Origin of the sequence: Frankia casuarinae, assembly GCF_000013345.1 — a bacterium.
Taxonomy (GTDB): domain Bacteria; phylum Actinomycetota; class Actinomycetes; order Frankiales; family Frankiaceae; genus Frankia; species Frankia casuarinae.
Genome location: NC_007777.1, coordinates 3208801 through 3266471 on the forward strand (window position 1 = coordinate 3208801; position 57671 = coordinate 3266471).

At 68.7% G+C, this 57671-nt stretch carries 48 protein-coding genes and 1 pseudogene (2 of these 49 only partly in view); 13 read left to right on the forward strand and 36 right to left on the reverse strand.

Annotated features, from left to right (window positions below; genetic code table 11):
- The 10 genes and pseudogenes from FRANCCI3_RS13705 to FRANCCI3_RS13750 all read right to left on the reverse strand — a co-directional run.
- Positions 1-310: the 5' portion of a hypothetical protein gene (locus FRANCCI3_RS13705; protein WP_035958605.1), read on the reverse strand. Its footprint begins 275 nt before the window's first position; the window shows 310 of its 585 coding nt (coding positions 1-310); the start codon lies at positions 308-310; its stop codon lies beyond the left edge, outside the window.
- Positions 310-585, reverse strand: a pseudogene (locus FRANCCI3_RS13710) (SAM-dependent methyltransferase); the annotation flags it as partial. The pseudogene FRANCCI3_RS13710 and the gene FRANCCI3_RS13705, both read right to left, overlap by 1 nt.
- Positions 586-882: 297 nt before the next feature.
- Positions 883-1059 carry a hypothetical protein gene (locus FRANCCI3_RS27015; protein WP_157493474.1) on the reverse strand — a complete coding sequence of 59 codons (177 nt, stop codon included), beginning with the start codon at positions 1057-1059 and terminating at the stop codon, positions 883-885.
- 794 nt (positions 1060-1853) lie between these two features.
- Positions 1854-2267, reverse strand: coding sequence for a hypothetical protein (locus FRANCCI3_RS13720; RefSeq protein WP_011437116.1), 414 nt, complete (start codon positions 2265-2267; stop codon positions 1854-1856).
- 290 nt (positions 2268-2557) lie between these two features.
- A complete protein-coding gene (locus FRANCCI3_RS23515; RefSeq protein ID WP_023841739.1) occupies positions 2558-2785 on the reverse strand; it encodes a hypothetical protein in 228 nt (75 codons plus the stop codon).
- A 62-nt stretch (positions 2786-2847) separates the two neighbouring features.
- On the reverse strand, positions 2848-3393 hold the full coding sequence (locus FRANCCI3_RS13725) for a hypothetical protein (RefSeq protein WP_011437117.1): 546 nt from the start codon (positions 3391-3393) through the stop codon (positions 2848-2850).
- A 443-nt stretch (positions 3394-3836) separates the two neighbouring features.
- Positions 3837-8159 carry an Eco57I restriction-modification methylase domain-containing protein gene (locus tag FRANCCI3_RS13730; protein ID WP_011437118.1) on the reverse strand — a complete coding sequence of 1441 codons (4323 nt, stop codon included), beginning with the start codon at positions 8157-8159 and terminating at the stop codon, positions 3837-3839.
- On the reverse strand, positions 8156-11479 hold the full coding sequence (gene drmD, locus FRANCCI3_RS13735; protein WP_035958600.1) for a DISARM system SNF2-like helicase DrmD: 3324 nt from the start codon (positions 11477-11479) through the stop codon (positions 8156-8158). Before drmD ends, FRANCCI3_RS13730 begins: the two co-directional genes overlap by 4 nt.
- A gap of 750 nt (positions 11480-12229) precedes the next feature.
- Positions 12230-13147 carry an NADP-dependent oxidoreductase gene (locus FRANCCI3_RS13745; RefSeq protein WP_011437121.1) on the reverse strand — a complete coding sequence of 306 codons (918 nt, stop codon included), beginning with the start codon at positions 13145-13147 and terminating at the stop codon, positions 12230-12232.
- Between the two features lie 54 nt (positions 13148-13201).
- Positions 13202-13444: a hypothetical protein gene (locus tag FRANCCI3_RS13750; protein ID WP_023841742.1), complete on the reverse strand. Its 243-nt coding sequence runs from the start codon at positions 13442-13444 to the stop codon at positions 13202-13204.
- A 405-nt stretch (positions 13445-13849) separates the two neighbouring features.
- Between FRANCCI3_RS13750 and FRANCCI3_RS24670 the strand changes: the two genes are divergently transcribed.
- Genes FRANCCI3_RS24670 through FRANCCI3_RS13765 form a run of 3 tightly spaced genes read left to right on the forward strand, consistent with a single transcriptional unit; the run spans position 13850 to position 15732 of the window.
- The gene (locus FRANCCI3_RS24670; protein ID WP_011437123.1) at positions 13850-14122 is read left to right on the forward strand and encodes a transposase; all 273 of its coding nucleotides are present in this window, start codon (positions 13850-13852) and stop codon (positions 14120-14122) included.
- Between the two features lie 39 nt (positions 14123-14161).
- Positions 14162-14476: a helix-turn-helix domain-containing protein gene (locus tag FRANCCI3_RS13760; protein ID WP_049760933.1), complete on the forward strand. Its 315-nt coding sequence runs from the start codon at positions 14162-14164 to the stop codon at positions 14474-14476.
- Entirely contained in the window at positions 14476-15732 is a 1257-nt protein-coding gene (locus FRANCCI3_RS13765; RefSeq protein WP_011437125.1) for a type II toxin-antitoxin system HipA family toxin, read from the forward strand. The genes FRANCCI3_RS13760 and FRANCCI3_RS13765 overlap by 1 nt, the downstream gene beginning before the upstream one ends.
- Before the next feature lie 371 nt (positions 15733-16103).
- Here FRANCCI3_RS13765 and FRANCCI3_RS13770 read toward each other — a convergent pair whose 3' ends face one another.
- From FRANCCI3_RS13770 to FRANCCI3_RS29105, 12 genes are all read right to left on the reverse strand, one after another.
- Complete coding sequence (locus tag FRANCCI3_RS13770) at positions 16104-16532, reverse strand: hypothetical protein (RefSeq protein ID WP_011437126.1); 429 nt, start codon at positions 16530-16532, stop codon at positions 16104-16106.
- 477 nt (positions 16533-17009) lie between these two features.
- Positions 17010-17645, reverse strand: coding sequence for a hypothetical protein (locus tag FRANCCI3_RS13775; RefSeq protein WP_011437128.1), 636 nt, complete (start codon positions 17643-17645; stop codon positions 17010-17012).
- Positions 17642-19924, reverse strand: a complete 2283-nt coding sequence (locus tag FRANCCI3_RS13780; RefSeq protein ID WP_011437129.1) for a hypothetical protein — start codon at positions 19922-19924, stop codon at positions 17642-17644. Before FRANCCI3_RS13780 ends, FRANCCI3_RS13775 begins: the two co-directional genes overlap by 4 nt.
- Positions 19917-21041: a hypothetical protein gene (locus tag FRANCCI3_RS13785; protein ID WP_011437130.1), complete on the reverse strand. Its 1125-nt coding sequence runs from the start codon at positions 21039-21041 to the stop codon at positions 19917-19919. The genes FRANCCI3_RS13780 and FRANCCI3_RS13785 overlap by 8 nt, the downstream gene beginning before the upstream one ends.
- 193 nt (positions 21042-21234) lie before the next feature.
- A complete protein-coding gene (locus tag FRANCCI3_RS13790) occupies positions 21235-21912 on the reverse strand; it encodes a Crp/Fnr family transcriptional regulator (protein ID WP_011437131.1) in 678 nt (225 codons plus the stop codon).
- A 276-nt stretch (positions 21913-22188) separates the two neighbouring features.
- On the reverse strand, positions 22189-22593 hold the full coding sequence (locus FRANCCI3_RS13795; RefSeq protein ID WP_011437132.1) for a hypothetical protein: 405 nt from the start codon (positions 22591-22593) through the stop codon (positions 22189-22191).
- Positions 22594-22848: 255 nt separating this feature from the next.
- Positions 22849-23712 carry a rhomboid-like protein gene (locus tag FRANCCI3_RS23520; RefSeq protein ID WP_049760935.1) on the reverse strand — a complete coding sequence of 288 codons (864 nt, stop codon included), beginning with the start codon at positions 23710-23712 and terminating at the stop codon, positions 22849-22851.
- 249 nt (positions 23713-23961) lie between these two features.
- Complete coding sequence (locus FRANCCI3_RS13805; protein WP_023841772.1) at positions 23962-25068, reverse strand: alpha/beta hydrolase; 1107 nt, start codon at positions 25066-25068, stop codon at positions 23962-23964.
- A gap of 97 nt (positions 25069-25165) precedes the next feature.
- Entirely contained in the window at positions 25166-27097 is a 1932-nt protein-coding gene (locus FRANCCI3_RS13810) for a phosphatidylglycerol lysyltransferase domain-containing protein (protein WP_011437135.1), read from the reverse strand.
- Positions 27098-28119: 1022 nt separating this feature from the next.
- Positions 28120-28866 (reverse strand): ribonuclease BN, encoded by a 747-nt coding sequence (locus tag FRANCCI3_RS13820; RefSeq protein ID WP_236701477.1) that lies wholly within the window; start codon positions 28864-28866, stop codon positions 28120-28122.
- A gap of 310 nt (positions 28867-29176) precedes the next feature.
- A complete protein-coding gene (locus FRANCCI3_RS13825; RefSeq protein WP_011437137.1) occupies positions 29177-29809 on the reverse strand; it encodes a GAP family protein in 633 nt (210 codons plus the stop codon).
- Positions 29810-29839: 30 nt separating this feature from the next.
- Positions 29840-29962: an SHOCT domain-containing protein gene (locus tag FRANCCI3_RS29105; RefSeq protein WP_108913277.1), complete on the reverse strand. Its 123-nt coding sequence runs from the start codon at positions 29960-29962 to the stop codon at positions 29840-29842.
- Between the two features lie 638 nt (positions 29963-30600).
- Here FRANCCI3_RS29105 and FRANCCI3_RS13830 point away from each other — a divergent pair.
- Positions 30601-31542 carry a ParA family protein gene (locus FRANCCI3_RS13830; RefSeq protein ID WP_011437138.1) on the forward strand — a complete coding sequence of 314 codons (942 nt, stop codon included), beginning with the start codon at positions 30601-30603 and terminating at the stop codon, positions 31540-31542.
- Entirely contained in the window at positions 31532-32071 is a 540-nt protein-coding gene (locus tag FRANCCI3_RS13835; protein WP_011437139.1) for a hypothetical protein, read from the forward strand. The genes FRANCCI3_RS13830 and FRANCCI3_RS13835 overlap by 11 nt, the downstream gene beginning before the upstream one ends.
- Positions 32072-32131: 60 nt before the next feature.
- Here FRANCCI3_RS13835 and FRANCCI3_RS13840 read toward each other — a convergent pair whose 3' ends face one another.
- Both FRANCCI3_RS13840 and FRANCCI3_RS13845 read right to left on the reverse strand, forming a co-directional pair.
- Positions 32132-32683, reverse strand: a complete 552-nt coding sequence (locus tag FRANCCI3_RS13840; protein WP_011437140.1) for a hypothetical protein — start codon at positions 32681-32683, stop codon at positions 32132-32134.
- Positions 32684-33187: 504 nt separating this feature from the next.
- The gene (locus FRANCCI3_RS13845; RefSeq protein WP_011437141.1) at positions 33188-33583 is read right to left on the reverse strand and encodes a winged helix-turn-helix transcriptional regulator; all 396 of its coding nucleotides are present in this window, start codon (positions 33581-33583) and stop codon (positions 33188-33190) included.
- A gap of 61 nt (positions 33584-33644) precedes the next feature.
- Between FRANCCI3_RS13845 and FRANCCI3_RS13850 the strand changes: the two genes are divergently transcribed.
- From FRANCCI3_RS13850 to FRANCCI3_RS13870, 5 genes are all read left to right on the forward strand, one after another.
- Positions 33645-35141 carry an MFS transporter gene (locus FRANCCI3_RS13850; RefSeq protein ID WP_011437142.1) on the forward strand — a complete coding sequence of 499 codons (1497 nt, stop codon included), beginning with the start codon at positions 33645-33647 and terminating at the stop codon, positions 35139-35141.
- Positions 35142-35602: 461 nt separating this feature from the next.
- Entirely contained in the window at positions 35603-36025 is a 423-nt protein-coding gene (locus tag FRANCCI3_RS13855; RefSeq protein ID WP_011437143.1) for a rhodanese-like domain-containing protein, read from the forward strand.
- 221 nt (positions 36026-36246) lie between these two features.
- Positions 36247-37215: an L-tyrosine/L-tryptophan isonitrile synthase family protein gene (locus FRANCCI3_RS13860; RefSeq protein ID WP_011437144.1), complete on the forward strand. Its 969-nt coding sequence runs from the start codon at positions 36247-36249 to the stop codon at positions 37213-37215.
- Positions 37212-38024 carry a TauD/TfdA dioxygenase family protein gene (locus FRANCCI3_RS13865; RefSeq protein ID WP_011437145.1) on the forward strand — a complete coding sequence of 271 codons (813 nt, stop codon included), beginning with the start codon at positions 37212-37214 and terminating at the stop codon, positions 38022-38024. The genes FRANCCI3_RS13860 and FRANCCI3_RS13865 overlap by 4 nt, the downstream gene beginning before the upstream one ends.
- A gap of 27 nt (positions 38025-38051) precedes the next feature.
- Complete coding sequence (locus FRANCCI3_RS13870; RefSeq protein ID WP_011437146.1) at positions 38052-39908, forward strand: NAD(P)/FAD-dependent oxidoreductase; 1857 nt, start codon at positions 38052-38054, stop codon at positions 39906-39908.
- Between the two features lie 66 nt (positions 39909-39974).
- On the opposite strand, the gene FRANCCI3_RS13875 is transcribed toward FRANCCI3_RS13870, so the two are convergent.
- The gene (locus tag FRANCCI3_RS13875) at positions 39975-41477 is read right to left on the reverse strand and encodes an MFS transporter (protein ID WP_011437147.1); all 1503 of its coding nucleotides are present in this window, start codon (positions 41475-41477) and stop codon (positions 39975-39977) included.
- 244 nt (positions 41478-41721) lie between these two features.
- A complete protein-coding gene (locus tag FRANCCI3_RS13880) occupies positions 41722-42417 on the reverse strand; it encodes a TetR/AcrR family transcriptional regulator (RefSeq protein ID WP_011437148.1) in 696 nt (231 codons plus the stop codon).
- A 489-nt stretch (positions 42418-42906) separates the two neighbouring features.
- On the opposite strand from FRANCCI3_RS13880, the gene FRANCCI3_RS13885 reads away from it, so the two are divergent.
- Both FRANCCI3_RS13885 and FRANCCI3_RS13890 read left to right on the forward strand, forming a co-directional pair.
- Complete coding sequence (locus tag FRANCCI3_RS13885; RefSeq protein ID WP_011437149.1) at positions 42907-43917, forward strand: alpha/beta hydrolase; 1011 nt, start codon at positions 42907-42909, stop codon at positions 43915-43917.
- A 186-nt stretch (positions 43918-44103) separates the two neighbouring features.
- Positions 44104-45123 (forward strand): universal stress protein, encoded by a 1020-nt coding sequence (locus tag FRANCCI3_RS13890; protein WP_011437150.1) that lies wholly within the window; start codon positions 44104-44106, stop codon positions 45121-45123.
- Between the two features lie 50 nt (positions 45124-45173).
- Here the strand turns inward: FRANCCI3_RS13890 and FRANCCI3_RS13895 are convergent, their stop codons facing one another.
- Both FRANCCI3_RS13895 and FRANCCI3_RS13900 read right to left on the reverse strand, forming a co-directional pair.
- Complete coding sequence (locus FRANCCI3_RS13895; protein ID WP_011437151.1) at positions 45174-46235, reverse strand: LLM class F420-dependent oxidoreductase; 1062 nt, start codon at positions 46233-46235, stop codon at positions 45174-45176.
- 138 nt (positions 46236-46373) lie between these two features.
- Positions 46374-47240 (reverse strand): class I SAM-dependent methyltransferase, encoded by an 867-nt coding sequence (locus tag FRANCCI3_RS13900; protein ID WP_011437152.1) that lies wholly within the window; start codon positions 47238-47240, stop codon positions 46374-46376.
- 431 nt (positions 47241-47671) lie between these two features.
- Here FRANCCI3_RS13900 and FRANCCI3_RS13905 point away from each other — a divergent pair, with 431 nt between their 5' ends.
- A complete protein-coding gene (locus FRANCCI3_RS13905) occupies positions 47672-48592 on the forward strand; it encodes a class I SAM-dependent methyltransferase (protein WP_011437153.1) in 921 nt (306 codons plus the stop codon).
- Here the strand turns inward: FRANCCI3_RS13905 and FRANCCI3_RS13910 are convergent.
- The 8 genes from FRANCCI3_RS13910 to FRANCCI3_RS13940 all read right to left on the reverse strand — a co-directional run.
- Positions 48489-50384, reverse strand: coding sequence for a dipeptide ABC transporter ATP-binding protein (locus FRANCCI3_RS13910; protein ID WP_011437154.1), 1896 nt, complete (start codon positions 50382-50384; stop codon positions 48489-48491). The two genes, FRANCCI3_RS13905 and FRANCCI3_RS13910, sit on opposite strands and share 104 nt — an antisense overlap.
- On the reverse strand, positions 50381-51259 hold the full coding sequence (locus FRANCCI3_RS13915; protein ID WP_011437155.1) for an ABC transporter permease: 879 nt from the start codon (positions 51257-51259) through the stop codon (positions 50381-50383). The genes FRANCCI3_RS13910 and FRANCCI3_RS13915 overlap by 4 nt, the downstream gene beginning before the upstream one ends.
- Positions 51256-52248, reverse strand: a complete 993-nt coding sequence (locus FRANCCI3_RS13920) for an ABC transporter permease (protein ID WP_011437156.1) — start codon at positions 52246-52248, stop codon at positions 51256-51258. Before FRANCCI3_RS13920 ends, FRANCCI3_RS13915 begins: the two co-directional genes overlap by 4 nt.
- A gap of 4 nt (positions 52249-52252) precedes the next feature.
- The gene (locus FRANCCI3_RS13925) at positions 52253-53920 is read right to left on the reverse strand and encodes an ABC transporter substrate-binding protein (RefSeq protein ID WP_011437157.1); all 1668 of its coding nucleotides are present in this window, start codon (positions 53918-53920) and stop codon (positions 52253-52255) included.
- Between the two features lie 900 nt (positions 53921-54820).
- Positions 54821-55690 carry a helix-turn-helix transcriptional regulator gene (locus FRANCCI3_RS13930; RefSeq protein WP_023842195.1) on the reverse strand — a complete coding sequence of 290 codons (870 nt, stop codon included), beginning with the start codon at positions 55688-55690 and terminating at the stop codon, positions 54821-54823.
- A gap of 193 nt (positions 55691-55883) precedes the next feature.
- Positions 55884-56030 (reverse strand): hypothetical protein, encoded by a 147-nt coding sequence (locus FRANCCI3_RS27020; protein WP_157858560.1) that lies wholly within the window; start codon positions 56028-56030, stop codon positions 55884-55886.
- Between the two features lie 122 nt (positions 56031-56152).
- The gene (locus tag FRANCCI3_RS23525) at positions 56153-56866 is read right to left on the reverse strand and encodes a response regulator transcription factor (RefSeq protein ID WP_049760940.1); all 714 of its coding nucleotides are present in this window, start codon (positions 56864-56866) and stop codon (positions 56153-56155) included.
- 415 nt (positions 56867-57281) lie between these two features.
- On the reverse strand, positions 57282-57671 hold the 3' end of the coding sequence (locus FRANCCI3_RS13940; RefSeq protein WP_108913767.1) for a 4-hydroxyphenylacetate 3-hydroxylase family protein. Its footprint extends 1176 nt past the window's final position; the window shows 390 of its 1566 coding nt (coding positions 1177-1566); its start codon lies beyond the right edge, outside the window — the gene reads right to left on this strand; the stop codon is at positions 57282-57284.

Below are 57671 nucleotides of genomic sequence, written 5' to 3' on the forward strand. Positions count from 1 at the left end.
CCCGGTCGAGGGCCTCGCCAGGCTCGACACCGAGCACCGTCCGGCCCGCCTCGGTCAGGACGTATGCCAAGATGGTCACGGTGCCGCCGTGCAGGCTCAGGTCTCCCGCCGGCTCCCGGACCACCCAACCGCGACGCTCGATCGCCTCGAACGTGTTCCCAGCGACACGGACAGGGCCGCTATCCCGCTCTCCGTAGTAGCCGTGACCGAAGCTGTCGGCCCGGTAGTACAGAACACCCGCGTGGGCGAAGGTCAGCGCGCGGCGCTGAGGGTCCGACAGCCGCGGGGCCTTACTCGCATGTGCGTCCATAGGATGGACGGGTCGTTGTCCACGTAGATCACCCGCGTGTCGGGAGCGATACCCTGGGCGACCTCATGCAGGTTCGGCGAGGTCGGGATGCCGGTGCCGATGTCAAGAAACTGGCGGATACCCGCCTCCTTGGCAAGGAACAGGGTGGCGCGGTGGACGAACGCCCGGTTCTGCTGGGCGGCGATGCGCAGGGCCGGGAATACCTCCAGCGCCCGCTCGGCGGCTTCCCTGTCAGCGGGGAAGTTGTCCTTGCCAGCCAGAAAGTAGTCGTACATCCGCGCGGAATGCGGCACGTCCGTCCGCAGCTCCACCCGCTCCACCGTCTCCACCCGCTCCACTGGCGTGTTCCAGCGGTCATCCGTCGGGTTGTCGCTCACGTCCCGGCCCCTCAATCGCGTCTAGGTATGCTCGGCGTTCCCCGCCACCTCCATCGGACGGCCGGCTGACCTGCGGCGCTGCCGGTGCCGAGGGAGAACGGATGTGTTGTCACTGAATTATGGTGGTTCGCCTGCGGATGGTGGCAGGCGGCTTTAGGGGCTCTCCGCGGTACACCATGATCCACATTTTCCCGCCTACCATTCAGTAACGGCCGGTGGTGACGTGATGTAGTCACGGGCCGGGGTGGAAGAGGGGCGCACCCGCCACATCGACCAGGACCTGCCCCGGTCGTACACCGGGACGAACTCCCGCCGACGCATCGCCGCCGACAACCCCGTCCGCAGGCCGGTCCGCTCGGCGAGCAGCCGCACCGGCGGCGGACGGCTCGGCGGACGGGCAACACCTCTGCGAACCGGCCGGCTGTCGACCGGGCGCGGCCAGCCCGATAGCTACGCCGAGAAGTCGGGTAGACCCTCGACAGTCACCACCGAAAACCCCACAATCGGCGCGTGAGCGCCCATGCCCCGTGACGCTACCGCTCCACCCGACACCCCGGCATCCACCCGGACGAGCCAGACCGGCCCCGAGCCCGCCGCCCTCCAACGCAAACTCGATCTTCTCGACGCACCCATCGGATCGTCACCCGACTCCCAGGAACCCCCGCGGCCCCGACCCGACGGTGGCATCCCGGCCGCCACCGCAGCCGAACGAAAGGCAGCCCTCCTCGATGGGCCGACGCCCACTCCACGCGAGGTCTCCATCGCACGCGCGGAACAGATCCGGCTTCACCGTTCGCAAACCCGGAGAATGGATTGTCTTCACACCGGAAGGAAATGAGTAGCAATCAGCACGCATTCCCTCTACCGCCGTCGGAGGCCACCTCGACGCCGCCTATCCCGACACAACTGGTTCATAGATCTCGTGACGCCAGGCGGGCAGCACATGGTGAGATTAGTCAACGGCCCGGTCCCCAGCTATGAAGCCCGGACTTTTGAGCGGTTCGACATCCAGTTCCGGAAGATTCCCCGCAGCAGACCCCTCCCCGCCCGTTCTCCCGTGACTGGGAGGGGTTTCGCGTTCATGGCCGCCTGAGCTGCGCGCGCCAGGGGCCGTATGTACGCCTTGCTACGTCTACAGACTCGTCAGCGACCTAAAACCTAGATTTTTAAGCGGTTCTGTACACAAGGTAAATGTACTTACCACCAGCGCCCTTGTTGAGATCAACGTCGATACGCCGCCACGGTGCCTGCGGCTGAATCCCACTGTTGTCACCGAGTATGACATCCAGATCCTCTATCGGACTGCCCAGGGCGGGCTCCCGAGTGAAGGCAGCATAAATGTAAGCGCCGCCAGCACCTTTGTTGAGATCGACGTCGATACGGTGATAGCTCGGTGGAGCAGACTCGTCCTTGTTGAGCAGGAAGATTATGTTGGTGATGGGATCTCCGGCACCTTTCTCATAGGCGAAATACAGATAAGCGCCGCCCGCGCCAGCATTGAGATCCTTGTCGATCTTTATCCAGCCGCTCGGCGCGGGCTCGCTGTCGATCAGAACGGTCAGATTCGTGACATTACTCATGCGGTTCTCCCCTTCTTGCCAGCCGAAAGGCTCATGATCGTATTGTTACATGGAGAAGTAGGTCGTGTCTGGAGAACGCCAGAAGTGCCAGGAGAGCGGCCCGACTGGGGCCCGGAGGCCCTGGCCTCGCCCTTTCCTTGCTGAATGTCAAAAATTCCGTGACCTGGGATGACGGTCTCCGAGCCGGGCCAGAAAAGTGCATCCACAAAAATGGACATCTTGCTCGTCAATGCAGGTCAGGTCGCGGCGTGGGCCGCAGCGGTGCCCCAGCCGCTGCTCACCGCGGCGGATCATGCCCGCCGCCCCGGACGGACGACGCGAATGATGCGGCGGAGGACGCCGTGCGCCTTCTTCGCCCGGCGCGGGCGACCCGCCAACCGGGCGTTCAGCTCCTCGTACCGCTCATCACCCGGTCGAACGGTTATCAGTTCGCATCGAAGGTGACTGCCGTCCGCACCGCCGTGGGTCGTCGCGATGCTCTCGATGGAACCGTCGGGGAGCCGCATGATGATGGCCATTCCGGATCTCTCTTCTCCTCGGTGTGTGTCGTACGGGGTGGCTCGCCGCCGCCGGTCGACGGTCAGAAGCCTGGCCACTCGACGAGGCCGGTCGCGCCGAACAGGCCGGAGGCGTAGACGAGGACGCCGTGGGCCGCGTCGATGGTCAGGCAGCCCTGGTACTTCTCCCCCTGGCCGAGGGTCGCCGCGTTGAACGCCGGCTCGCAGCCGATCGTTGGCTGGACCCGCGCACCGTCCGGAGTGCGGACGAAGAAGTCGAACGGGTTGACGGCGAAGCCGGCCTTCGCCGAGGTGAACGACACCATGAAGGTCGCGAACGCCGGGCCGCTGGTGGGCTTGCTGAAACCCGAGAAGAAGGACGGGACCGCCTTCGGCGCGGCGACGCTCACCGTCGCGGCGACCTCGCCGCCCTTGCTGACCTGGAGTACCTCGCCGTACTGGGCCTGCTTCGCCCCCTGGGAGGCCCCGCCGGCCGCCGCGGCACCGCCGGGCGCGGCCGTCGCGCCGGTCGAGGAGACGGAGGTGTCGTCCAGGTTGCAGCCGGTGAGCCCGGTGAGGCCGATCAGGCCAGTGAGAACCGCGGCGACGGCGAAACGTGCAGTACTCATGAGATCCCCCGTGAAAAGGCGCGCGCCATAGCACGCCGATGAGAGTGATGAACGAGACGTCGAATATCAGGCTGCGGGTCGATGCCGGCTGCCTGGGCAGACGGGCGAGGTCGCAAGAATGTACCGACAGGACGGCCGTGAAACCCGTCGGTATCCGAGAAAGGCGGCGAGGTCCCGCTATCGCCAGCCGATCAGATCAATCCCGGACAACAACGATTCTGAATCGCTTCGAGCTTTCTGTCAACAGCTTCGGAAAAGTCGGAAAAGGTGGATGGAGGATGGCCGTGCCCGGATCCCCCCGAGAATCCGGGCACGGCAGAATGTCGACCGCGCGCGTGGCTCGGCCGGTGGACAAGGCGAATGGAGAACTCTCGCGGACCGGTCACCCGGAAATCGGGCGGGCGGCCCGGCGTCAAACGTAGGGTGTCGTTCGCTGTCTCCGGCTACAGGTCAAGCAGCGACCCCTGGTCCGGCGATGCGGCCGCCCTGGCGCGGGCGCCTTTCTTCTTCGCGCCCTTCTCGTGCAGGCCGGCGGCGACCTCCTCGGCGTACCGGGCGTGGTTCAGTTCGAGGAGGCGGTCGAGCACCTCGCGCTGCGCCCACGGCCCGATCGTGTACCGAGTGTACTTCCCGGCCGGATGAAAGCCGTGGTCCAGGCCCCGGTCGATCATATCGACCCACCCGTACGCCCGAAAGGTCGCCTCGTCGATGAGCCGGTGGATCTCCCGCAGCTCGGCGATATCGGCATCGTTGCAGCCCGGATCGAAAACCAGATTGTACGTCTTGGTGAGCCCTGACTGCCGCGCCAGCATCGCCTCCCGCCGGAACCCGTCCAACCCCTCCCCCAATTCCCGCATCTCCCCCGTCAGTTCAGGCAACGGCAAGGTCTCGAACACGTCCGACGGCGAGTAGTTGAGATCCGCCTTCATCGTCGAACTACGACTCATCGCCCACCAAAAATGGGGCGCGCTCGACAATAGTGACAGCATTGCCCCGTCGTCAGTGACAAACACACCAAGCTTGTGCGCGAACACCTGCCCGGTCGGCACCATCACCGGCATCACCGTGCGGCTCACAAGAGTGATGACGACAAGCCGTTCGAGATCCCCCATCGCGTCGAGCATGGCGGGACGCTTCTCAGCGTACTGCCACCAGTAGTCGCGATATACTTTTCGATTATTTCGGTCACGTTCTGGCTTGACGAGGAGGCGGACCTGGTCGTAACAGTCGCGGTACCGCTTTGCGCGGTCCTCAGGCCAGTCGTGGAAATTGACGACCCAACGACTGCCCGAGCAGTCGGGGCGCGAGTTGAGATCCTGACCGTTCAGATAGGGGAACAGCACGTCGGTATGACGCGGATCCTTCGCGATCAACGCGCGGGCCTCGGCGGGTTCCATCGTGAAGCCAAGACCCAGGACATAACTTCCAATAAAGGAGATTCCTGCGCTTTTTTCCAGTCGGTGAGGATTTCCGGACACCCGTGCCTCGGGCTCCAGGGAGGGCGCGATCACGGGGGTCTGGACGCCGTCGGCGAACCGGGCGGCGGCCGGCCCGATCTGCCCTGTGGTCCAGACGGCGCTGAATTCCAGGACCGCGGACTTCGACGGCCAGGGCCGGCTCTTGATCGACCGGCGGATGACGTTCCCGTCAGCGACAATCTGGTCAAGGCCGACCTCACGGGTATCGCCCTGGGCCAGGGTGTTCGTCGCGATCAGCCCCGTCTGACCGCCACCGTTGAGCAGAGAGTGCGCACGCAGCGCGAAGTAGGCGACCAGATCGGCGCTCCCCCGTGCTCCCCCGCCGATCTCCTCGACGAGGTACTCGCGATACGCCACGCCCAGTGCACCGGTCAGCTTCTGGCCACCGAGGAACGGGGGGTTGCCGAGGACGGCGTCGAAACCGCCCTCCTCGAAGACCTCGGGGAAGACCAGCGGCCAGTGCAGGGGTTTCCGCCGGAAACCGCCGGGAACGTAATCGGTGGCCAACCAGGACTGTGCCGTTTTCCGGGCCTCGGTCTCATCCCGCTTGCCGGTGACCTCATCAGCGAGGCGGGCCGCGGTCAGGGAGAAGCTTTCCCGGCTGGCCTTCTTCTCCTCGTCGATCTCGGCGCGGGCATGCGGGTTACTCGTCCCCGACCATTTCTGATAGCCGACGAGCGCGGCGCCGGCAGTCAGGTCGGCGAAGAGCCGCAGCCGCTCGGTGTCGTGTTCCACCCCCGACAGGAGCCTGCGCTTCCTCGCAAGTCCCGCCAGAGACGAGCCGTCGGTCTCGACAAGGTCCCGGCGCCGCCCGGCGGCGTCGCGGACCAGTTCACGGACGCCGGCGGTCCAGCCGAAGATGTCGGAGTGGATCTTCCGGCCCTTGGCCGGGTCGAGGTGCATGTACTCCAGCTGCTCGACCGAGGTGATACCGAGCAGGGAGTCGCCGGAGACGAGCCGGTCGTCCAGGAAGGTGAACGGCCGGCGCGGGTCCATCGACACCAGCCAGAGCGACAGCTTCGCCATCTCCACGGCCATCGGGTTGATGTCCGCCCCGTACAGGCAGTGCTCGATGACCAGCCGGCGGGCCTCGACGGTGACGTCGTCCGCGTCGGCGTCACCGGCGTACCCGGCGTACCCGGCGTGCCCGGCGGCCCGCGGGTCACCCTCACGGATCCACGCCTCCACCAGCCGGTCGCCGAGGTAGCGGGCGGCGGCGACGAGGAACGCGGCCGAGCCCATCGCGATGTCGGCGACCTTCAGCGACAGGATGTCGGCGCTGGACCGCAGCCGCCAGGCGCCCCGGTCGGCGGTCTGCAACGGCCCGGGGGCGTAGACCAGGGGCTCCAGGGTGTTGTCCGCGACCTCCTCGGCCAGGAACCTGGGGGTGTAGTGGGTGCCGGTGTTCTTCCGCAGCGGCGACTCGGTGACGTACAGCCCGTCCTCCAGGACCACGACGGGCTGGCCGCGCAGGTCCGTGCGCAGCAGGCCGTGGAACGGCAGCAGCCGCTCGGCGGTCGGGTAGTCGCCGCGGGTCACGGCGAGCAGGGCCTTGCGGGCCTCCTCCCGCTCGCCGGCCTCCAACGGAACGAGCCGGCGCTCGACCGCCTTCGGCGCGCCGATCCCGCTGGCGGCGAACCTCTCGGCGAGCGCGGCGGCGAGCAGCGGGCGGCCCCGGTGACGCGAGGCGAGCTCCTCCAGCTCGGACAGCTTCGCCTCGGCCTCCAGCCCCTCCCGGCCGGCCAGGCCGACGACCACCTCCGCGGCCGGGGCGCGTTCGGCATCGTAGGAGAGCAGACCCTCGTAGACGTAACCGATCTGCTCGACGTCCAGCGAGCGGAAGCTCAGCGTCCGCCGCTCCCGGGACTTCCCGCTGCCGACCTGGATGTACTGGACGGCACGCAGCATGTGCAGCACCGTGCGGTCGTCCACGCCGAGTGGCAGCCACGGATGGGCGGCCGGGTCGAACAGCGAACCGGCGTAGGCGTGCATGCGCAGCCGGGGATGATCGACCCCCGCGTACACGGCGGTGAACAGGGCGCGCAGCCGGTGCCAGGCCGCCGTCGACTGCTCCAGGTCGTCCTCGGTCGCGCCGTCGTAAAGCTGCTGTTCCAGCTCGGCGCACAGCCGGCCGGCGGAGTAGGTACTCGCGTACAGGTCGTTGCCGGCGGGCAGCAGGCCGCGTTCCTCGGCGTAGAGCAGGAAGACGATGCGCATCATCACCGCGACCGCGCCCCGGTAGACGTCGTGCGCGCCGACGTCGCGCAGCCCGGCGCCACCCCGGTCCCGCTCGGCGACGTGCCAGCGGCCGAAGGCGGCGACGAGCAGCTCCACGGCCTGGCGAACCTGGACGCCGAGCGCCTCGGTGATCTCCTCCTGGCTGCCGAGGCTCGCCTTCAGCAACGGGACCAGCGTCTCGTCGTCGGGTACGCCGAAGAAGCGCCGCCGGCACAGCAACGACACGAACGCCCGCACGACGTCGCGCTCGGCCGCCTCCGGCCAGGACACCGCGTCGAACACCGCCGTCGCCGTCACCCCGCCGCGCGGCGCCCAAACCAACGCCCACTGCCGGCCGTTCGTCACCAGCGCGAGCTCGATCCCGTGATGCCGGCAGGCGATCGCCGCCCGGTCCACCGGCGTCGCAGCCCAGGCCTGCCCGGCGATCCGCGCCGTCGGGGACTGTGACGGCGCGACGACCAGACCGAGCACGCGGACCGCGTCCGGTTTCACCTCGGACGACCCCCCGGCCACTGTGTCCCCCGCGGCCACTGTGTCCCCCGCGGCCACTGTGTCCCCCGCGGCCACTGTGTCCGCTGTGTCCGGATCGACGAGGATGAAGGACGGCACGAGGTGCGCGTCGTGCTCGCCGACGTCGACGGTGAACGAGCGCAGCGCGCCGTTCGCGCCGTTCGCGCCGTCCGCGCCACCCGCGCCGTTCGTGCCATCGGGCAGGACGAGCGTGTTCCCCCAGCCGAGTAGCTCGCCGAGAACGAAACGCACCCAGGCCGCCTGGCCGCCGACGGGATCGTCCAGCCAGGCGGTGTGCTCCCGGCGCAGGCGTTCCCGGGTCTTCTTCTCCAGCGGGTCGAGCGTCGGCCAGACCCGCCGGAGCACGGGCAGGCTGAGGAACGGCCCGCTGACCTCGATGAGGCTCAGCCATTCGCGGTGCTGCGCGGAGCCGTCCGGCGCGGGCGGCCGGCGCCGACCGCCACCGCTGCCGCTGCCGCCACCGCTGCCGCGACCTCCGGGGATGCCCCGGCCCCGCGTGGTGGCACCCACGGTACTCATCGCGCCTCCTCCGCTGCCGGCACGACCAGGACGACCGCGACGGGGAACTGGTGCTGCCTCGGGTCACGGTATCGCTGCGCGATCACGTCGAGCTCCCGTCGCCGTTCCTGGTCGAGCCGGTCGAGCCGGTCCTGCCACGCCTGCCGGTCCTTGCGGTACTGGGCCAGCTCCTCGCGGCTCCTGGCGATCTCGAACCGGCTGAACAGGGCGTCCTCGTCGTTCTCCGGATCCTCGATCGCACCGCGCAGCGTCGCGGCGAACTGATCGAGGATAGTGGTGATCCGATTCTCCTCGGCGGCCCGGCGCTGGCCGAGAAGGCGGGTCAGCGACTCCTGGCGGGTCCTCGTCCGCCACTCCAGGGCGGAGAGCACCCCGGGCCGCACCGCCGGCCAGCGCTCGGCGAGCCGCTCCCGCGTCTCCCCGGAGACGGGCCGGCCGGCGGCGAGCGCGGTACCGACGAGATCGCCGAGGACCGTCAGGTTCTCCAGGCGGCGGAACCGCCCGGTCGCCGGCGCCCAGCCGCCCGCGTACAGGACCTCCTCGTGCAGCCGGACGCCGTCCGCGCCCACCAGCACGAACCGGGAGAACGCGCCGATCAGCACCTCCTCGCAGCGCGGATCGTCCGAGCGCACGGCGGTGACGCGGTGCAGCCCGACGTCGGCGTTGGAGACGGCGCCCCGCAGCAGCCTTGTCGACATGTCGACGAGGCGGTGGCCGAGGTGCGCGAGCACGACGTCGTCGCGGTCCTTCGCCATGGCCGAGTCGAAGGTGATCGGCCGCTGGCGCGGCGGCGTGCCCGGGGGAAGGTCCTCACGGCGCAGCTTCTCGGTGAGTCCCGCGGAGGCGCGCTGCCACGAGCCGGTGAGCGTCGGCACCGTGAACAGTCCCTCGGCGTGCTCCTTCTCGTCGACGTACGGGGTGAGTGCCTGTTGGCGGGCGAGGCTCAGTGCCGTGCCGACGACGCGGCGCACCGCCGCCGGGGTGATGCCGAGCTCGCGGACCGTGTCGTCGAGGTTCGCCCGCAGCCGGCGCACCTGCTCGCGCACGTTCTCCGCGACCGGGACGGTGCCTCCGGCGGCCACGGAGCCGCCCGGACCGACGTCGAGGTCGTCGGGACCGAGGTCGATCCGCTCCCCCAGCATCCGACGCTGCACCCGATCGGAGAGCACCGCGTTGACCGACCCGAGGTCGGCCTTCATCTGCGCGACCTTCTTCACCACCCGCGACAGGAACTCCAGGTCGGCCTCAAAGGAATCGACGCTGCCCGACCAGCCGGAGCCGACGAAGTGCCGGATCTCCGGGGAACGGCGCTGCCCGTACCGGTCGATGCGGCCGATCCGCTGCTCCAGCTTGTTCGGGTTGAACGGGATGTCGTAGTTGACCAGCCGATGGCAGTGATTCTGCAGGTCGATGCCCTCACTCGCCGCATCGGTGGCGAGCAGGACCCGCATCGGATGTTCGCTCGGTTCGGCCTGGAAGGCGAGCCGCAGCTGCTCGCGCTCGTCAACGGACAGCCCGCCGTGCAACAGGCCGAGCCGCTCCCCGGCGAGCCCCTCCTGGCGCAGCAGTCCGGCGAGCCAGATCTGCGTGTCGCGGTACTCGGTGAACACGACGACCCGCTCATCGAACCAGTGCCGCCCGTCCGGCCGGCACACCGCGTTCAGATAATCGAGCAGCGCGCGGGCCTTGGCGTCCGGCTCGGCCTCGTGGGCGTCCGCCCAGCGCCGCATCCGGTCCAGCAGCTCGATCTCGCCGTCGGTGGGATCGAGCTGCATCGGCCCGATCCGGCCGAGGGCGTCGTCCTCGGCGTCGGCGAGCTGCTCGTCGTCCAGGGTCGCGACGTCGTCGAAGTAGTCCTCCATCCACGGCTCGGGCATCCCCGGCCCAGGCATCCCCGGCTCGGCCTCATCCGCGAGGCGGGACGCGTGGACCGGGCGCCCGTGCCGGGACACGAGGGTCTCCCGGTAGACGCCCACGGTGTGGCCGAACGCCGCCGGGGAGGAGAACAACCGCTTCTTCAACAGCAGGGTCACCAGGTCGGTCGCCTTGCGGCCGCGCGGCGAATCCAGCCGGGCCCGGCGCAGTGCGGCAAACTCCTTGAGCAGGCCGTGGATCTCCCGTTCGCCGTCCGGATAGACCACCGGCATGTCGATCGAGCGGCGCCGGGGGAACCGCGGGGTGCCGTCCGCGTTCTCGATGCTGCTTTTCAACCGGCGGACCACGACCTCGTCCACGGCCATCCGGTCCGGCTCGACGCCACGGGCGAACCGCTGGTCGTCGAGGATCTCCAGCAGCGCGGTGAACGAGGCGAGGTAGCCGTTGTGCGGGGTGGCGGACAGGAACAGCCGGTGGGTGAAGTGCGGCGCGAGCCGGCGGATCAGCTTGGTCTGCTGGGAGTCGACGGCGTAGACCTGCCTGGGCGCGGCCGGGGCGATGTGATGGGCCTCGTCGAGAATGAGCAGGTCGAAGGTCCGCGGGTAGGTCGGCTGACCATCGCCGGGCAGCACCTCGTCGAGCAGCCGCTGCGCCTTCGGGCCACGCAGCCAGGGCAGGCTGACGATCGTCAGCGGGTAGACCTCGAACGGGTTCGCCGCGCTGCCGTGCGAGCGACGGACCGCCGCGCAGCGCTCCGCGTCAATAATCGTGAAATCGCGGCCAAACTTCTCGGCCATCTCGTCGCGCCATTTCAGGGTGAGCCCGGCCGGACAGACGATCATGATGCGGCGCGCCCGGTGCCGCAGCAGCAGCTCCTCGGCGACCAGCCCGGCCTCGATGGTCTTACCGAGGCCGACATCGTCGGCGAGCAGGAGGTTCACCCGGGGCGCCGCAAGGGCGCGCGCCACCGGCTCGAGCTGGTAGTCCTCGACGGCCACCCCCGAGCGGAACGGGGCCTGCAGCCGCCGGGCGTCCGCGGAGGTCACCGCCGACCAGCGCACCGCGTCGAGGAAGGCGGCCAGCCGGCCCGGTGGGTCGAAGCCGCCCCGGGTGACGTCGGGCAGCGAACCGCTGGGCAGGACCCGCCGGCCCGGCTCGACCTCCCAGATCACCTCGACGGTGTGGCCGTAGCGACCGTCCTCCACACTCTGGAGGGTGACCAACGTGCTCGTGCTCGGCGCCGCTCCGTCCCCGACGGCGTCAGGCCCCGCCGCGTCCGCCTTATCCGCCGCGCCCACGTCCGCCGCGATCCACCTCGCCCCGCCGGCGGCCGGTCCGTCGATGTCCGCGACCACCCACTTCTGACCACGGACCTCCACCAGCGCGCCGATGTCGGGACGCTCGTCAGATGCCGGCGCCCCCGGGCCCGGCCCCGTCCCGCCCATGGCCTGCTGGCGGACGCGGCGTGCTGACGGAGCACGTTCGGTCGTCGAACTCGGCACCTGATACCCCCCTTGGTGAACAGCCCGACCAGTCTGGCAGGACGCCGGGCGACCGATTCCCGGCCCGGTGGCACCGTGCCGGCCCTCTTCGGTCCCCATCTCAGACCTAACGGACATCCAGGGGGCAGATTAGCATCTGTGAACTCAATTCACCAACATGACCCATGGCGGACCGGGTCTCGACATCGTGGTGCCGCGGGAGCCCCGGCCGCCGGCCGCGACCCGTCCGCACCAGACGCCGCGACCCGTCCGCACCAGACGCCGCGACCCGTCCGCACCAGACGCCGCGACCCGTCCGCGCCAGAAAGTTGTGGAGGTTGGGCACGGTCTCAAGGCCCGAGAGCGCGCCCAACCCTCGTTGACCACCAAGGCATCCGTGATCACATAGTCACGAAGTGCCGCCTCAAGGTCGCTGACACCCCCGGTCAGGCTGAGGACGAGGTCACTCGTGTTCGTCCGTTCCGGGATGTGGATGAACTCGCGCGGAAGCGGCTGGTTCGTCGGCGGCACCGACCCACGCTGACGCCCCCACGAACGGTGCGTACACGCTGTGCCACAAACCCTTGCCCGCCGATCCCGTCCTCCACCTCACACCGCCTCGCAGACGAATGCGGACCAATCGACCCCTCGCCTGGCCACACGGCTGACGCTGATCCATGAGGAGGGCAGGACCGGTCGCTGTCCCCGAAGTCCTCACGGACGAAGGTTGATGATCGTCTTTCCCTTACGTCGCTCGGTCGGATTGAGGGCGGCGACGGCATTGTCGATGGTCGCGACGTTGCCGATGTTCGTTCGCAGCCGTCCGTCGCGCACCCGCTGTACGATCTCACCCAGTTGAACGCGATCGGACTCGACAACGAAGTCGACTGCCAGGCCGTCGGCGGGCCGCGCCCCGACCGGTCCGACGACGGACACCAGCGTTCCCCCGGCTCGAACCAGACCCGCGGACCACTTCTGGATGTCGCCGCCGATGACATCGAAGACCAGATCGACCCCGCCTACGTCCTCCAGCGCGTCGTTCTCAAGGTCGACGAACTCCTGCGCGCCGAAGTCGAGCGCCTTCTGCCGGTCGGCAGCGCGTCCGGTGCCGATGACGTACGCACCGAACTCGCGCGCGAGCTGCGTCACCATCGTCCCGACTGCGCCGGCCGCGCCATGCACGAGCACGCTCTGCCCCGCCTGAAGGCGGCCGTGCTCGAACAGCCCCTGCCACGCGGTCAGCCCCGAAATCGGCAGGCTCGCGCCCACCGTGAAGTCGACGTCGCCCGGGAGCGGTGCGAGATTGCGTGCCTCGACGGCCACATACTGCGCCAGGGTGCCGTCGCGATGCCAGTCCGAGAGGCCGAACACCCGCTGTCCCACCGACAGCCCCGTCGTGCCATAGCCGAGGACCGTGACCACTCCGGCCAGCTCATGCCCGGGGATCGACGGTGTTCGGTCACGGTCGAGACGATCGGTCCAGGTCGAGGGCCACGCCATCTCAGTCGGGACGAAACCCGACGCATGAACCTCAACGACGACGTCGTTGATCGCCGCCGACGGCTCGGGCCGCTCCACCAGGCTCATCCCGGCCGTTCCCGCAGCCTGGTCCGTCACGACGATCGCCTTCATGGGTAACTGCCTCCCCGGCCATTTGTCTTGGGCACAGTGGTGGGCACGTGTCGCTCACGGACGAACGCGGACGATCGTCTGCCCGCCGATCCGCCCGGTCGGGCCGAAGGCCGCGACGGCATCGTCGAGAGTTGCGATGCTGCCGATGTTCGTCCACAGCCGTCCATTCCGCCGCCCATTCCGCGCCCGCCGGACGATCTCACCCAGTTGGGCACGATCGGACATGACAACAAAGCCGATGGCCAAGCCACCCATCCGCAGGGTCAGCAGGAAGCGCCGGACAGATCGCGGTGCCATCCGCCGACACCGATGAAGTCCGGGTCAGACGGCACGGTGCGGCCCCGAATCTCCAGCCTGCGGGCGAACGGCCGGGTGCGCAACTCCGCCGGCGCGGCCGATCAGACGCAGCGTGGTGTCAGGATCGAGACCCGGTCCACAGCCGCTCCGCCCTGGCCAGCTGGTGTGGAATCAGGAAGATGGTCACGCCGCGCCCGCGACAGCTCGCTTCGGACCGGCGGGCTCCAGGAGACGAGACCCGATGCCGGCGTCACACAACACCAAGATCGTCGAATATCGCAGGGTTCGGATATCAGCGCCCTGCCAGTCAACTGAGCTTTTGTAGGGTCTTGCGACTGATGCCTGGATCGTACCCGCTTCGGTGGATACCTGAGGTAGCTGCCCGATCTGCCGGGAGAGCGAGCTATGGGCGCGACACGTCGCGGATTCACCGAGGAGTACAAGGAGCAAGCGGTAGCCTTCGTCATCGACGGCAGCCGTCCGGTCGCCGAGGTCGCCCGGAACATCGGCGTCCATGAGATGACGCTGGGAAAATGGGTGAAGAAAGCCAAGGACGTGGAATCCGGAGACCGCCACTGGCTCAGACGGCTCGGGTGGGCACGCGATCTACCCGTCATGACCGTCTTCGCCCCGGCCTGCCCCACCTGGTCGGCCACCACACGGAGGAGCCGCACTTAACGGCGAACTTAACCGCCGTAGACTCGTATGATGTTGGCTATGGTCGGCGACAGGGCCTCGCATGCCACGCCGTTGTCGGTGGCGCGGTCGCTGCGTCTGCTCGGCGAGCATGTGTCGACCTGGCGGAAGCTGAACCGGCTGACCGCGGCCCAGGTCGCCCAGCGAGCCGGGATCTCCCGGGACACGCTGCGCGCCATCGAGCAGGGTAAGGGCACCGCGAGCACCGAGAACCTGTTCAGGGTGCTACGCACCATCGGGATCATGGATGCCGTCGTCAGGGCCACCGACCCGTACGAGACCGACGTCGGCCGGCTGCGCATGGACGAGATCCTCCCCAAGCGAGTACGGCGCTGATGGCCGGACGGGATCCTGTCGAGGTCACCGTCGAGATCGACGGGCAGGAGACCGCCGCAGGGACGTTGTGGCTTCACAACCGCGGCGGACAGAGCGCCACGTTCCGATATGCCGACGCCTACCTGACCAACCCGGCCGGATACGACCTCGACCCGGCGCTGGCCAGAGCCGCCGGCGTCTTCCACACGCCGGCGGGGTCGGCCATCTTCAACGCGTTCGCCGACAGCGCCCCCGACCGATGGGGTGAGAACCTCATGAGGCGTGAGGAGCGCGAGCGCGCCCGCGCCGCCGAGACCACACCTCGCACTCTCGGTAAGGCCGACTTCCTTCTCGGCGTCCGCGACGACACCCGCCAGGGAGGTGTCAGGTTCCGCCAGCCGGCGACCGCCACCTACTATTCGACGCACCGGCACGCGGTCCCACGGCTGATCGACCTGGCCCGGCTCATGCGAGCAGCCGACCGCGTCCGCGCGGAGGGCGACTTCGACCGCGACCTCGCGGACCTCATCGACGCAGGTAGCTCGCTCGGCGGCGCGCGCCCCAAGGCGGCGGTGCGGGACGTGTCCGGGCGGCTCTCGATCGCCAAGTTCCCGCGTTCGGACAGTGACGAATGGGACGTGGCCGGTTGGGAGGAGGTACAATTGAGGCTCGCTCGCAGAGCGGGGCTCACCGTGGCGGAGTCGGAACTGCTGACCGTTACCGGCCGGCACGTACTGCTCCTGAGCCGCTTCGACCGCATCGGCGCGCGGCGTCTGGGGTTCGCAAGCGCCCTGACAATGCTCGAGGCCTCCGACGGGGACCTTCGCAGCTACCTCGAGATCGCCGAGGTGATCGAACGCTACTCGCCGAGAGCTGACGCCGACCTGCGTGAGCTCTACCGGCGGATCCTGTTCTCCATCCTGACCGGGAACACCGACGACCACCTGCGCAATCACGCGTTCCTGCGCGAGCGAGACGGCTGGGCGCTCTCTCCTGCCTACGACCTCAACCCCAATCCGGACAACCCGGCCCGGCTGAGCACGGCCGTCGATCTCGACAACACCGACGCAAGCATCGACCTCGCGCTGTCGGTGGGCAACTACTTCCGCTTGTCGCCGCCGAGGGCCCGCGACCTCGTCAGGGAGGTGGAGACCGCCACGGCGGGCTGGCGGCAGGCCGCAGCCGGGCTCGGCATCCCGAAAAGCCAGGCCGACCGGATGGCAGCGGCCTACGAGAGCGAACAACGACGGATCGCCCGTGCTCTCAGGGTGCCTTGAGATTGGCTCCGGTATCGGGCGTCACCCGGCCCCGTCCGGCCTATCGGTCAATCCTCGGACATGCCGGCGGCCCCGCCACCAGACACGATCAGCTCATCGCCTTGCTCACCGTCGTCCGTGACACACTCAACGATGTCATAGACGCTGGAGGGGAGCCGGAGCGCCGCCTTCCCGCTACCCGCGCGTGGCGGCCACGGGACGCGAGCGCCGGACACCGTAGAGCTACGGTGTCCGGCGCCGCGGCGGCCGGAAAACCCGGGCGGTCATTGCCGATTGGAACCCGTGCCGGACGCCCTCGCCAACCCCGCTACATGTTTCTCCTAGCGGTTCGCCGTATTTCAGTGGCGTTCCGTCCAGGTCCTCTCGTCAGCTCAGTCCCAATCCCAATCCCAATCCCAGTCGTCCTTGTGGCGCCGGTCCTTACCGTCCTTGCCGTCCCACCGGTCCTTACCGTCCTTGCCGTCCCACCGGTCCTTACCGTCCTTGCCGTCCCACCGATCCTTACCGTCCTTGCCGTCCCACCGATCCTTACCGTCCCACCCGTCCTTACCGTTCCAGCCGTCCCACCCGTCCTTACCGTTCCAGCCGTCCCACCCGTCCTTACCGTCCCACCGGTCCTTGCCGTCCCAGCCGTCCCAGCCGTCCTTACCCCAATGATCCTTGGCGATCTTTTCATCCACCGGGCCACCGAGATAGCTCGACGCCAGCGCGCTCGTAGCCGCCGGCCCCACGGTGACGAACACTGCCGCCGCCGTAGACACCGCGACAACCGCGGCTTTCCGCCTCACGGACTTGTCCACGCTTCCTCCAGAACCGAGAGAGAGTGAATCGCTACTATCGGTAACAGAGACTAGCGTGCTCGACGAGGTCCGCAAACGGATCATCGACCGACTTCGACGATCAGCTAGCCACGGAGCGTGGCCTTAGCGGGATGAAGAGGAGATTCCAACTCCTATACACCCGCTGGAAAGGGAGATGCGGAATGTTGAGGTTCGCGGTTCACGGACTCCCACCACGCATGGTAATTGTCGGGTGGGTAGTAGGCGGTCATGCCCTTCGGCATGAATCGGTCCAATTCTGACAACGGCGCCTCGTCCGGAGTGATATACGTCAGCTGCCGGGTCGCAGGAGGAGATGGCGCGGTCCGCCTCCTGACGGATCCACCCGGCCCAGGCGAGCGCTGCTGCGTGTTCGGATTCCTCCGGCGTGTCGCCGGCATCCGTCGAGGGCAGGCCACGCTTCCGCCGCAGCCAGAAGTGATCAAGGTGGTCTATCGACTACAAAATGGCCTGGGAGGCGGGATACAGCTGCTTCAGTAGTTTGCCGAACTCCCCCGATGTGTTCCATCTGTCGAGCACGATTCCGAGCTGCGCGGCAAGGTCGCCTCGCCTGCCGTCCGCTGGATCTGGGAGGACTGCCTGTATGATCGCCTCGGCATGCTTTTCGAAGGTCATGTCGTCGTCCACAGTGTGTTCCCACTTCCGCGGCCTCGGCAATCGGCTCTCCGCCTTTGGACTGATCACTGAGACGAGATAGTCCAGCACGGGCATCGCCCGGCCTGTTGCCTCGATATCCGCATCGCCGCGAGCCAGGTGCCAGACCGCCGCCGAGTCCGCGGCAGAGAACACCTGAGCGAGATCACGCCGTCTCTCCAGCTCGCGTTGGTACTCGTCGGAGAGGACGGGAACCGGGGTCATCGCCATCGTAGGGACTACCACTGGCGACGGAGGAGCCTTCTCCGCATCCAGAATCCCGCGCACCGGCCACGCCTGGACGACTGTCACTCCTGTCAGAGCGAGCGCAAGAACTACCCAGATCAACAACGGCCCGCCCACGATCCACCCCAGAAGAAGCGGCGTGGCGAGGAGACCGAAAAGGTTCATGACGAAGACGACCCACTGACTCCTGGTCATCGTTGTTCCTCTCGTCCTGCGGCGGGCGACGGCTGGGTGTCACCTGGCGAGGAGGGCGGACGCAAGCCGACATCCTCCCCGAAGAGCTCCTTATCGATCCGGTCGAGGAGATAGGTGCGAACTGCGGCCTGGTCGGGCGCCATCGGATCCCCCAGCGGCCGATCCACCCAACGACCGAGGATCGCCCGCAGCGATGAAAGCAGATCAAAACGTTCACGCAGCGCGTCGACGAGCAAGTCCGGTAAAATCGTCGGCCCCCGCCCAACAGCCTGCACCACGTCATCCAGCCAGAGATGGACCAGCCCGATCGTTTCCTTCGAGGGCGGCGCATCGGCCTCGAGCACAAGGATCCACCCGCCACGGAAAAGCTCCCCGCATTCGGGATCGTCGACAGGCCGCCATCCGACGGCGTCCCTGGCATACAACCGAGAGGCCGACACCAGGCGCAGAAAAACCTCCGCGTTCCCCGTCGATCCGCGGACGGCATAGGGCGCTCTCACGGACCGGCCAAGTACATAGCGATAGTTGTCCCGGTCGGCGCTTGCCAGGGTCTCGACGGCATCGATGGCCGCGCTGGCAACCTGCGGATTCTCATGCGCGGCGAAGTTGTGCAGTCGGGTCAACGCCTGAAACGGATAGATATCATATATTATTTTACCAGAGAGCTCGATACACATACGCGCCAGGTAGGCGTCCAGCCGATGATCCTCCGACCATGCACGGATCCGCTGCCGGAACTTCCGGCCGCCGGTTCCCTCCGCTCCCTCCTCCAGGCCCTTCGTAAGCAGGCCCAAGCACGCGGGGATCGCGGCGACACGACGGCGACCGATCCAGTGATACGCAAGATCCAGGGCATCATCGGCTCGATCACTCCGCAACGACTCCTCGGTGAACCGTTCCGCGAACCTCGTCAGAACATCGTTGGGCCAAAAGATCCCCGGCGGCGAGGGAAGCCGTTCCGCCCAATCGAGAAAGGCCGGACGCAACGTCGGGTAGTTGTCCCAGGCATAGTGGCGCGCGGCCACGCCGAATCCCGTCTTCTCAAAACGGATCGGTCTCTGCTCGTCGCGGACGACACCGATCTCTCCCAGGCGGGCCAGAAAACCTGGGCGGGTCAACGCGTGGTCATCTGGAAGGCGAAACTCACCGGCCCGGGCGAGCTCCCGTTGCGCAACGAACACCAGGTCCCGATCCGCGTCCTCCAGCATGGCCGCTGTGATGAGAAGGAGAGCGTTCATGCCGGTCCGATCGTTCTCGAGCAGACAGTCGATCTCCTTCCCATAATCGCTGTCCTGCCGTTTGACCTCCCGCCAGGCCAACCGGAGGCAGTCCGGCAGAGCCGCGCCCGGACGCATACCCAGGAGTTTCGCTGACGCTACGGCCACCCGGCTCACCTGATACAGCGTGGCGGCCCCGAGATCGGCGAGATCGGCGGACTTTTCGATGATCTTTACTATCGTCGCAAGATCAGGCTGCGCGCTTGGTTGCATGGATACGGCGAGGTGTGATTGCAGCACGGCACGCCAGTCCGGCCGGCTCATCTCGGGCACGAGTCGCCGCAGCTCGGCCGGCAGCCATCTCACCGAGTCCGCTGGAAGAATGACCGCCAGATAGCGGGCCGAGCCGGCAACGACGTCCCGCAGCGCCTCAAGCCGCTTCGCCAGTTCCTCGGAGCGAGACGGCATCAATTCGGACAGGTCGAGAAGATACCGCGCCTGATCGTCCAACGCTTTCTGGGGAATGTCCGGCTCGTCGTCTGCCTCGACATCGGCGGGAATACGCTCAATCCTCTCCGTCCCGGCCCTGGCACCACCGGCTCCAGCCACCAGCATCCACGCCGCGGCGTGGATGCCGTCTCCGGGGGATCCCGAGAGCAGCACCAGGCGGTGTTTTTCTATCTTTTCCGCCGCATCCGCGAAGCCGGTGGGCCGAACGAACACTCCGCTCAGCTCGCGAAGAGTCGCGCCGGAGATGGCTTCGGGCCGGCGAACTCGCTTCTTTGCCAGGTCGATCAGATTCACAATATTCTTGATGTCGCCGTTTCCCAGATGGGTCTGCGCCCGATTGTCACCACTTACCGAGCCGCCGACGTTGCCTGCTCCACCGGATTTTCCTGCCCCGCTGACATTACCGGTGTTCCCGGCCCCCGGTGGTTCGGCGGCGGCCGCTGCGCCGGCGCCGGCTGCTTTCTCGTCCGGGGGCACATTACCCGGCGGTTCGTGCGGCAAGGTTTCATCCGCTGGACTGGCGCCAGGCATAAGACTCCGGATGTCAGTCATCGTGTGCGCCCTCCACGCCCGAAGTCCCCTTTTCGTCCACGGCTCCGGGGTCCGGGGCCGTGGTCGGGGATCCCTGCGTGAAGTTAGAATCACCAAAATTAGGGCGGTCGAGCGGCGCGGCGAACTGGTGGCCCTGGCCATAGTGTTCCGGGCCATGGTGCTCGGTACGCGGCCCGATCTGCTGGTCGCCGCGTGGGGCGTGGGTATCTCTACGGGTTGTGCGGATCGGACCAGACGCGGTGTTGATGTCACCGATGCCCACGTGCGTCTGCGGCCGATTATCCCCGAAGACCGATCCGCCGACGTTGCTGATACCACCGATATTTCTGATGCCGCTGATATTTCTGGTAGCGCCGCTCTGCCCAAGGTCGGCTCGGCTACGGTCCGATGGCGTGGAAGCCTCGGCCGCCGCCCGCGACGGTGCGGCTGGAACCTCGGGAACGCGGAAGCCGCGGTGCAGCAGGCCGCCCGACGGTCTCGGCACATACAGGTACGCCTCGTCGCGGTATGTCTTCACCTCGACGGGGGCCTTCACGAACAAGGAGTCGTCCAGCCCGCTGTAACCGCTGAGCACGGCGTCCTCGTAGGCCCGTGACGACAGGATCGCGGCCACCAGGGTCGTCCGGGGATTCGACTCTTCCAGCAGGTGTCGTACCGCGGCGGCGTCAAGCTGGCGGTGCAGGGCAATACGGGCCGCACCGCTGCCGTCACCCAGCCGGTTCGTCCCCGAATCGGTCGTCGATCCCACGTGCAGGCTCACCCGCATCCGCAGCGTCCGGTCGGCCGCGGCAGGTGCGACGGGCGCGACCTTGTTCCGGTACTCCAGCTCCTGCTGGAGGTTGTCCAGGAACGGGTGGACGAGCAACGGCAGCATCGAGGGCTCGAAGCCGAGCACGTACCCGTCGCCGGTGGTGTCGGAGAAACGTTCCATCGATGGTGATTCGGACCAGCCAGAACGCGCGAACGCTCCGGTGAGGATGTCCGGCACCGCCCGCGTCATGTCCTCGTGCCAGCGTCCGGGGTAGCCGCTGAAATCCTTGATGTCGACGACGAGCAGGGCCCGGTAAGGGGGCATTGCCATGCTGTCGGTGCCGCCATGGACCGGTGTAGAGGCCATCGCTGAATCCTTCGCGTTCGCGGGAGAGCACGGATGTCGTGCCCGTGTTCTTCAGCGTCGCGGCGGAAGAGTGACAAAAACGTCCATCGACGGACGGTTCAACGGTGGCACGGACCACATCTCGTCGGCCCACCGGCTCCCGTCAACGGAGAACCAGCGGACGACCTGGAGCCCGCCGGGCCAGCCGGCATGCTCAGCCGGTCGTGATGCCCACCTCGGCCCGCAACCGTGAGATATCCGCCACCGCGAGCCGTGGCCCCGGCCTCAGCACCTGTTCCTCTCGCAATGCCGCCACATGTGCGGCCACCGTGCTCCGGGCGAGTCCCAGGGACTCCGCGACGGCATCGAGCGAGAACGGCACCCGCATCGGATCGGGCAGCTCCGGTCCGGCGAGGGCGACCAGTTCCAACAGCAGGCGGGCGACCCGCTGCCGCGGCGAGAAATGCACGAGCTGATGCTGATAGGGAACCGTTTCGGACAGCTTGCTCACCACGTAGTCAGCCAGCGCTCCCTGAACACCGTGCCGCCGCAGGAAGGAGTCGAGCGTGGCGGCGGAGACCCGATGCGCCTCGCATCGATCGATCGCCTGCACCGTGGCGGTGCGTCCGGTTCCGATTCGCGCCATCTCACCGATCATGTCCCCGGGCGAGCGCAGCGCCAGCAGGAGGGCCGAGCCCTCCGCGTCCACGCGCACCACCTTTACCCGGCCGGTGGTCAGCAGAAGCAGGAAATCATCTGGATCGCCCTGACGCAGCAGCACCTGCCGCGACCGGAAATGGCACCGGGAACCGCATGACAACAACGCCTGCCAGAGACGGTCGCCGAGGATAGCCTGCATTCCCCGCCGGGCAGGCCGGACAGAATTGGTCATCCCACAGAAGTATCGCGGATCGGGCCCGCATTCGGCGCCGCCACCGAGAGGATGCGACTGAGGTGACCGACCAGCGGTCTTGTCCGATCAATCCTTTCTATCCGGTTCGCCCGATTCGCTCTCGGCCGCGATGCACCGATGCACCGATGTACCGATGTACCGTGCCGCGGATGGTCGAACTGCTGCCATCCGCGGCACGGCGCCCGGCTCCCCGTGCCATCGGCGCAGGGCCTCGTTCACCGGCCGGGCCGGGCCCCGGGTGGACGGGTTACTCGACTACTCGACGCCCTCGAAAATCCAGCCCCTGTCCTCCCTGAAGATAGGTGACAGGGCAACCAGCGGCGGGTAGATGAGCGCCGGGTGAAGTCCCAGGGTCAGTTCATTGTCCGGGACACCGATGGTGAAGGTACCCGACTGGGGACCATCAGCGATCTTCCATTCACGCGGCTCCGGGAGCACACGTACCCGCTCGAATGTGTCCGGGTCACCATCGAAGCTCACAAAAGCCCCGCCGGACGGCTTGCGGATCGTGTAGGTGTCGTCGTTGGCGCGCCGCACCTGCCACACCTGCCCGCCGCCGTTGCCGTCAGGCAGAAGGACGAGGTTGCCCCCGCCCACGTCGGTGAGGGTCTGCTGCCCGGCGATGCTGATCCGGTAGATGCCGTCGATCACACTTGCCACGCTTGGCTCCTCTTCCGTCAAAGGAACAACTGGTCACGGTTGCAACCAGCCGCGATTGAGAATGTTGCTGCCTGCACCAGAGTCAGAAGGAAGATCTTCTCTTTGATGACATGATGAGACCCTTTTTGGCGGTTCGATGAGCCAGGAAAGCTCTGCGATGGGGCACTGGACGAGCAGACCGTGGTGGCAGCGGACAGCCAGGACGCTAACACCATCATGCCCGCTGGCGTCGGCGTTTCGGATCAGCGGCGCACACTAAAAATGCAGATCAAGACCCGACTCGCGCCGTCCACGTATCCAACGATATCTTCGCACACCAAACCGCGCTTTGTGGCCGGACTTCGCCCTCCTGTTCCCCCCGACGTCCCACCAGCCGCGCCGAGCGGTGTCCCGCCGCGCCGCGGCGCGGCGGCGCACCGGTGGCGCGAGCCCCGCGAGCGCACCGAGGGCGAGGGCCGCCGTATGGCCGACCGCGTCGAGCTCCCCACGGCTCACCCCCTTCATCATCACGGGGAGTACGACGACGAAGGTCAGTGACGCCAGAGCGCGCAGCGACCGGCGGGAGGGCAGCACCACGAGCGCGGTCAGGGCGGTCGCCACGACATAGCTCGGCCCGACATCCAGGACGTGCAGAGCGGTCCGCGGCAACCCGCCGGTGACGACCCGCAGGTCCAGCACACCCTGGGAGATCAACGTCGCCCCGGCGTGCCCACCCAGCACGACGGCCAGCGCGGTGGCGCCTCCCGCCGTCGCCTCCAAGCCGCCCACGGCCAGGCCCGCGAACATGAGCCACGGCGCCAACGGCCCCTCGGGCAGCCACGGAATACTGCCCACAAGCACCCCGAGGGGATGGTGGCGCATCTGGTCGAAGGTTGTGCTCATGGCCCACTGCCAGCGGGTCGCCGTGGCCGGGTCGACGTACTGGAACACCCGCGCCGCGACGAGGGCGCCGAGCAAGGAGTCGGTCACCGGCAGCCGCCACACGACCGACCACGGGCGTCCCGACCACGGGCTGGCGGCGCCCTCGGCCCCGTGAACGTGCTCCGCGCCGGCGGGGCCGTCGTCACCTCTGGCGGTACCGTCGTCGCCTCCGGCGGGGGCCGGTGTGCGGACGGTCATGGGACTCCGGCCCCCGGTCCACCTCGGATGTTCTCCGCCGGCGCGGCCCATCCCCGCTGATCGCCCCGGCCTGGAATCGAGCACGCCACGGAACACTCCCGCCTGACGAGAAGCAGGGCCCATCTGAAGAATGTCTTCGCCCGGCGCTGTCATTCCCGGCACCGCGGCAGCCGACCAGATGTGCCACGGTCGCGCCGGGCGGATGGTCGCGCCGGGCGGATGGTCACGCCGGGCGGACGGGGCCGACAGTCACGCCGGGCGGATGGTCACGCCGGGCGGTACCGCCCACAGCAGGCTGTCTCGAAGCGCCGGACGCCACACGCCGAAGTCGTGGCCGCCGGGGCGCAGCCGCAGCACGACGTCGAAGCCCGGACGCTCCCCCAGGGCGCGGGCCATCGCCTCCGTGTCGCCCAACGCCTCATGATCGCCATGTCCGCAGTCCAGCCACACCCGCATCGGCGGGAATGGTGGGAGCGTCGCCGCGTACCGGGCCGGGGTGTTCGCCGCCACGACCAGAGCGAGATCGGGCCGGTTCCCGAACAGGCCGACCATCCCGCCGTCGTGGGTCGGTTTCGACATCCCGGACATATCAATGATCGTCTCGACGAGGTCACGGTGGCGTAGCCCGAGGTTCAGCGCGCAGAACCCGCCGGCGGACATTCCGACGAAGATCCGGTCGGCTCGGTCCGCGATGGCGCGCAACCGCCGGTCGACCGTCGAGATCACGTCGTCGATCAGATAGGTCTCGATGTTCTCGCCGGGCCGGTCGACGCATTCGCTGTCGTCGAGCCAACCGTGACTCAGTCGCGGGGCGACGAGGATCGCGGGCCGGCCGACCCCGGCAAGCAGCGCGCCGACCTGCGCGGCCCGGCCCGCCCGGTACCAGTCGACCGGCACCCCCGGCGAGCCATGCAGAAGGTAGACGACGGGGAACCGGACGTGCGGTTCGGTGAAGTACTGGGGCGGGAGGTACACCAGTGCCTGCTTTGCCTCCTTCACACCGAACCCGCTGTGCGTGCCGGGGACCAACAGGTCGATAACCGATCCGTCCGGGTGCGGCGGCGCTGGCGCCACAGCCTCCCGCGCCGACCCCGTCGGCCAGGACTTCACCCCGATGACGTCGTCGACCCGCGGCAGGTAGCCGTAGTAGGCATTGACCAGATCCGCCGCCGTCACCAACGTGAGCAGCATGGCGAGGACGCCCATCCCGAACGCGGCGGGGCGTCCCACCCGGTTCCGATGCCCCGCCCGGCGCCGGTGGGCCAGCCACCCGCAGCCTGCCCAGCAGGCGAGCGACATTCCCGCCAGGGACAGCAGGAACCACTTCCCGATGACGACCAGGGACCCCAAATCCACGCTCCCCTGCGAGTGTGTCCACGGTGTAGACAATATGGACGACGTAGACAATATGGACGACGTAGACAATATGGACGACGTAGACTGAAGGTGATGGTCAGTCCGGCCCGGGGCCGGTCGAGGTGTCCTTTCTTCGGGCACGGTGATGGAGGCCGGCCGTCCCAGGCCGGGGCAGTCGGGACAACCGGGATAGTCGGGACAACCGGGATAGCCCGGACAGATGGTCGCGCCAGCAGGGCCAGACCAGGAAGGCCTCGGCTTCGAGCATCGCCAAGGCGATCCGTGGTAGCTCGGAACTGGCGGGGTAGCAGATATAACGGGGCTGCCAGGTGGGTTGAAATTTGGCGTTGAACCGGTACAAGCTATCGATTTGGAACCAGCGGGACAAGAATATTAACAGGGAACGCCAGCAGCGGATGACCGGCCCGGCGCCCAGGCGCTCGCCGCGTTCGAGCGCGGACCGGAAGAACGCAAAGTTCAGCGACAGCCGTTCGACGCCCAGCTCGCGGGCCTGGCGCAGGGCGCTGACGATGAGGAACTCGTTCAGCCCGTTGTCGGCGGTCCGGTCCCGCGTCATCGCGTCCAGCGACAGGCCGTTGGGGCCCCACGGCACGAAATGCAGCAGGGCGCGCAGCCGGGGCTCGGTGCCGGCCGCGTCGGCATGCGACGTGCCGTCCTCGATGCCGCTTGTCGTGTCGTTCGCCGGGTGGCCCGGAGCACCGTTCACCGGGTCGTCCGCGTCGTGGGGACCCGCGTCATGGGGACCCGCGTCATGGGAGAACGCCATCACGGCTACGCAGTCGCCGTCCGCGCCGCCGCCGAGGCGGCCGAGCGCCATCGAGAAGCCCCGTTCCGTCTGGGTACCCCGCCAGGCAGCGGCCTGTGCCTTCAGCCGGGCGATGTCGGCCGGCGCGAGATCGCCGACCCGCCGCGCGACCGCGGTGTAGCCGGCGCGTTCCACCCGGGCGACCGCCTGGCGAACGTTACGCATCGCCCGGCCCTCCAGCGTGAACGACGCCGTGTCGACGATGGCCTCGTCACCGAATTCCAGCGCGCACAGCCCGGCGCGGGTCCAGGCGAAGCCACCCGCCTCCGAGCAGCCGAGGACCGCCGGCGTCCACGCATGATCGGCCGCCTCACGCAGGAACTCCCTGATGGCCCCCGGCCAGGCCTCCCGGTCACCGAGCGGGTCTCCGCTGGCCAGCATCACGCCGGAGACCACCCGGTAGGCCACGCAGGCCTTGCCGGTCGGTGACCAGATCACCGACTTGTCCGACCGCAGCGCGAAGTATCCCAGCGAGTCGGCCTTGCCGTGCCGGGCCAGCAGGGCACGTATCCGTTCCTCGTCGGAGTCGGTCAGCCGGGGCCGGGGCTCGGGCGGTCGCAGCGCGAGGTAGCCGGTGGTCACTATGGTCAACAGGCCCATCGTCAGCAGCACGCGGGCGGCGAGGCCGGAGAACCGGTCGGAGGTGAACCGTAGCGGACCGGGGATCCCGACGAGTCCCTCGACGATCTGTTCGAACTGGGCGGACAGCGAATGCGGGCCGACGATCCGGTCCTGGCGCACATAAAGCAGCAGGAACCCGATCCCGATCGAGACGACAGTGAGCAGCAGGCCGACGCCGAGCGCCCGCCAACGCGTCGACGGGTCGCCCTTGGCCCGGAACTCCCCGTGGACCAGCAGCAGGGCGATGAGCAGCGCGGCCGATCCGGCCGCCTCCTCGTAGTCCAGACCCTTGGCAACGTGGAGCACGATGCTCACGCCGAGCAGGACCACCACGGCCCGCCAAGCCCGCCGCTTGCGGCGGCGCAGCCCCGGCGTCAGCAGCACGAGCAGCATGCCGACGACGACGGTGAACGCGGCGGCCTGCTGGGAGGCCGCGGGGGGCAGGAGCACCCGCAGGTCCTCCAGGCGGGAGCGCCACTCCGGGGTGACCGCGGAGATGACGTCCACCAGGCCGACAACCAGAGCCAGCAGCGCGGCGATCCGAGGCGCCCACGGCTGTTTCCAGGGGGGCAGCACGGGCATCCGGCCGCTCTTCCTGCCGGGACGGACGCCGGGTGATGTCGTCGACGGCGGGGCAGATGACGGCTGTGAGGCAGACGACGCCGGTGAGGCAGACGACGCCGGTGAGGCAGACGACGCCGGTGAGGCAGACGACGCCGGTGAGGCAGACGGGGCACGCGGTGCCTGGGGGGCAGGCTGTGCGGAAGGGACAGGAGGGACGGGAGAGGCCGCGGACCCCCGACCGACCGGACCAGACCGGGCGGACAGGCCCCGGCGGGCGCCGGGCCGCCCGGGTTCCGGCCGCACCGCCGGGCGTGGCCACCACCGGCGCCGGATGACGGCGCGCTCGTTCGCCTCGGGCGGCGCGTTTCCCCCCCGCCGCCCGTCGGCGGGGCGCCCGGCCGAGGTGCCCGATGCCCCGGTCCCGCTCGAGATTCTCATGATCCCTATCGTCTCCCGATGGGTCGCTTGCTATGGCGCTCAGGACCTGGAGACGATAAACCGCCCCGTCACGGACGTTCCTCGTGCCACCCGATCGTAGCCGGGCCGAGTCGCGGGGTGGTCACGCGCAGAAGGCGCCGAGTCGTGGACGAGGGCCAGGCGGGCGTCCCGGGCCGGCAGGGAAGGACGACCTGGACGATCTCCGCCCGAACGTCTAGACACACCCAGCAGACCAGCTCACATACGACATTTAGGCAGTTAACTCACTTATCTAGCTCACTTATTACTCCCATCCGGACGGAGGTGACCCTGTGAGGTCGATCCGCGGTCTACTCATCCTGCGCTGCCGCTGCGGCCATGCGCGTCATGACCACGAGCACTACCGGCCCGGCTCGGATTGCGGCCGATGCGGGTGCCCGGCTTGGACCCTGTGGAGGCGACGTTGACGCCCCTGAACCTAGGGTAAGACGGGCAGGACGCCAGTCAACCAGATCAGCCGCTTACACAGCGTCACCTCCTGCTGTCCGCCGGACACGATCAACACCAGGTCACACGTCATTGGCCCTTGTGGCCCTCGGCGCCGATCCGCGCACCGGCTCAGCTCATGATTTCCGGGCTTGGTCTCGGCCCGTCCTCCTCCCGATGTGAAACTTTCTGAGGATGCCGGCGACCGACAGCTCGGTGTCGAGATACCACGTGCCGACGATTACCCCCCCGATGAGGACGACACCGAAACCGATCAGCCACGACAGGATGGTGAACACGACCCCGATCCCGCCATAGCTGCGCTCGTTCGCCACGATGGAAGCCGAGAATGCCAGCCGGCTGACGACACCCAGACCAGTCAGGCCGATCGTCGTGAACAGGGCTGTCGGCCACGAGTCCCGCCAGCTCATCCGGCCGATGGTGAGTACCCGGACCCCGACCCACAAGAAGAGCGCCAGGATCACGGTGGCTACCAGGCCGTAGCAGACCTGACCAGCCACGGTGCCGGTGAGCAGCGCCCCGAGACTCGTGGTAGCGACGAGAAAGAAGATCAATCCGCAGAGCCAGCCGACCTGGGCCAGTAGGCCGCGTAGCCCGAATGGCTTCAGTCTGAAGACCCGCACATAAATGGACTGGACGGACGCGGCCAGACTCAGTCCGCCAATTATCAGCCAGAGCACTCCCAGTACTGTCCAGCCGGTGAGGACGGTTCCGCTCCGCGGGGTAAAGAGTCGTTCCACGGCCATCGCCGCATCATGGCTCAACCCCATGCGCGCGATGATTATGTCCGCCGCACCGCCCTGCCGCAGTGGCGACAGCGCCGCCAGCGTGATGACAAAAGGAAAGAAAATCATCAGGATCATCGCGGCGAGATTCATCGCCCTGTTAATCAGATCCGCCTCACGTAGTCTGGACGCCAGGTCTCCTACCGGGGACTGCCCCGCACGCCCCCGGGCTGTCCCGACGCGCGCACAGAGCGTCCTGATCGGCCGCCACGGCGCGCCGCTGCGGTGAGCGCCAGCGCCGCCGGACGGCCGCGACGCAGGATTGTTATTACTCGTACGCCAGCTCCGGGGCATGGCGTCCTCCCCACAGCACCGGGTTCATCGCCGGATCCGCCGAATGCCCTGTGTGCGGCGCTCGCCCTCCGGGGCGGGGACTCAGGCAGCCGCTTCAGTCGATGATGAGGGCGATGAAAATGATGCAGACGATTATGTTGATGAGCCAGCTGTGAGTGTTCATCCAGTCTCGGACGCGCGGTGCGGCGACTTCTGCCCGTCTATGGAACAGTAGTCGGGCAAGCAGCGGCAGTGCCGCCACCGTAACGGTCAGCCCGATGAACGGGAGTGCTGCCGCATAGGACGCGTTGTTCTGCTGCAGGTGTATTCCAACCGTCATCATAATCACGATGTCCGAGGGCATCAGCAGAATGACGAACAGTCCGACTTGGAACGCCTTCATCAGATCTGCCGCCATCAGCGTCGTCAGCCATTTCGGCGGCTCCACCGTTTCGCGCCGCACCCAGTTCTTCACGGCGGCGACTGCCAACAGGCCCACCAGTACGTACTGGATGATCTGGCCGGCCGAACCGTTACTCCTCGAACTTCCCAGGTCGACGGCGCTGTCCAGCAAGGCGGCGAGGCCCATCATGACGGCCACACCGGCCGCTGTCGCGGCCGCCACACCGGCCAGGAACCCCAGGGATACCCGCCCGGCTCGTGGCGTGGTAACGAAGATGATCGCCGACATGATCTGCGGTCCGATCATCATGGTGATTGCCAGCGGGAGAATCTGGAGACCGTCCATGGATGCTCCCCACCGCTTGACCATGCTGATTCACGCGAGACTCCTAGCCCTCTCGCGCTCGAACTCCTGGTCGTTGAGCAGTCCGCGGCGGTGCAGGTCTCCGAGCTTGGCCAGCTCGTCTGCAATAATGGTCGCGCGGGTCGCGGCGCGGATGTAGCCGCGGACCGCTTCCTCGCTCGCCGAGCCAACAGCCGGACCGGGTCCTCCCGGCCCCGCGCGCGTCGGGTGCGCCGATTACCACAGCCATTACCTACCGCCTGCTCGCCGCGTCAAACCCAGCATCACCCGAAACTCACCCTCTCGTCTCGGCCCGATGCCGCAGACGGTGGCCGGGGGCACTAGGTGAGCAGGGGCACTGACGGAAGACGGTCGGCTTGGGGTGTCCGGCCGGACTTGCGGGCCTTCGTCTTGGTACCGTCCCACTTCGCTTGAGTTGACCATGGTGTACCCACCAGTCGGCTAGGTCCAGCGTGGCGGCAGTCCGGAGCCGGTGCGCGGCTGGCTGCCCTACGACCTCTCCCACGACCCTCCCAACGTGCGATCAGCTGGACGATCGATGGTCATCGGCGGCCAAATGTCCACGCACGGCACTCACCCGTCCGGGGGATCCTGGAAGTGGCGTCAACGGCACGTGGTGTGCTGGCAGGAAGAAGGCCGGCGCGGGTTACGCGTACGGACGACGGCGCCAGTGCGCGACAGGGGGACCGCCGGATGACACATCATCGAAGTCCACGAAGCCAACCTGACGGCTACCTTAATATATCGCGGTCATCCACAAGAGCGGTGACACCGTGAAAGTGGTCTCCGTCATGAACTACAAGGGCGGAGTCGGAAAGACCACTCTGACGGCGAACATCGGCGCGGAGATCGCCCGCTGGGGAAAACGGGTTCTTCTGATCGATCTTGATCCGCAGGCGAGCCTCACCTTCTCCTTCTACCGGCCGGAGGACTGGCGGGCGCACCTCGCCGAGGGCCGGACCATCAAACAGTGGTTCGAAGCCTGGCGGATGGACGGGCCGGTGCCGGGACTCGAGGTACTCGTCACCGCCCCCACGGTGGCGAACTCCCGCATCGCGCATAACGGTGGCCGGCTCGACCTGATCGCGTCCCACCTTGCCCTCGGCGACGTCGAGATGGATCTCGCCGCGCGGTTGGGTGGGGCACAGATCCACCGGTCGACACGCCACTACTTCGACGTCTATCTGCGTCTCGCGGCCGGGCTTGCCACCCTGCCCGGGCGGCTCTACGATCTGGTGCTCATCGACTGCCCGCCGAACTTCGGCGTCATCACGAGGTCCGCCGTGGCGGCCAGCGACCAGCTGCTCATCCCGGCCCGCCCGGACGAGCTGTCCACCCTCGGAATCGATCACCTGCAGTCCCGGCTGCGCCGGTTCACCTGGGAATTCAACCAGGTCGCTGATCTGCAGGCCGACCTCCGGCCGGCCGTGAAGAAACTGGAACCGATGATTCTGGGCGTCGTCTTCACGATGGTCCAGTACTACGGTGGTCAGCCCGTCTCGGCGCTGCGGCCCTACATAGCACAGACCAGAAGCCTCGGGCTGCCCGTCTTCGATGCGATGCTTCGGGAGAGCAACAAGCACTTCGCCGGCGCGGCCCGCGCCCAGCTCCCCGCCATTCTCACCGAGCAGCTCAGCCGGGAACTCGCCTGGGAACTGCAGAGCCTGGTCGAGGAGTTCCTCAAACGCATCCGGACGGCGAACCATGGCTCCTGACAGTCGGCCCGCCAGCCACCCGGGTCGGGATGCGGCCCGTCTCGGGGCTGTTCTCCTGCGCCAGGTGTCCGATCTGCTCGACACCCTGGACGTCCGGCAGCTTGACGATCTCGTGGCGGGTCGGGCGCGGCTCGCGGTCGTCCCCACGCCCACAGCAGCGCCCACGCCCACAGCAGCGCCCACGCCCACAGCAGCGCCCACGCCCACAGCAGCGCCCACGCCCACGGCCACGGCAGCAGACCCGGGCGGTCGTGCCGCGGCGGACGGCTCCCGGCTCCCGGCGTCCGTGGACGTCGAGAAGCTGCACGCGACACTGGTCGCCGCCGCGAGCCGGGAGGAAGCCCGGGAGCACCTGGCTGCCCTGGGCCGGATTCCGGTCCCGCAGCTACGGGCCCTGGCGGGCGCCCTGGGTGTCGACGGTGTCGGCGGCAGGGATCCGAAAGCCACCGTGATCCGAAAGATCGTGGACGGGACCATCGGTTTCCGGCTCAGCTCCCGGGCGATGCTGGCCGGGGAATCCGAACTGTAGAGCCGCGTTCTCCGACCGTTCTCCGGCCGGTGGAGCCGTCGGCTGGCCCGCTCCCGCCGGTCATGCCGCACCGAGCAGGAGGCCGAATCCGGTCATCAACACGGCGACGGCGAGTACCAGCGAGGTCACGAGATTACGCATGGTGACTCGGCGGGGAGCGCCGTCGAGGTCCGGCTGCGCCTCGGGCTCGCGCGGTGGAATCCGCAGGGCGAGCACGATCGGGTGAAACGGCGAGACGCGGTTCGGCGGCCAGGCGACCGCCCGCAGATCGCGCCGTTTGAAGGGGGCGTGACTCGCGCATCCGGTGAGCCAGCCGTTGACCGGGGTCTCGCAGATGCCGTCGTCGGTCCGGTAGGCCCGGCAGAGCGTCGGCCAACGGAATCCCAACATCACGGTGATCACGAGCAGGGCCACCGGCAGCGCGATCCACGTGCCCCGCAGGGTGAGCCACAGCCCGGCGGCACCGAAGGCGAGATAGCAGGCGAGATGGACATGTTTGCGTTCCCGTCGGCTCCTCGTCCGTGAAGCGGCCCGGCGGGACCGGGTCGGTTGCCGGCGGCGGGCGGACGTCCGGCCCGATCCCGACGAAGATCTCCTGCGCGGCGCTGCCATGACCATCCTCCTGTCTGCCCAGGTGCACGGGTGGGATGCGCCGCGGCGTCACGACAGATGCGTGGCCGTCCGTGCATCTGCGCCGACGGTCACGCCCCGCCCCTCGGCTGGCGTCGCTCCGCGATGGTTCTAGCACAGCTTGATGCCTAATTTAGCGCTTATCCTTTGTTTGCCATCACTTGCCACCAAACGCCAATAATAGGCGTATGATGTGTCCGTATAGCAGTCATGTTTTCAGTCATGCTTCTTCGCGACAGATCTCGATCAAGGCTTTGGCGGATCCCGCCGGCCTGTCGATCAGTACGGTGAAGGCGCGGTCGAGATCGGGCAGCGGATACCGGGGATGATCAGACTGGCCGCGACGAGCCTCGGCCTGGTCCCCACCGGCCTCCTTGTCCGACGGGACACGCGCGGGCGTCCGGGCCGGCCCTGGACCTTCGGCCGCACTGACGCGCCGCCGTTGACACCTGGAGCCGCTCCAGGAAGCTCCTGCTCCTGGCCGGGTTACTCGTCCATGGCACGGAGCAGGCTCGCGGGCAGCGATCGATCCGGGCCGGCTCCCGTAGTCCATCGGGAGCCCCATCGGCCGAGTTCCATCAGGATCGGCGCGAGATCCCGGCCCGCCGACGTCAGTTCGTATTCCGAACGAGGTGGACGTGGCTGATAAAGCCTGCGTTGCAGGATGCCTCGATCGACGAGCCGGTCGAGGCGCCGAGTGAGGGTGTGATCGGAGATCTTCAGACGGGTTCGGAAGTCGTCGTAGCGCCGAGCGCCGCCGAACGCCTCTCGGATGATCAGCAGGGACCAGTGATCGCCGATCAGCCCGAGCGCGCGAGCGGCCGGGCAGTCGGACTCGTCGTGCTGGTCAAGCACCTGGCCAGTGTATCTGTTGACTTCCATTTCGGAAGCATCTAGGATCCTTTCCGAAATGGAAGTCGGTCTCGGGGGAGTGGAGGCGCGTATGTCGAGGTCCGCTCAGCCGAAGGAGTCTGCGGCATCACCACTGCTGCTGCCGGTCGTGTGCCTCGGCCAGTTCCTGGTCGTGTTCAGCCTGTCCAGCGTGAATGTCGCGCTGCCCAGCCTGGCAGCCGATCTTCAGATGAGCCGCGAGACCCAGCCCTACACGGTCACGGCCTACGGGATAGCCCTGGGCAGCCTGCTCCTGCTGGGTGGCAGGGCTGGCGATCTACTCGGCCGACGGCGACTGTTCCGGCTAGGCACGGGGGTCTTCGCGGTCGGCACCGTGGTGTGCACGCTCGCCAACGTGACCGGCGTGCTGCTCGCTGGGCGGGCCCTGGAGGGGCTCGGTGCGGCCATGCTCGCCCCGGCCGCGCTGGGGACGATCAACGCGATCTACCCGCAAGGGCCGAGCAGAAACAAGGCGCTCGGGGTGTTCGGTGCGGTGTCCAGCGCGGCGGCCGGGGTGGGCGTCTTGGCGGGCGGGGTCCTCACCGACGGGCCGGGATGGCGGTGGGCGTTCGCGATCAAAATTCCCTTCTGTCTACTCCTGCTCGCCGTGGTCGGAAGGATCATGCCGGAAACCCGTGACACCCGTTCTCACCACGGCTTCGACATCGCCGGCGCGCTCACCGCGACGGGGTCGATGTTCTCGCTGGTCGTGGCCATCACACAGGCGGAGCAGCGCGGTTTCACCAGCCCGGCGATCCTTGCTCTGTTCGGATCAGCCGCCGTTCTTCTGATCGCCTTCATCGTGATCGAGAGCCGCAGCGACGACCCGCTCATGCCGTTGGCCCTCTTCCGCCGGCGTGGTCTCAGCGTCGCCAACGGCGCGACCCTGCTCGTGTGGGCCAGCTTCGGGTCGGCTTTCCTCCTGGTGGCCCTGTATGTGCAGCAGGTACTCGGCTACAGCCCGATGAAGGCCGGGCTGACATTCGTGCCGATGGCAACCGCGGCCGCGCTCGCGGCCAACGTCGCCCAGGCGACAGCGAGTCGTTCCGCGCGCGGTCCCAAGCCCGCGCTGCTCGTCGGCCTTGTCCTCCTCACTGTCGGCGTGGCCCTCCTGTCCCGGGGCGACGCCGACACCAGGTACACGGCGGTGCTGCTGCCGGCGCTCGTGCTGTGCGGCGCCGGTCTCGCGACCTCCCTCACCGCGCTCAACGTGGCCGCCTTCAGCGGCTCCAACAGCGACGACTCCGGGGTTGAGGCAGGACTCCTGAGCACCTCCCAGGAGATCGGCGCGGCCCTCGGCGTCTCGATTCTCTCGACGGTGTCGGCCCGCGTCATCTCCGATCATCTCGCAGCTCATCCCGGAGATCCGACCGCGATGCTCAGCGGCACGGTCGATGCCTTTCAGGTGTCCTTCGTCGTCGCGGCGGGCATGGCTGCCGGCGCCTTCCTGCTTTCCCTGATCGCCCTCTCGACGCGGGTTGATATCCCCCCGGCCAGCGTGTCGGAAAACCCCCTCGCGGAACCAGCCTCGATAATGCCCTCAAGGTGACACGGTCGCCTTAGACGGGACTTCCGAAGATCGTCGCGCGGGTTCCGCCCGCCTTCTCATCGGATCGAACTCGGCCGCGGCCATGCGGCTGCTCCTGCCAGGCCTCCGCTCCCCTCGTCCCGCTCGCGGCCTCCTCCGCTGGGCCGTGCCGTTTCCTCCTCCCGCAGCACATCCGGCGTCAGTGGCGCTGGCCAGTGATTTCTTTCTGGCCAGCCCGTCAGTACCCGCGCTCCTCAATGAATCGCTCCTTGAGGAGCAGGTCCGCGACCCCGTTTCCCACCCCGTGGGACGGGGTTGTTGTCGTGTTCGGTGGGGTCAGGGGTGATCCCGGCCCGCCGGTAGTGCCCGCTGATATCTCCCTCCAGTCTGTCGCATAGGAGACAGCGGAGTCCTTGTTGCTAAATTGCTACGTATCGCCCAGAGTGGTGATGTCCAGTTGTTCAGGAAGAAAGGATTGGCTGATGGTAGTGCTTGACCAACGGCTGCTCGAGAGTTGTCGACGCTACGTCGACGACATGCCGCCGCGCTTCAACTACATGACTTCCCCCGAGCTGGCCAAAGCCCTGGAGTCCCATCCGGACGCATACTTCGTCCTTGACAACCGCACCCCCGAGGCGTATGCGGCGGGCCATATACCGGGTGCCGTGAACATGTGGTTCAAGGACGTGCTGTCCGACAGCAACCTCGCTCTTCTCCCTCGGGACAAGACAATCGTCATCGTATGCTGGGTGGGCCATACGGCCAGTCAGCTCGTCGCCCTGCTCGGTCTGCTGGGTTTCACCGTCGCAGGTCTTCAGTACGGCATGGGTGAAAGCCCGGTGCCCGATTCCCCCCGGGCCGGCTGGCGCGATCTGGGCCTGCCGCTGGAAAAGAAAATTGGCTAGCGAATCGCTCACCTGAGCTGACGCAACGCCTATCTGCCCTCACCGCAGGTCAAGACTTCCAAGAACCCGCTTTGAATCTTGTCTTGACCGCGAACGGCGCTACACCATGGGATCGAATCCCGGTACTCGGCGTGCCGACCGGTCACAGCCCTCTTTGTCAGGCTGGAATACCGGACCGGAGTACTTCTAAAACAGACTCTAAGAGGGAGTCTTAATCAGCCATGCCCAACGAAACCGCAACAGAGATCATCGATCTGCTGTTTCAGTTCCGGCGGCTCTCCGATCCGACGGAGGTCTGCTCGGCCCAGCCCTGCGAGCTCTGCTTCGACATCCATCGCCCAAAGATCGAGTACTGGATCAACCAGAACGAGCCGATCCACTTCGTGATCCTCGCTTTCCCGGCCAAGTCACCCAACAGGCAGAAGGTCCTCGGCTCGCTGCCGGATCTCGCCGAGCGCATCGCGCTCGACTTTCTGCGCTCGATGTGTGAGCACATCGGCCATTTCTATGAGCCCGGAGCCAGGATCACGGTCTGCTCGGACGGGCACGTGTTCGGGGATCTGATCAGTGTCTCCGACGAGGCCATCTCGTCCTACCGCAGCGACCTGGAGGCGCTGCTGGTCGACATCAGAGCACACAATATCGATCTCTACTCACTGGACGACGCGTTCGGCGCCGGTGACTTCACCGAGCTGCGTAGGAAACTGGAGGAAAACTATGCCGCAACGGTGGCGGAACTGCGCCAACAGATCGCCACGAGCCCAGCCACGAAGACGCAGTTCAACGGCATCCACCGTTTCGTGTTCGAGGATCTGCTGGTGCTGCGCCCGGAGACCAGCCGCACTCAACTCCGGCTCGCCAGCAAGGATCTCGCCTACCAGATCGTCCGCCGCAGCAACGCCTGGAGCCGACTCGTCGCCGAGCAGTTCCCGTCCGCCGTCCGCCTGTCGATCCACCCCCAGCCCTGCCATTCCGAGAAAATCGGCATCCATATGATCAGAACCAGGGACAACTGGCTCACTCCCTGGCATGGCGTCGCCATGGACGACGGCAACAGTGTCACGCTGATAAAGCGCAGCACCGCCGAAAAGCTGAACGCGTCGGTGGTCTGGCGCAATGGACGACCGAGTCACTTCGTCGCTCCGCATCTCATGCGGACGGATTCGAGGGTGAAGGAGACCGTCTCGTGAGTGCCGGGGCACTGGTCGACGCCAGCTCGGCGCCGCGGCGTTCGCTGCATCCGTTCGGACTGTTGATCGAATCATCCAGTGACACGGATCTGACCGCCGTGCCACCCGAGGAGTTGACCCGGTTCGTCGCGGATTCGAAGCTGCTGGTGCTACGAGGTTTCCAATCTCCTTCGACCACCGATCTCGTCGCCTACTGCCGGCGAATGGGCGAGATCCTGACCTGGGACTTCGGGGAGGTGCTGGACCTGACGGTGCACGAGGACCCACAGAACTACCTGTTCACCACGGGTCCGGTGCCCTTCCACTGGGACGGCGCGTTCGCCCGGCTCACGCCACGCTTCATCGTGTTCCGCTGCCTACGCGCTCCCGACCCGGATAGCGGCGGGGAGACGACTTTCTGCGACACCGCCCGCATTATTTCCGCCGCGCCTGCGCACCTGCGTGACACCTGGGCCGGCGTCCGGATCGACTACCAGACCGAAAAGATCAAGCACTACGGCGGGCACATCGTGCAGGACCTCGTGGTGCCCCATGCCGTGACGGGTGTGCCGACTCTTCGTTTTGCCGAGGCGCTCGACCCAGCCGAATATCTCAATCCGCTGTTCCTCGACATCCACGGCGTCTCACGGAATGATCGCGAGGACTTTCTCGACGATCTGTCGGCCCGGCTCTACGACCCGTCCGTCAGCTACGCGCACGCATGGCGTTCCGGCGATGTCGTGATCGCGGACAACCATGCGCTGCTACACGGTCGACGGTCTTACTCACTGGCCTCCTCGCGGCGACTCCAACGCATTCATGTGATCTGAGCAAAGATTCGAGGAAATGGAGAAGACATGCGGGATCATTACGACGTTATTATCGCCGGCGGCGGGCCGGCGGGCTCTACACTGGCCGCGCTGCTCGCCCGCACGTCGGACCTGAAAGTAGCGATCTTCGAGAAGGATGAGTTCCCGCGCGAGCACATCGGCGAGTCGTTCGCGCACCCGTTGATCCCGGTGCTGGCAGAGAGCGGAGCGCTCGCGAAGGTGCTGGCCAGCAACTGCTGGGTAAAGAAATTTGGCGGTATCTACAGCTGGGCGCGGCAGGGTCCGAGCCGGGCGTTCTTCGACCACGCGAACTGGGCGGTGGACGGGGTACACCGATGGGCACTGCACGTCAACCGTTCAGAGTTCGACCAGATCCTGCTGGAACACGCCCGGGACCTCGGAGTCGACGTCACCACCGGGATGGCCGTCACCGACTTCGCCGCGGCCGCCAACGGCTGTCAGGTGACGCTCGCCGACGGCACCGCCGTGTCCGGCGCGTACTTCGTCGATGCCTCCGGTCGCCAGCAGAGCCTGGTCACCAAAAAGCCTCGCGAATGGTTGTCCGGCTACCGGAACATCGCGATCTGGCAGCACTACCTGGGCGGCCTGCCGGCCCAGGGGCTCGACGGCGACTGGAACATCTTCCGGGAGAAGAACCTCTCGCCGATCGGTTGCTTCGCGTTTCCCGACGGCTGGTGCTGGTACATCCCCGTCCCCAGGATCGTGAACGGGGAGCGGGTGCTCACGCACTCGATCGGCATCGTGACGAGCCCGGAGGTGCTGAAGGAACCCGGGAAGGACTTCACGGACTCCGAGGTCTTTCTGCGCACCGTCCGCGGCGTGCCGCGGCTGGCCGACCTGGTGGCCGAGGTGACGCCGATCTCCGACCAGATGATGACGGTCACCAACTACTCCCGGGTCAATGAGCGCTTCGCCGACCTCGACCGGCACTGGATCCTGATCGGCGATGCCTCCTACTTCGTGGACCCCCTCTTCTCGTCCGGGGTCGCGTTCGCGGCCAACCAGGCGGCCTCGGCGGCGCTGCTGCTGCGCACCACGCTGCGCGCCGAACTCTCCCCGGGTCTGGTGAGAGATCTGTGGCAGGACTACGACCACGAGTGGCACGGAATGGCCGAGGTGTTCGCGCTCTCGATTGATCAGTGGTATCACATGATCGGCGCGGACAACCCGGGCAGCGCATACTGGCACCGGCGCAATTCGAGTCCGCATCTGGACATGCCCGATCGGTCCTTCGACGCGCTGCTCAACACGGCGTTCACCCCCGACCTGCTCCTGATCATGACGCGCGGCACCGGCCGAATGTCCGACCTGGCGATCGACGGTCCGTACCAGCAGGCTCGCGCGCACGTGATGCTGACGGAGCCGGAACCGGACGCCGTGCTGGTCGCCGCTCCCGGAGTCCGGATGCGGGCCGGCGTGGCGCTGGATGTCCCCGGCTTCAAAGCGGTGCTCCCACCGGCCGACCTCGAACTGGACACGCCCGCCGCGGTACGGGCCGCCGTCGCCGAGTACTGGACCGATCCGGTGGCGGCCGAGGCGAACGGCGGCCTCGGCGTGCCTTCTCCGACCGCCTCCCCAGTACCGTGCCACCGTTTCGAGTTCGATTCCGACGCACTCGTCGATTCCGGCTCAGGCGCGACGGGGTTTTCGGTGCGCGGGGTGGACAGTCACGACGGCGCACCGCAGCTGTGGGAGATACTCAGCCGCGGTCCGGTCGTCTACGGCGAGCTCGGCTCGCGGCTCGCCCCCGGTCAGCGGGTGCTGCTGCAGCGGCTGATAAAGGCCGGAATGGTCACCGTCAAGACCGCGGCGAGGCAGACCACGCCGGGGACTGAAGCCGCCGAGGTCACCCTCGCGGACTGACCGAAGCGGCGGCCGGCCAGCCGGGCGCGGGCCGGGCCGGTCGCTCACGCCGGCCCGGCCCGGGTCTCAGCCGGCGTGCGCGGGGACGACCTCGACGTTGGTAGTCGACTCCCGCCCGGCCCGGATGAGCACGACGATCACCACCGCCGCGAGCGCGATGAGGATGGCGCCCCACAGGAACGCCGTGGTGTAGCCCTCGATCTGCGCCTGGTCGAGAAGCGCCTTCCCACCCCGCCCGTGATCGGCCAGGTAGTTGGTGACGGCCGTCGCGTAGACGGTGTTGAGCAACGCGGTTCCCAGCGCCCCGCCGATCTGCTGGGTCGTGTTGACCAGCGCGCTGGCCACCCCCGCGTCGTGCGGGGCGACCCCGATCAGCGCGAGGTTCGACAGGGGCACGAACGAGAAGCCCATGCCGATGCTGATCAGCAGCTCGGAGGGCAGGATGTGCACGACGTAGCTCGAATCCGTCCCAACCCCGAGGAGCAGCGCCATCCCGACCGCCGCGAGCGTCGTGCCGGTGCCGGCCAGCACCCGGGGTCCGACGCGCGGCAGGAACTGGCTGGCAAGCCCCGCGGAGACGATGATCCCGCCGCTGAACGGCAGGAACGCGAAGCCGGTCTTCAGGGCGCTGTAGCCGAGCGTCTGCTGGAAGTAGTACGTCAGGAACAGGAACATCGCGAACAGGCCGGCCCCGGTCAGCAGCGAGGCCAGGAACGAGCCGCCGCGGTTGCGCTCCCACGGCACCCGCAGCGGCAGCAGCGGCGCGCTGGTGCGGGACTCGACGACGACGAAGGCCACGAGCAGCACAGCCGCACCAACCAGCAGCCCGATGGTGCGGGCGTCGCCCCAGCCATCCTCGGCGGCCACGGTGAAGCCGTAGACCAGGGCCACCAGGCCCGCGGTCACCGTCACCGCGCCGGGCAGGTCGTAGCGGGCCTCGCCCTCCGCCCGGCTCTCGCGCACCACCGGCAGCGCGAGTACCGCGGTGATGATCGCGATCGGCACGTTCACCAGCAGGCACCACCGCCAGGAGGCGTACTCGGTGAGCAGGCCGCCGACGATGAGACCGATCGCGGCGCCACCGCCGGAGATCGCTCCGTACACGCCGAACGCCTTGGCCCGCTCGTGGCTTTCGGTGAAGGCGACGGTGATCAGCGACAGCGCGGCCGGCGCGAGCAGGGCCGCGAACGCGCCCTGCAGCGCCCGCGCTGCGAACAGCAGCCCGGCGTTCGGGGCCAGGCCGCCCAGCGCCGAGGCCAGCGCGAAACCGAGGAGTCCCCAGCTGAAGGCCCGCTTGCGCCCCAGGTAGTCGGCGACGCGCCCGCCGAGCAGCAGCAGACCGCCGAAGGCCACGGTGTACGCGGTGATGATCCACTGCCGGTTCGCGGTGGAGATGTCGAGATCGGCCTGCGCGTGCGGGATCGCGATGTTCATGATCGCGGCGTCGAGGACGACCATGAGCTGCGCGACAGCGATGATCCAGAGCGCGAGCCAGCGCCGTGGATCGGGCGAGCCGTCAGCCGCGTCCACCGGACGGTCCTCCGCCTGGTGGTCGAGGGTTGTGGTCACAGGGAAGCTCCTAGCCGGTCGGACCTGAAACGGGGACGAACGAACGCCACGAGTTCGGGCGAGGCGACCCGGTGCGGTGGGGATGGTGCCGATGGGGATGGTGCCGATGGGGATGGTGCCGATGGACGGCGCCCCCGGGACCGGGCGGTCCGTGGCGGCGTCGGTGACGCGGCAGTGGCAGGGACAGGGACAGTGGCAGTGGCAGTGGCAGGGACATCGAACAGGAGTTCGAGCAGGGAATAGCTCAGGCGTTCGAGTTGACCCCGGACGGGGGTGTTTCGGGCCGGAGTGTCGTTCCGGGCCGGCCAGCCAGCAACGGCATGAGCACGTCGTCCACCATATGATCGACGAACGCATCGTCGAGCGGCTCGCCGGTGACGAGCAGGCGACAGAAAATCATCGCCATGACGATCTCCATAATCACGTCGAAATCGGCCGACACAGAGATCTCCCCCCGTTGCGAGGCCCGAGCGAACATGCAACGGCCGATCTTCGCTTTGTTCTGCAGGATGTTGGCCTGCACGACCGCGGCCAGCCGCGGGGACTCGCTCGCGGCCCGGAGCACGCCGATGAGCAGCGCACCGTCGGGACCGGTAATCGTGTCGATCATGAGGTGCACCTCGGCGGCCAGGTCGTCCCGCAGGCACCCGGTGTCAGCCGGAACGCGGTCGCCGGGACCATGCCGGCGCAGGGCCTCCACGACCATCTCGTCCTTGCACGACCATCGGCGGTAGATCGTCGCCTTGCTGGCTCGGGCCCGGGCCGCGACGGCGACCATGCTCATCCGCTCATACCCGACCTCGACGAGCAGTTCCAGCGCGGCGTCCAGGATCGCCCGTTCCCGGGCGTCGTCCCGGGGCCGGCCACGCCCGGCGCCACTCGGCGGGGAAATCGGTTTTCGCCCTTCCGTCTCGGACGCTTCTCCGGAGTCGACGCGCATGGCCGCGACGCCGAGGAGAAGGCGTAATGAACATTACCTGGACCAGAGAAACAGTACCGTACTGTACTGAAAATACCAGCTCCCCACACCGTGTGGTGCTGGTCACATCCACTACCCGTCACCAACACCCGTACCCGCACCCGCACCGCGTCGGCCCCGGCCCCGGCCCCGGCCCCGGCCGCAGGCTCCGGCCGCAGGCTCCGGCTCCGGCCGTGATCCGGGTGTCCCGAACGGACAACGCCCGGGGCCGTCCGTCTGGAATGTCAGTGAACGCCAAGATCAAGGGATTCATCATGCGATCGGACGTTCGGAACGGTCAGAGCGGCAGGGCATGATGACTGGCGGAGGCGAGAGTTCCGTCCCCGCTGACCCCTGCCCGGCCGATCCCCGTCCCGCCGATCCCCGTCCCGCGGACGGCCCTCCGGAAGGGAGATTGTCATCATCCGCTCCGCCCAGCACCGATTCCTCGCCGCTGCCGCCACCGGCGGCATGCTCGCACTCGGCCTGGGCCTGGCGGCGTGCTCCCGGCACGGCTCCACCCCTCGCCCCTCGTCGCCGACAGCGTCGGGCCCGGGTGGCCCGAACAGCACACTCGCGCAGGCCGGCACGCCCGAGGAGTCCGACGGCCTGTGGGTCCTGCGCGACGTGCCCTACGCGCCGGTCTCGCCGGCACAGCGGCTGGATCTCTACCGCCCCTCCCCGCCGGCCCCGACGGCGGGTGCCGAGGGGGCCCGGGTGGTCCCCGGGACGGTCCTGCCGGTGGTGCTCACGATCCACGGTGGCGCGTTCATGCTCGGCGACAAGCGGGACGACCTGCCGGTGGTCCGGGCACTCGTCCACGCCGGATACGCCGTCGCCAGCCTGAACTACCGGCTGTCCGGGGAGGCGAAGTTCCCGGCCGCGGTCCAGGACGTGAAGGCGTCCGTCCGCTGGCTGCGGGCCCACGCGGGCACCTATGGCCTGGACCCCTCCCGCATCGCCGCGACCGGCGCGTCGGCCGGGGCCTACCTCGCGGTGATGCTGGGCACGACGAGCGGCGTGGCGATGTTCGACGACCCGGATCTCGGCAACCCCGGGGTGTCCAGCGACGTCCAGGCCGTTGTCGACTTCTACGGCCCGGTGAACTTCGCCTCGATGGACGCCCAGCTGCGCACGAACGAGCGGTGCACCGTGGCCGACGCCCAGCACGACCGGCCCCACTCGCCGGAGTCGCGCTTCCTCGGCCGCACCGTGACAGCCGTGCCCCAGCTGGTACGGGTGGCGAGCCCCCTGAACTACCTGAGCCGCGGGCCGCTGCCGCCGTTCCTGATCGAGCACGGGGACGCGGACTGCACGGTCCCCCACCAGCAGTCGCTGGAACTCGCCCACGCGCTGCGCACCGCCGGAGCGCCGGCAGTGGACGTGACGATCGTGCCGGGCGCCGGCCACGGCGGTGCCTTCCCGACCCGGGAACGGATGGGCGTCGTTCTGGCGTTTCTGCACCGCACCATCGGCCGCTGACGGCCGGCACACCACCCGGCGCTCCATCGAGCAACCACCTCTGCGACCTCAGGCCGCGGGCCATCCGGCAGGGTCATGACCCGGCCGCAGGCCCCACCGGCTCACCCCGCGCGTCACGTCGCGGGGGTCACCTTCAGGCGGAACCATGGCGGTGGCGGGGGACACCACGGCGAGAGGGTGATGGCGATGTCGGACACCACGGCACAGCCGGACAGCGCGGCACAGCCGAACAGCGCGGCACAGCCGAACAGCGCGGGGTACGCGCGCCCCGCCGGGCCGGCGGACGCCCGCAACCCCGCCGGGCAGGCCGTCGAGGTGGCGGACGCGGAGTCCGCCGCCGGTGGGATCGTCGTCGGGGTCGACGGTTCACCCGCGTCCGTCGCCGCGATCCGGTGGGCCTGTGACGAGGCCGCCCGGCGCCTGGTCCCGGTGATCGCGGTACTGGTATGGGACGTCATGGGCGAACCGCGGCCGGTCTTCGAGACCGCGGCGAACGCCGACCGCGAGGGTCTGGCGCACGCCGCCACGCGGGTTCTGGACACCGCGCTGACCGCCGCCCGGGTCAGCGATCCGACAGTGCGGATCATCCGGCGGGTCGAGGAGGGCAGTCCCGTCCCGGAGCTGCTGCGGGCCGCGGTCGGCGCGCGGATGATCGTCGTCGGCGAGCGCGGTCACGGGGCCCTGCACCGGCTGGTGAGCGGCTCGGTGAGCCAGGGTGTGGTGCACTATGCCTCCCTGCCGGTCGTCGTGGTACGGCCGGTCGCCCCGGCCGCCGGCGTCGACGACCGGCCGGTGGTCGTCGGCGTGGACGGCTCGGCCCTCTCGCTCACGGCACTACGGTGGGCCGTCGAGGCGGCGATGCTCCGCAAGAGCGCCCTGCACGTCGTGCATGCCTGGCACCTGGACATCCCGATCTACCCGGGGAGCTACGCCGATATCGGATCGGTGCTGGCGGAGCAGGCCCAGCAGACCCTCGACCAGGCCGTCTCCACGATCGTCACCGAGCACGCCGGCGGGCTACCCATCCCCGTTATGAAGGAGACCGTCGCCGATGGCCCCGCCCATGCGCTGCTGCGGGCCTCGGCTGACGCGCAGCTGCTCGTGGTCGGCAGCCGCGGGCACGGCGGCTTCGCCGAACTGCTTCTCGGTTCGGTGAGCCACCAGTGCGTCCTGCACGCGCACTGCCCGGTGGCCGTGGTCAGGTAGCGGCGCGGCCCGTGGTCGGGGAACCGGCACGGTTCGTCCGGCGAGATCGATCAGCCGACGCCAGCCGGCGTTGGGATGCGGGGGCGCAGCGTGCTCAGCAGGCCGAGGACCCGGTCGGCCAGGTCCTGCTCTCCCCCGCCGGCCGATCCAGCTGATCCGGCGGTGTCCCACGAGCCGAGCAGGAAGGACGGAGTCAGGCGGACGTAGAGCTGGATCGCGGTAACCCCGGGCTGCACATATGCGGCGATCTGGTCGCGGCACTGCTCGGGCGTGCCGTGGATGAACAGGGCGTCAATGACCTCATCGGGTAGTGCCCGGGCGGCACCACGCTGGTCCCCGGCGGTCCAGCGCTCGTGGGACTCGGCGAGCCGTTCGCCGTTGCCGAGCCATTCGTGGAAGGCATGGTAGGGGGTCTGGTTGAGGATCCAGGTGAGGAACGGCCGGCTGTCGCGGCGGGCGACGTCCGGATCGGCGTTCGGGCTCACGAAGACCTTCACCACCAGCTCCTTGCCCGCTGGCTGCGGTCCGACGACGGCGCGGACCTTGATCAGATCTTCGGGGGACAACAGATTGGTGACGGCACCATCCCCCTCGGTGAAGCCGAGCTTGAGCATGCCGGGCCGCAGCGCTCCCAGGATGACCTTCGGCGTCTCGATCGGAGGATTCGGTATGGCGAAGCCGCGGATCGCGAACGTGTCGAAGGCGCCGGAGACCACCTCGCCGCGCAGCGCCCGGGTGAGGAAACGAAGCGTGTCCCGGGTCCGGCGGAAGGGCTCGTCGAACGGGATGCCGTTGAGGTCGGTCACGTGGGCGGGCACCGACGAACCGATGCCAAGGACAAGCCCGCCGAACGTCAGATCGGCCAGGGTCGCCGCGGTCTGGGCGAGCACCGCCGGGCCGCGGGTGTGGACGGGCACGATCGCGCTCGCCAGGCGCACCCGGGGATCCCAGGCGGCGGCGACCGCGAGCGGGGTGAACGCGTCGATGCCGCCGCCTTCGGCCGTCCACACGTCGCTGTAGCCAGCGTCAGCGAGTCCCGTGACGATGCGTCGATGGTCCCGCAGCGGGATGCCGGGCAGAGGAAGGGTGACACCGAAGCGCGGAGTGGTCACGGGAGTACCTCACGGGTGGTCGACGGTGTTCGGTCAGATGGTCGTCGCGGAGACGGAGGACGAAGGACGAAGGACGAAGGACGGAGACGGAGGACGAAGGACGGAGACGGAAGGGCGGGAGTTCCCGCGCCCGTAAGCTCAGGCCGGGGGGCGCCGGCCCCAGGCCGCGATGATGCTGGGCCCGAGGTCGAGGAAGTCGGGATCGGCGAGCAGGGCCAGGGCCGAGTCGAGATCGGCGCGGGTGAGCAGGCCGCTGGCGACAAGGTAGTCGGCGGACTGGCTGAACGTCGCACGCCACAGGCGCCCGATCTCGTTGGAGCCGCCAACCGGGTAGTACGTGGCGTGCAGACCGGCGTCGACCAGGCCCGCTCGGGTCAGCGGCGCCGGCAGCGTTCGCCCCCACCACAGGTCCGACCCGATCGACGACGCCATTGCCTGGCCGATCGCCTCGAAGGCGTGCCGGAATTCGTCGTGCGGTGACGAGTCAACCGGGGACAGCACGAGATCCTCAGTGACCAGCCAGCCGCCCGGGGCCAGCCAGGAGACTAGCCGCCGCAGCACCTCCTCACGTTCGGGGATGTGCATGAGGACGGTGCGGGCATGGATGAGGTCGAAGGAGCCCGGCTCGAAGTCGTGGGTGCGCACGTCCGCTTGGACGATCCGCAGGTTCGACCGGCCGGTGTCGTCGAGGAAACTCGTGCTCACGTCGACTGCGGTCACCTCCCCGCCGGGGAACCGGTCGGCCAGCCAGTAGGCGACCGAACCCGCACCGGCACCGATTTCCAGGAACCGCCCTCCGTCTGCGATTCCCCGCGCCTCGAGAACGGCGTGCGTGGCCGGGTCCACCTGTGATTCCAGCAGTTGCAGCCGACCGAGTTCCGTGGAGATGTCGTGGCTGAGGATGCCCTGGACGTATCCGACCGACGTGTCGGGCTCGGAACGCTGTGCAGCGATCACGTCTCGCGCCGGCGCCAAAGCCGCATCGAATTCCGTTGTACTGGTCATCGTCTCCCCTGGGCATGGTTCTGGGCCGGCTCCGGGCGGTCGCAGCCAAGTCCCAGACCGGTTGCGGACCAGCTCCGGTCCGGCACGGCGGTACCGATGTCTGTGCGGTTTCCACCGTCGTACCTGGTTTCCACCGTCGTACCTGGTTTCCACCGTCGCGGCTTCCACTGCCGCGAACAGTTTCCGCGTCCCGGCCCGCGACCCATTCCAGTCGGCTCGCGGCGGCGGGTCCAGAGGCATCACGGTGCTGTTACCAGTACTAACAGGATGTCGACTATGGACGCAGAAAGCTACCTTGACCCCACACGAACACGATGCCTAATTTCAAAACTCATGGCACGGAACTCGGCGCTTGGCGCGAGCCCGTGATGCACGATGGCGGACCGTCAGTACGTCGGATCGGTTGACATACCTCGGCTGGGGAGAAGCAGATGACGCAGACCGTCACGGCACAGGCGGCCCGACTCGGCGGATACGACGACGCCAGCCGGCTTCGGCAGGCTCAGGACACCGACTGGGTGCTCGGGTTCGCCGATCCGACCGCCCGGTCCGTCGCCGATCTCGGCTGCGGCATCGGTTCCCTGCTCGCCGCGGCGCTCGACCGCCTGCCCGACGCCGTCGACGCCCTGGGCCTGGATCGTGAGGAGTCCCGGCTCGCCGAGGCTCGACGCAAGCTCGCCCCCTACGCGACCCGGGTACGGTTCCGCTTCGTCCAGGCCGATCTGCGCCGGCCCCCGCAGCTGGCCGACGATGCGGGTTCCACGGCGTTCGACCTGGTCACCCTCACCGCGGTCCTGCACTGGATCCACCCTGACGAGGAGCAGCTGGTGCGGTGGATCTCCATGCGACTGCGACCCGGCGGCGCCTTCCTGCTCACCACCCACCATCCCGAGCACGACGAGTACGGGTTCGGTGGCAGCGACGACCTCGCCCGGCAGGCCCTGGTCCGCCTGGGCCATGCGGCCGAGGACGTACCCAGGCTGCTGGCGGCGGCCGGGATCATTCCGATCGCCGTACGCACCCTGTCCGTGGACGACACCGCGACCCTGCTCGACGCGTACTTCGACATCGACGGCGTCGACGAACGCCCGGCACTCGTGCGGGCCGCGAGCGGCGAAGAGTACCAGCGGTTCCACGCGGCGACCTTTGGCACCTACTACAGCCGGCTCGTCGGTGCGGATCGCCAGGAGGACTATTTTCGGGCGATCGGGGAGGTCGCGCAGCACCGCCTCGACACCGACGGGCACATTACCCAGATGCCGGTACGGCTGTGGCGCTGTCGGCCACGGGCGTCCCGGCCTGCGGAGACGGCCCGGCCTGCGGAGACGGCCCGGCAGCCGATAGGGGGGTAGGCGGTGCGGGGAGCCGGGGCACCGCGGCGAGCAGCCGTACGGTGTAGGGGTGCCGGGGGGCGGTGAAGACCGTCTCCACCTCCCCGGACTCGACGATCCGCCCGTCGTACATCACCAGGACCCGGTCGCTGAGGTGCCGCACGACGCCGAGGTCGTGAGAGACGAAGACCATGGCCAGACGGTGGGTCCGGCGCAGGTCGACAAGCAGGTCCAAGACCTGGGCCTGGATGGACACGTCGAGCGCGGATACCGGTTCGTCGCAGATCAGCACCTGCGGTTCCACGGACAGCGCCCGGGCGATGGCCACCCGCTGCCGCTGGCCGCCGGACAGCTCGACCGGTCTGCGCCGTAGTTCCCGCGCGGAGAGCCCCACCTGTTCCAGCCGTCGGACGGCGGCGTCGCGGCGCTCGGTCCGCGCGACCCCACCCACCCGCAGCGCCTGCGTCAGGATCCGGCCCACCGTCAGTCGTGGGTCGAAGGAACCCAGCGGGTCCTGGAAGATCGCCTGGATCTGCCGACGGCGTGGTCGGCGCTCACGCTCCGACACCGAGCTGCCCCGGCCGCCCCCAGGATCCGACGGACCGACCCAGGGAACGCCGCCGAGCAGCACCTCACCCGCGTCGGGTTCGGTCAGACCCAGCATGATCCGGGCGAGCGTCGTCTTCCCCGAACCGGACTCGCCGACGAGCCCGAGGGTCTCCCCGCGGCGCAGCGCGAAGGAGACGTCCCGGACCACCTCGCGTCGCTCTCCGTCCGTCGTCCGGAACGCCTTGCGCAGTCCCGTCGCCCGCAGAAGGATCTCGGCGCCGGTCGAGCCGCCCGCGTCGAGCCCGGCAGACGCGAGCCCGGCTTCGTCGACGGGTCCGGCCAGCCGGCTGCCCCTGGTCCGTGCGGAGGGCACGGCGGCAAGCAGCTCGCGGGTATAGGCGTGCGTGGGATCGCCCAGCACCCGCTCGGTCGGGCCACTTTCCAGGATCACTCCGTCGCGCAGCACGGCGACCCGATCGGCGAGCCGGGCAACGACCGCCAGGTCATGGCTGATGAGCAGCAGTCCCATCCCGCTCGCACGCAGACCGGCGAGCAGATCGAGGATCCGGGCCTGGACCGAGACGTCGAGAGCGGTGGTCGGCTCGTCGGCGATGAGCAGGTCCGGGGTGCCGGCCAGCGCCGCGGCGATCAGCACCCGCTGGCGCAACCCGCCGGAGAGCTGGTGCGGGTACTGCCGGGCACGGACCTGTGGATCAGGAATGCCGGCCCGCGCCAGCAGCGTCACGACGCGGGGGCCACGTTCGGCTCGCGCGACCGGGCCATGCGCCCGCAGCGCCTCGTCGACCTCCTGCTCGACCCGCCGCAGCGGATCGAGGGAGCCGAGGGCGTCCTGGAGCACCAGGCCGATCCGGCGGCCACGCAGGGCGCGCCATTCCCGGTCCCGCAGCCCGATGAGGTCGGTCCCGCCCAGGCGCAGCCGCCGGGCCTGGACCGTCGCGCCCGCTCCGGCGAGTCCGACGAGGGCGCGGGCGGTCACGCTCTTACCCGATCCGGACTCGCCCACGAGGGCCACACACTCCCCCGCGCCGACATCGAAGGAGATTCCCCGCACCGCCTCGACGGCCCGAGCGCCCCGGCCGAAGGAGACCCGCAGCCCGTCGACGGTCAGCAGGGTCGCGGACGGCTCCTTCGCCCCCCGCCCGCTCGGAGGTATCGAACCAGGGGGCTCCGACCCCAGCGGTGCCAGGTTCGGCGATGCCAGGTTCGGCGGTGCCGGCGGTGAGACCTGCGGCTGGTCGTTCACGGAGTCCGTCCCTCCACCCGCAGGCGGGCATGGCGGCCGAGCACGGTCACGGCGACGACCGTGGCGGCGATCGCCGCCCCGGGGAACACCACGACCCACCAGGCGGTGTCGATGACGCCCCGGCCGTCGGCGAGCATCGCCCCCCACTCGGGGGCCGGCGGCTTCGTACCGAGGCCTAGGAAACTCAACGCCGAACCGGAGATGATCGCCGTCCCGATGCCGACGGTGGCCAGCACGAGCAGCGGTCCGAGCGTGTTCGGCACGATGTGGCGCAGCATGATCACCGGCCGGGGCAGGCCGAGCGCCACCCCGGCGTCGACGAACCCGGCATGGCGGACGACGAGGGCACGCGACCGCACAACCCGCGCGTAGCTGGGGACCGCCGCGATGCCGATGGCCACCGCCGCGTTCACCGATCCTGGACCGACGATGGTGATGACCAGCAGCGCGAGCAGCAGTTCGGGGAAGGCAAGCAGCAGGTCCACGAGCCGCATGAGCAGCCCGTCGGCGAACCGGCCGCCGAGGGCCGCCGCGAGGCCGACCGTCGCCCCGATCCCCGCGCCGAGCGCGGTCGCTCCGGCACCGAGCAGTAGCGAATGCCGGGCGCCGGTGACCACCCGCGCGAAGACGTCCCGGCCCAGCTGGTCGGTGCCGAACCAGTGTGCCCAGCTCGGTCCGCGCAGCGCCTCGCCGAGGTTCGTCCCGTCCGCGGGATGGCGGCTGAGCAGCCCCGGCCAGGCGGTCGCGACAAGAAGCAGGACTATCAGCAGGCCGGCCGCGATCAAACCGGGACGCGGCCGGCCACCGCCGGTGCCGGCCAGGGCACCGGCGGCGGGCGGCTCGGTCCCGGGGCGGGTTTCCCCGACCGCGGTCACCGGGACACCGCCAGATCAACCGCCGTGGCCCTCCCGGCACCGGATCCGTCGTCGCGCAGTCGCGGGTCGATGAGCAGGTAGAGCAGGTCGACTACGCTGTTCACGACGACGAAGACCGCCGCGGACAGCAGCACCACCGCGGTGACCACCGGGATGTCCTTGGCCGAGATCGCCACGAGGGTCACCCGACCGATCCCCGGCCGGGCGAACACCGCCTCGGTGACGACGGCGCCGCCGAGCAGGCTGCCCACCGCCCAGCCGAGCAGGGTGACGAGCGGGAGCGCGGCATGGCGCAGGGCATGGCGGGTCAGCACACCCACCGCGCCGATGCCGCGGGCGCGAACCGAGACGACGAACGGAGCCTCCAGCGCGGCGTCAAGGCCCTCCCGCAGCACCTGGGCAAGGACCCCGGCGATCGGCAGGGCCAGCGCGGACGCCGGGAGGACCAGTCCGGACGGGCCAGTGGCGCCGGCGCTGGGAAACCAGCCGAGATGCGCGGAGAAGAGGGTGATGAGCAGGATGCCGATCCAGAACGTCGGGCTCGACACGACGAGCAGCTCGGCGCTGGTCGCCAGCATCCGGCCGAGCCGGTGGGTGGTGCCGCCCCGGCCGGCGGTCGACACCGCGAGTCCGACCGCCAGCAGCGCGGCGAGTGCGGACGCCGTGAGCGCCAGCTGCACCGTCGGCCACACCTGACCGGACAACACCTCCACGACCGGCCGCTGCAGCTGGTAGGAGGTGCCGAGATGGCCGGTCACCAGGCGGCGCAGCCAGGTGCCGTACTGGACGACGAGCGGCGACTGGAATCCGTACGTCTCGTTGATCTGCTCCCGAAGCTGCGGCGAGATCCCGAACGTAGGCCCGATCAAAGTGTCGACAGGATCACCCGGTACGACGTGCAGCGTCACGAAGGCCAACGTCGCCGCGCCCCATAGGACCCCGGCGCCCACGACCAGCCGGCGCAGCAGGAACCTCGCCACAGCCCGCACTAGATCAGCCCACCCAGCTGTCGTAGAACAGCGGGAAGGCGTCCGCGTCGAAGGTGATGTCGTGGACCTTCGACGCCGTGCCGACGGTCCGGGTGAACACGTAGATCGGCAGGGTGTACGCGTGGTCGATCACATATTTCTGCACCTGCCCGTAGGCCTTCTTGCGGGCGGCGAGATCCGTCGTGCCGGCGCCGGTCGCGAGCCAGTCGTCGACCTCCGGCACCGCGATCCCGGAACTGTTCGCCCCGCCCTGGGTGAACGCCAGATTCGAGGCGAACAGTGTACGGAGCAGGTCGGGGTCGGACTTGCCCCAGCTGTAGGCGATCAGGTCGTAGCCGCCGGCGTTGCGCTGGGTGGTGTAGGCGCCCGAGTCCATCGAGTAGAGCTTGGTGGCGATGCCGACCTTCTTCAGGTCGGCCTGTACCGCCTGGCTGACGATGTCGCGCTGCTCGCGGTTGAAGGCGCCGACGTAGGGCCAGTCGAGGACGAGACGCGCGCCGTTCTTCGTGCGGTAGCCGTCGGCGTCGCGGCCGGTGTAGCCGGCCTCGTCGAGTAGCTTGTTCGCCGCGGTGACGTCATGGGGGAAGGCCTTCTCGAGGCTGCGATCGTAGGCGATGTTCTTTGGCGTCAGCGTGCTCCACGCGCGGGCGTACTGGCCGGCGTAGACCGTCTTCACGATCGTGTCGACGTCGACGGCGCGCTGGACGGCCTTACGGACCCGCTCGTCGGAGAACGGCGCACGCCTGGTGTTGAAGTAGATCGAGTAGTTGGCGTTCTGCGGAATCACCTTGAGTAGCCGCAGGGAGGTATCGCCCTCGATCGCGGCGACGTTCTGCGCCGGCACGCCGTCGGCGGCGTCGATCTCCCCACTGCGCAGCGCGCTCACCCTCGTCGCGTCCTCGGGCAGGAAGCGGATGGCCAGCTTGTCGAGGTAGGCGGCGCCGGTGTGCTTCGCGCCGCCGGGGGCCGAGGTGTAGCCGTCGTTGCGGGTGAACTCGGCGACCGATCCCTTCACATAACGGGTGAAGCGAAACGGCCCGGTACCCACCGAGTTCGGCCCGCCCGAGCAGAGGGTGTCCGGCGCGTCGGCGATCTTCTTCGACGACTCGATGCCGAGGTAGGTCGTGGCGGCCGCGGCGAGGAATGCCGCGTACGGCTTGGAGAAGGTGACCTTGGCCGTGTGCGGGTCGACGACCTCGGTGCCGACGTAGGGGCCGAGCAGCGCCACCGCGTACTGCGACTTCGTTGACTTCGCCGCGATGTGGTCGAAGTTCGCCTTCACCGCCGCCGCGTCGAACGGTGTGCCGTCGTGGAACGTCACGCCGTCCTTGAGCTTGAAGGTGAACGTCTTCGCGTCGGCTGAGACCGTCCACGACGTGGCCAGCCACGGGCCGACCCCGCCGCCCGGCTGCTGCGTCACGAGCGAGTCGAACACACCCCGCTGGATGACGGCGGTGACGTCGGCCGGGCTGACGTGCGGGTCGAGGCAGTCGCCCTCGGTGGCCACCGCGAAGGTGAGCGTGCCGCCCCGGTGCGGTGTTCCGCCCGCCCCGTTCGCGCTGGTGGAGCCGGCGGGTGCCGGATCGGACGCGCAGGCGCCGAGCATGGCGGCGGCGGCCGCGACGGCCGCGACGCGGACGGCGGGGTGGAATCGGGGACGTGGGCGTTTCATGGATGCTCCAGATAGGGCGGACGCGACGATGGCCTCACCGGGTCATGCGGCCCGGCGGCCGAGGGGCACGGGGAGCCGCAGCCGGCGGCCCGGGCGCGTGCCGTACGAGCACGGACCAGCACGAACGGGGAGGTAGTCGCCGATGGTGCTACTGCCGTACCAGCCCAGACAGGCAGCGGTTCATCCTGTTATCGCGGCTCATAGACATCGCCGCAAGCCCGTGCGCGTCGCCCCGCGGCCCGCCCCGCCCGAACCGACCCCGCCCGAACCGACCCCGGCCGAAAGGCACCCTCAGGTAACCTGAGCGGGGTCAAACGGTCGTAGCGACGCCCCGATACCCGAGATGGCGTGGACCGATGCCCGCGACATGCGGGCCCCAGGTCATGGCGGTCGACTACGCCCTGGCGGGCTGGCCGCCCGGCACATCCCCGGCCATCCGGCGGACTAAAGTCCCCGCCGAGGAGATCTGCACCGACCCCCGATCCCGGCGGCGGACCATGCCGAAAGGCCAACTCACCCGCGCACCAGGGAAGATCACAGATATCTGATCATGCTATGAAAGATCACACCACCAGCGCTGGTGGATCCAGGTAGACCGCAGGAAGGAAGGGCCGACACGGTCGGCACAGCCAGCGCAGCTGTCACACATACACAGGCACGCCACGACGTCATCGGGCGAGATACGCCCGCGGGAACGCCACGACCTCCGCCAACGCCTCCCTCGCAGCCCCCGAACTAGGCACCGCGATGTGCCAGCAGTGCCCGGTGCCCGCCCACGCGCGGTACGTGGCACGGCCCCCGGCGGCGGAAGCCCCGCGTCCCGTGCGGCCAGCAGGGCCGCCGCCGTGCAGATGCAGCACCATCGCGCGCCGGCCGCCGGCCGCCGGCCGCCGGTCGCGGTCAGGCCGAGAGCCGCTGCCGCGCGGCGGGGTCCGGGCGCCCCGCCGCGCCCGGCGTCTCGGCCGCCAGCCGGGTGAGCAGCTCCCGGTCCGCGGGCGTCGCGGGCGTCTGGAGCCAGATGGTGGACTCCGGATCATCACCCGGTCGCAGCACCGACAGCATCAGCGAAATGTCGCCGAGCGGCGTGGCCGCGCTGACCGTGCGGCCCGTGAACACGCGCACGGACCGGCACTGCCACCAGGCACGCAGCTCGGGGCGCGCCTGTTCGAGCAGCTCCAGCACGGCACGGCCGCGCTGGTCGTCGGGATGATGACCGATCTGGGCGCGGAACTGGGCGAGCAGGTCCTTGGCCACGTCCTCGGACCCGCCCATCCCGTCCCGGGTCCGGGGCTGCGCCACCAGCAGCCACAGCAGGTTGCGCTGGGGCTCGGGCACGTCGGCGGGATCCCCCCACAGGACGGTGTAGGCGTCGTTCCAGGCGGTGACGTCGAAGCGCCGGTCGAGCAGCAACGCCGGACAGTTCGGCCAGTTGTCCAGCACCGAACGCAGCGCCTTGACGAGGGTGTGGTGGCGGTCCGCTGGCGGCGTGTGCAGGCCGGCGAGCGCCAGGGCGTGGCGACGACCGTCGTCGTCGAGCCGCAGGGCCCGGGCGACGGCCTCGAGGACCTGCCGGGACGCGGCGACCCGGCCTTGTTCCAGCCAGGTGTACCAGGCGAGGCCGAGGCCGGAGAGCGCGGCGACCTCCTCCCGGCGCAGCCCCGGGGTGCGGCGGCGAGGTGTGGCGGGCAACCCGACGTCCTCGGGTCGCAGGCGCTCACGGTGGGCACGAAGAAAGAATCCAAGCTCACGCTGGCGGGCGTCGTCGCTCATCGGTTCCAGTCGGATCGGGCGGCCTGGTCGACACCGCCGATCCGGCACATCCGGCACATCCGGCACATCCGGCGGGCGGGACAGCATCGACACAGGGACACGCGGTCAGCAGGACTGCTACTACCCTCAGTCGCCAACAACGCCTAACAGCAGTCACCCATGTGATGGCTGAAATCCAGCCACCGCCGCCGGATCAGCGCAGGCCGAAACGGCCGAGCGGACCGTCCAACGCAAGAGGACACAGCCCCATGGTGGCATCGCCCGGCAGCCATGTCCGGCGCTTACCCGGAGAGATCGCGCCATTTACATGATCGAATAACGTCAGCACGAATTTCGACACCCGAAGCAACCTATCAATAACCACAAGTAATAGATCTGTGATGATCAGCCGGAATCCGGATCATCGAAAACACCGACTCGCGGAACGTGTTCATCCCGCCATGGCGCCCGCGGCCACCCCGATCATTCGATCATCCGGTCCGGCGCCGATCCGCGGCCGGACCCACGCCCACGGCCCGTCCAGCCGGCATGCGGACCGTCCAGCAGTCCGTGCCGATAGGCGTAGAGGCCGGCGCGTAGCCGGTCCGGCTGGCCGATCTTGCGCATCGCACCGGTGAGGTACCGCTTGACCGTTGCCTCGGCCAGGGCGAGCTCGCAAGCGATCTCCGCGTTCGACAGACCGCGGGCGAGTTGGCCGAGCACCGCGCGTTCCCGGGAGGTCAGCCCGAGGGCCTGCGGTGGCAGCTCGGCCTGGACCGGCGGCCCCGGCACCCCCGTCGGCGGCGGCGCGGGCAGGAAGACCACGCCGCCGAGCGCGGCGATGGTGACCGCGTGGGCGAGGTCGGCAGGCGGGGCGTCCGGCAGCACCGCCCCCGACGCACCGGTGGTGAGGATCTGGGTCAGTTCGGCGCAGGTGGCCAGCGGCCGCAACAGCAGAACGCGCGTGGTGGGGATCCGGTCGCCCTCCACGCGCAGCCGGCGCACCGCCGCGAGGTCGGTCGCGAGATCCCCCGCGAGCCCGAGCAGCAGGACCCGGGGACGCGAGCGGCGGATCTGCGGCAGCGCGGCATCCAGCCGATGGCCGCGGCCGACGACGTCGAGCCGGCAGATCGTCGAGAGCAGCAGGTGCAGCCCCGCCCCGGTCACCGGATGGGCGTGCAGCAGAAACACCGACACGCCGCCGTCGATTCCCGTGGGCGTGAGATCCTTGGCGTACGCGGGACACTCGGGCTGCGCGGACGCCTCGGCGCGAACGGGAACCCCAGGACAGGCCGAAACCCTGACCCACGGCGGACCCCCGGAGGACCCGGAGGACCCGGAGGACGCAGAGGACCCGGAGACCTCGGCACGGACGGGAGGGGGCGAGGCGGCTCCGATCGTCATGACTCCGGGTCCTTACCACGAGGAGCGAACGCGGGCCGGCGGTATCACCCCGTCGTCCCGCGTGCAGGGGGCTGGCCTGACCGTAGGCACCTTCGGGTAGCTCAACCAGGTAGGCGGTGGTATCGCTAACACCCTCCGCGCACACCGTCCCCGGACCCCTCCGCCCGGTCCGACAGCCACCGGTCCGACAGCCACCTGCCGTCAAGCCTCAGAGCGGACGGGTGATCAGCTCCCGGATCTGGTCGGTGACAGGTCCCAGGTCATCCCGGCGGAGCAGGTTGATCCGGTTGCGGGTGATGTCCCCGCGGTGGACGAACTCATAGAGGTCCTGACGCTGCCCGAAGCTGTCCGCCGTGAGCTCCCAGGCCAGCCGGAACAGCCGTGACTTCTCCTCGACCGGGAGGTTCGCGCCCCGCATGTACCGATCGAGATAGGGCCGCAGGTCGGCGGCGGCGAGGTCACGCTCGCTGGGCTGCATGAGGACACCCGACGAGCCGATCCGCCGCACGATCTCCACCGCCCGGCCGGCGACCTGCGCCGACCACACGCGGCTCGCGTCGGTGTTACCCGGCGCGAGCAGGCCGCCGTCCGTCGTCTC

What these genes read in the sequence shown, in the direction of transcription:
- FRANCCI3_RS13720 (WP_011437116.1), bottom strand. Translation starts at nt 2,267, where the DNA reads ATGAGTAATGTCACGAATCTGACCGTTCTGATCGACAGCGAGCCCGCG.
- FRANCCI3_RS23515 (WP_023841739.1), bottom strand. Translation starts at nt 2,785, where the DNA reads ATGGCCATCATCATGCGGCTCCCCGACGGTTCCATCGAGAGCATCGCG.
- FRANCCI3_RS13725 (WP_011437117.1), bottom strand. Translation starts at nt 3,393, where the DNA reads ATGAGTACTGCACGTTTCGCCGTCGCCGCGGTTCTCACTGGCCTGATC.
- FRANCCI3_RS13730 (WP_011437118.1), bottom strand. Translation starts at nt 8,159, where the DNA reads ATGAGTACCGTGGGTGCCACCACGCGGGGCCGGGGCATCCCCGGAGGT.
- drmD (WP_035958600.1), bottom strand. Translation starts at nt 11,479, where the DNA reads ATGGGCGGGACGGGGCCGGGCCCGGGGGCGCCGGCATCTGACGAGCGT.
- FRANCCI3_RS13745 (WP_011437121.1), bottom strand. Translation starts at nt 13,147, where the DNA reads ATGAAGGCGATCGTCGTGACGGACCAGGCTGCGGGAACGGCCGGGATG.
- FRANCCI3_RS13750 (WP_023841742.1), bottom strand. Translation starts at nt 13,444, where the DNA reads ATGGCACCGCGATCTGTCCGGCGCTTCCTGCTGACCCTGCGGATGGGT.
- FRANCCI3_RS24670 (WP_011437123.1), top strand. Translation starts at nt 13,850, where the DNA reads ATGGGCGCGACACGTCGCGGATTCACCGAGGAGTACAAGGAGCAAGCG.
- FRANCCI3_RS13760 (WP_049760933.1), top strand. Translation starts at nt 14,162, where the DNA reads ATGGTCGGCGACAGGGCCTCGCATGCCACGCCGTTGTCGGTGGCGCGG.
- FRANCCI3_RS13765 (WP_011437125.1), top strand. Translation starts at nt 14,476, where the DNA reads ATGGCCGGACGGGATCCTGTCGAGGTCACCGTCGAGATCGACGGGCAG.
- FRANCCI3_RS13775 (WP_011437128.1), bottom strand. Translation starts at nt 17,645, where the DNA reads ATGACCAGGAGTCAGTGGGTCGTCTTCGTCATGAACCTTTTCGGTCTC.
- FRANCCI3_RS13780 (WP_011437129.1), bottom strand. Translation starts at nt 19,924, where the DNA reads ATGACTGACATCCGGAGTCTTATGCCTGGCGCCAGTCCAGCGGATGAA.
- FRANCCI3_RS13785 (WP_011437130.1), bottom strand. Translation starts at nt 21,041, where the DNA reads ATGGCCTCTACACCGGTCCATGGCGGCACCGACAGCATGGCAATGCCC.
- FRANCCI3_RS13790 (WP_011437131.1), bottom strand. Translation starts at nt 21,912, where the DNA reads ATGACCAATTCTGTCCGGCCTGCCCGGCGGGGAATGCAGGCTATCCTC.
- FRANCCI3_RS23520 (WP_049760935.1), bottom strand. Translation starts at nt 23,712, where the DNA reads ATGACCGTCCGCACACCGGCCCCCGCCGGAGGCGACGACGGTACCGCC.
- FRANCCI3_RS13810 (WP_011437135.1), bottom strand. Translation starts at nt 27,097, where the DNA reads ATGCCCGTGCTGCCCCCCTGGAAACAGCCGTGGGCGCCTCGGATCGCC.
- FRANCCI3_RS13820 (WP_236701477.1), bottom strand. Translation starts at nt 28,866, where the DNA reads ATGATCCTGATGATTTTCTTTCCTTTTGTCATCACGCTGGCGGCGCTG.
- FRANCCI3_RS13825 (WP_011437137.1), bottom strand. Translation starts at nt 29,809, where the DNA reads ATGGACGGTCTCCAGATTCTCCCGCTGGCAATCACCATGATGATCGGA.
- FRANCCI3_RS13835 (WP_011437139.1), top strand. Translation starts at nt 31,532, where the DNA reads ATGGCTCCTGACAGTCGGCCCGCCAGCCACCCGGGTCGGGATGCGGCC.
- FRANCCI3_RS13840 (WP_011437140.1), bottom strand. Translation starts at nt 32,683, where the DNA reads ATGGCAGCGCCGCGCAGGAGATCTTCGTCGGGATCGGGCCGGACGTCC.
- FRANCCI3_RS13845 (WP_011437141.1), bottom strand. Translation starts at nt 33,583, where the DNA reads ATGGAAGTCAACAGATACACTGGCCAGGTGCTTGACCAGCACGACGAG.
- FRANCCI3_RS13850 (WP_011437142.1), top strand. Translation starts at nt 33,645, where the DNA reads ATGTCGAGGTCCGCTCAGCCGAAGGAGTCTGCGGCATCACCACTGCTG.
- FRANCCI3_RS13855 (WP_011437143.1), top strand. Translation starts at nt 35,603, where the DNA reads ATGGTAGTGCTTGACCAACGGCTGCTCGAGAGTTGTCGACGCTACGTC.
- FRANCCI3_RS13860 (WP_011437144.1), top strand. Translation starts at nt 36,247, where the DNA reads ATGCCCAACGAAACCGCAACAGAGATCATCGATCTGCTGTTTCAGTTC.
- FRANCCI3_RS13870 (WP_011437146.1), top strand. Translation starts at nt 38,052, where the DNA reads ATGCGGGATCATTACGACGTTATTATCGCCGGCGGCGGGCCGGCGGGC.
- FRANCCI3_RS13880 (WP_011437148.1), bottom strand. Translation starts at nt 42,417, where the DNA reads ATGCGCGTCGACTCCGGAGAAGCGTCCGAGACGGAAGGGCGAAAACCG.
- FRANCCI3_RS13885 (WP_011437149.1), top strand. Translation starts at nt 42,907, where the DNA reads ATGCTCGCACTCGGCCTGGGCCTGGCGGCGTGCTCCCGGCACGGCTCC.
- FRANCCI3_RS13890 (WP_011437150.1), top strand. Translation starts at nt 44,104, where the DNA reads ATGTCGGACACCACGGCACAGCCGGACAGCGCGGCACAGCCGAACAGC.
- FRANCCI3_RS13900 (WP_011437152.1), bottom strand. Translation starts at nt 47,240, where the DNA reads ATGACCAGTACAACGGAATTCGATGCGGCTTTGGCGCCGGCGCGAGAC.
- FRANCCI3_RS13905 (WP_011437153.1), top strand. Translation starts at nt 47,672, where the DNA reads ATGACGCAGACCGTCACGGCACAGGCGGCCCGACTCGGCGGATACGAC.
- FRANCCI3_RS13925 (WP_011437157.1), bottom strand. Translation starts at nt 53,920, where the DNA reads ATGAAACGCCCACGTCCCCGATTCCACCCCGCCGTCCGCGTCGCGGCC.
- FRANCCI3_RS13930 (WP_023842195.1), bottom strand. Translation starts at nt 55,690, where the DNA reads ATGAGCGACGACGCCCGCCAGCGTGAGCTTGGATTCTTTCTTCGTGCC.